This is a genomic window from Oscillochloris sp. ZM17-4 (assembly GCF_019599295.1).
In the GTDB taxonomy this organism is placed as follows: Bacteria; Chloroflexota; Chloroflexia; order Chloroflexales; family Chloroflexaceae; genus Oscillochloris.
The window spans coordinates 365,114-417,434 of sequence record NZ_JAIEWN010000001.1; the positions used below are offsets into that span (position 1 = coordinate 365,114).

General features: G+C 68.1%; 38 protein-coding genes and 2 pseudogenes. 28 read left to right on the top strand and 12 right to left on the bottom strand.

Going from position 1 to position 52,321, the window contains the following annotated elements:
* The 4 genes and pseudogenes from hutH to K2Z83_RS29700 all read right to left on the bottom strand — a co-directional run.
* Positions 1-1,475 (bottom strand): histidine ammonia-lyase (gene hutH, locus K2Z83_RS01440; RefSeq protein ID WP_220593399.1); only part of this gene is annotated, 1,475 nt, incomplete at its 3' end.
* Between the two features lie 133 nt (positions 1,476-1,608).
* On the bottom strand, positions 1,609-2,877 hold the full coding sequence (gene hutI / locus K2Z83_RS01445; RefSeq protein WP_220593400.1) for an imidazolonepropionase: 1,269 nt from the start codon (positions 2,875-2,877) through the stop codon (positions 1,609-1,611).
* A 78-nt stretch (positions 2,878-2,955) separates the two neighbouring features.
* A complete protein-coding gene (hutU, locus tag K2Z83_RS29695; RefSeq protein ID WP_370650015.1) occupies positions 2,956-4,620 on the bottom strand; it encodes a urocanate hydratase in 1,665 nt (554 codons plus the stop codon).
* Positions 4,621-4,701: 81 nt separating this feature from the next.
* Positions 4,702-6,342: pseudogene (locus K2Z83_RS29700) on the bottom strand (ATP-binding protein); the annotation flags it as partial.
* A 400-nt stretch (positions 6,343-6,742) separates the two neighbouring features.
* Between K2Z83_RS29700 and K2Z83_RS01455 the strand changes: the two are divergent.
* The 8 genes from K2Z83_RS01455 (at position 6,743) to K2Z83_RS01490 (ending at position 15,470) form a co-directional block, all read left to right on the top strand.
* A complete protein-coding gene (locus tag K2Z83_RS01455) occupies positions 6,743-7,147 on the top strand; it encodes a response regulator (RefSeq protein WP_220593402.1) in 405 nt (134 codons plus the stop codon).
* A gap of 136 nt (positions 7,148-7,283) precedes the next feature.
* Positions 7,284-8,654, top strand: a complete 1,371-nt coding sequence (locus tag K2Z83_RS01460; RefSeq protein WP_220593403.1) for a WD40 repeat domain-containing protein — start codon at positions 7,284-7,286, stop codon at positions 8,652-8,654.
* 189 nt (positions 8,655-8,843) lie between these two features.
* Positions 8,844-9,596 carry a (S)-ureidoglycine aminohydrolase gene (gene allE, locus K2Z83_RS01465; protein WP_220593404.1) on the top strand — a complete coding sequence of 251 codons (753 nt, stop codon included), beginning with the start codon at positions 8,844-8,846 and terminating at the stop codon, positions 9,594-9,596.
* Positions 9,574-11,088, top strand: a complete 1,515-nt coding sequence (locus K2Z83_RS01470) for a glycosyltransferase family 39 protein (protein ID WP_220593405.1) — start codon at positions 9,574-9,576, stop codon at positions 11,086-11,088. Before allE ends, K2Z83_RS01470 begins: the two co-directional genes overlap by 23 nt.
* A 60-nt stretch (positions 11,089-11,148) precedes the next feature.
* The gene (locus K2Z83_RS01475; RefSeq protein WP_220593406.1) at positions 11,149-12,390 is read left to right on the top strand and encodes a M20 family metallo-hydrolase; all 1,242 of its coding nucleotides are present in this window, start codon (positions 11,149-11,151) and stop codon (positions 12,388-12,390) included.
* Between the two features lie 20 nt (positions 12,391-12,410).
* Positions 12,411-13,973, top strand: a complete 1,563-nt coding sequence (locus K2Z83_RS01480) for an FAD binding domain-containing protein (protein WP_220593407.1) — start codon at positions 12,411-12,413, stop codon at positions 13,971-13,973.
* The gene (locus K2Z83_RS01485; protein ID WP_255603093.1) at positions 13,970-14,818 is read left to right on the top strand and encodes a cyclopropane-fatty-acyl-phospholipid synthase family protein; all 849 of its coding nucleotides are present in this window, start codon (positions 13,970-13,972) and stop codon (positions 14,816-14,818) included. The genes K2Z83_RS01480 and K2Z83_RS01485 overlap by 4 nt, the downstream gene beginning before the upstream one ends.
* Positions 14,819-15,104: 286 nt before the next feature.
* Positions 15,105-15,470, top strand: a complete 366-nt coding sequence (locus K2Z83_RS01490; protein WP_220593408.1) for a hypothetical protein — start codon at positions 15,105-15,107, stop codon at positions 15,468-15,470.
* On the opposite strand, the gene K2Z83_RS01495 is transcribed toward K2Z83_RS01490, so the two are convergent.
* Positions 15,437-16,510, bottom strand: a complete 1,074-nt coding sequence (locus K2Z83_RS01495; protein ID WP_220593409.1) for a hypothetical protein — start codon at positions 16,508-16,510, stop codon at positions 15,437-15,439. The two genes, K2Z83_RS01490 and K2Z83_RS01495, sit on opposite strands and share 34 nt — an antisense overlap.
* Positions 16,511-16,562: 52 nt before the next feature.
* Here K2Z83_RS01495 and K2Z83_RS01500 point away from each other — a divergent pair, with 52 nt between their 5' ends.
* From K2Z83_RS01500 to hemL, 11 genes are all read left to right on the top strand, one after another.
* A complete protein-coding gene (locus K2Z83_RS01500) occupies positions 16,563-16,976 on the top strand; it encodes a hypothetical protein (protein WP_370650011.1) in 414 nt (137 codons plus the stop codon).
* Positions 16,977-17,083: 107 nt separating this feature from the next.
* Positions 17,084-17,419 carry a hypothetical protein gene (locus K2Z83_RS01505; protein WP_220593410.1) on the top strand — a complete coding sequence of 112 codons (336 nt, stop codon included), beginning with the start codon at positions 17,084-17,086 and terminating at the stop codon, positions 17,417-17,419.
* Between the two features lie 75 nt (positions 17,420-17,494).
* A complete protein-coding gene (gene acsF / locus K2Z83_RS01510; RefSeq protein WP_220593411.1) occupies positions 17,495-18,601 on the top strand; it encodes a magnesium-protoporphyrin IX monomethyl ester (oxidative) cyclase in 1,107 nt (368 codons plus the stop codon).
* A gap of 73 nt (positions 18,602-18,674) precedes the next feature.
* Positions 18,675-22,484, top strand: a complete 3,810-nt coding sequence (locus K2Z83_RS01515) for a magnesium chelatase subunit H (protein WP_370650016.1) — start codon at positions 18,675-18,677, stop codon at positions 22,482-22,484.
* A 26-nt stretch (positions 22,485-22,510) separates the two neighbouring features.
* Positions 22,511-23,809 carry a BCD family MFS transporter gene (locus K2Z83_RS01520; protein ID WP_220593413.1) on the top strand — a complete coding sequence of 433 codons (1,299 nt, stop codon included), beginning with the start codon at positions 22,511-22,513 and terminating at the stop codon, positions 23,807-23,809.
* 94 nt (positions 23,810-23,903) lie between these two features.
* Positions 23,904-25,229 (top strand): glutamyl-tRNA reductase, encoded by a 1,326-nt coding sequence (hemA, locus tag K2Z83_RS01525; RefSeq protein WP_220593414.1) that lies wholly within the window; start codon positions 23,904-23,906, stop codon positions 25,227-25,229.
* A 56-nt stretch (positions 25,230-25,285) separates the two neighbouring features.
* On the top strand, positions 25,286-26,290 hold the full coding sequence (gene hemC, locus K2Z83_RS01530; RefSeq protein ID WP_220593415.1) for a hydroxymethylbilane synthase: 1,005 nt from the start codon (positions 25,286-25,288) through the stop codon (positions 26,288-26,290).
* Positions 26,291-26,370: 80 nt separating this feature from the next.
* Complete coding sequence (locus K2Z83_RS01535) at positions 26,371-27,183, top strand: uroporphyrinogen-III synthase (RefSeq protein WP_220593416.1); 813 nt, start codon at positions 26,371-26,373, stop codon at positions 27,181-27,183.
* A 17-nt stretch (positions 27,184-27,200) separates the two neighbouring features.
* Complete coding sequence (gene hemB, locus K2Z83_RS01540) at positions 27,201-28,217, top strand: porphobilinogen synthase (RefSeq protein ID WP_255603094.1); 1,017 nt, start codon at positions 27,201-27,203, stop codon at positions 28,215-28,217.
* A gap of 124 nt (positions 28,218-28,341) precedes the next feature.
* A complete protein-coding gene (hemE, locus tag K2Z83_RS01545; RefSeq protein ID WP_220593418.1) occupies positions 28,342-29,388 on the top strand; it encodes a uroporphyrinogen decarboxylase in 1,047 nt (348 codons plus the stop codon).
* A 61-nt stretch (positions 29,389-29,449) separates the two neighbouring features.
* Positions 29,450-30,778 (top strand): glutamate-1-semialdehyde 2,1-aminomutase, encoded by a 1,329-nt coding sequence (gene hemL, locus K2Z83_RS01550; protein WP_220593497.1) that lies wholly within the window; start codon positions 29,450-29,452, stop codon positions 30,776-30,778.
* Positions 30,779-30,868: 90 nt separating this feature from the next.
* On the opposite strand, the gene K2Z83_RS01555 is transcribed toward hemL, so the two are convergent.
* Complete coding sequence (locus tag K2Z83_RS01555) at positions 30,869-32,617, bottom strand: SulP family inorganic anion transporter (RefSeq protein ID WP_220593419.1); 1,749 nt, start codon at positions 32,615-32,617, stop codon at positions 30,869-30,871.
* Positions 32,618-32,803: 186 nt separating this feature from the next.
* On the opposite strand from K2Z83_RS01555, the gene hemF reads away from it, so the two are divergent.
* The 5 genes and pseudogenes from hemF to bchL all read left to right on the top strand — a co-directional run bounded on the left by hemF (position 32,804) and on the right by bchL (position 38,256).
* Positions 32,804-33,739, top strand: coding sequence for an oxygen-dependent coproporphyrinogen oxidase (gene hemF, locus K2Z83_RS01560; RefSeq protein ID WP_220593420.1), 936 nt, complete (start codon positions 32,804-32,806; stop codon positions 33,737-33,739).
* Positions 33,740-33,904: 165 nt separating this feature from the next.
* Positions 33,905-34,357, top strand: a pseudogene (locus K2Z83_RS01565) (nitrogenase component 1); the annotation flags it as partial.
* 59 nt (positions 34,358-34,416) lie between these two features.
* Complete coding sequence (locus tag K2Z83_RS01570) at positions 34,417-36,012, top strand: ferredoxin:protochlorophyllide reductase (ATP-dependent) subunit B (protein WP_220593421.1); 1,596 nt, start codon at positions 34,417-34,419, stop codon at positions 36,010-36,012.
* A 64-nt stretch (positions 36,013-36,076) separates the two neighbouring features.
* A complete protein-coding gene (locus K2Z83_RS01575) occupies positions 36,077-37,366 on the top strand; it encodes a Coenzyme F420 hydrogenase/dehydrogenase, beta subunit C-terminal domain (RefSeq protein ID WP_220593422.1) in 1,290 nt (429 codons plus the stop codon).
* A 68-nt stretch (positions 37,367-37,434) separates the two neighbouring features.
* The gene (gene bchL / locus K2Z83_RS01580; protein ID WP_220593423.1) at positions 37,435-38,256 is read left to right on the top strand and encodes a ferredoxin:protochlorophyllide reductase (ATP-dependent) iron-sulfur ATP-binding protein; all 822 of its coding nucleotides are present in this window, start codon (positions 37,435-37,437) and stop codon (positions 38,254-38,256) included.
* A gap of 237 nt (positions 38,257-38,493) precedes the next feature.
* On the opposite strand, the gene K2Z83_RS01585 is transcribed toward bchL, so the two are convergent.
* Both K2Z83_RS01585 and K2Z83_RS01590 read right to left on the bottom strand, forming a co-directional pair.
* The gene (locus tag K2Z83_RS01585; RefSeq protein ID WP_370650017.1) at positions 38,494-39,873 is read right to left on the bottom strand and encodes a radical SAM protein; all 1,380 of its coding nucleotides are present in this window, start codon (positions 39,871-39,873) and stop codon (positions 38,494-38,496) included.
* A gap of 21 nt (positions 39,874-39,894) precedes the next feature.
* Entirely contained in the window at positions 39,895-41,400 is a 1,506-nt protein-coding gene (locus K2Z83_RS01590; RefSeq protein ID WP_220593425.1) for a B12-binding domain-containing radical SAM protein, read from the bottom strand.
* Positions 41,401-42,015: 615 nt separating this feature from the next.
* Between K2Z83_RS01590 and K2Z83_RS01595 the strand changes: the two genes are divergently transcribed.
* Positions 42,016-42,726, top strand: a complete 711-nt coding sequence (locus K2Z83_RS01595) for a thioredoxin domain-containing protein (protein ID WP_220593426.1) — start codon at positions 42,016-42,018, stop codon at positions 42,724-42,726.
* Between the two features lie 280 nt (positions 42,727-43,006).
* Entirely contained in the window at positions 43,007-44,425 is a 1,419-nt protein-coding gene (gene secD / locus K2Z83_RS01600; RefSeq protein ID WP_220593427.1) for a protein translocase subunit SecD, read from the top strand.
* A gap of 124 nt (positions 44,426-44,549) precedes the next feature.
* On the opposite strand, the gene K2Z83_RS01605 is transcribed toward secD, so the two are convergent.
* Positions 44,550-45,338: an FHA domain-containing protein gene (locus K2Z83_RS01605; protein ID WP_220593428.1), complete on the bottom strand. Its 789-nt coding sequence runs from the start codon at positions 45,336-45,338 to the stop codon at positions 44,550-44,552.
* A 464-nt stretch (positions 45,339-45,802) separates the two neighbouring features.
* On the opposite strand from K2Z83_RS01605, the gene K2Z83_RS01610 reads away from it, so the two are divergent.
* Complete coding sequence (locus K2Z83_RS01610; protein WP_220593429.1) at positions 45,803-47,239, top strand: diguanylate cyclase; 1,437 nt, start codon at positions 45,803-45,805, stop codon at positions 47,237-47,239.
* A complete protein-coding gene (locus K2Z83_RS01615) occupies positions 47,240-48,370 on the top strand; it encodes an ArgE/DapE family deacylase (RefSeq protein ID WP_220593430.1) in 1,131 nt (376 codons plus the stop codon).
* Positions 48,371-48,406: 36 nt separating this feature from the next.
* Here the strand turns inward: K2Z83_RS01615 and K2Z83_RS01620 are convergent, their stop codons facing one another.
* The 3 genes from K2Z83_RS01620 to K2Z83_RS01630 are packed head-to-tail and all read right to left on the bottom strand — an operon-like array spanning position 48,407 to position 52,091.
* Positions 48,407-49,093 carry a ligase gene (locus tag K2Z83_RS01620; RefSeq protein ID WP_220593431.1) on the bottom strand — a complete coding sequence of 229 codons (687 nt, stop codon included), beginning with the start codon at positions 49,091-49,093 and terminating at the stop codon, positions 48,407-48,409.
* Between the two features lie 15 nt (positions 49,094-49,108).
* Positions 49,109-49,495, bottom strand: a complete 387-nt coding sequence (locus K2Z83_RS01625; protein WP_220593432.1) for an MGMT family protein — start codon at positions 49,493-49,495, stop codon at positions 49,109-49,111.
* A 16-nt stretch (positions 49,496-49,511) separates the two neighbouring features.
* Positions 49,512-52,091 carry a hypothetical protein gene (locus tag K2Z83_RS01630; RefSeq protein WP_220593433.1) on the bottom strand — a complete coding sequence of 860 codons (2,580 nt, stop codon included), beginning with the start codon at positions 52,089-52,091 and terminating at the stop codon, positions 49,512-49,514.
* Positions 52,092-52,321 lie beyond the last annotated feature (230 nt).

A 52,321-nucleotide genomic window follows, 5' to 3' on the forward strand; every position in this document is an offset into this window, starting at 1 on the left:
TCCTCGATAAAGGGGAGGTTCTGGCGCAGCAGCGCGTAGGCGGCGGCCGTGCCGCGGCCGTGGCGGGCCTCGGCGCCCAGCGCCTCGCGGCGGAAGTCCACGCCCTGGGCGGCCGCCATCAGCTCCACGGCCAGGATGTGGGCCACGTTGTCGATGATCTGGCGCGCCTTCAGCCCCGCCGTCACCCCCATGCTCACGTGGTCCTCCACGTTGGCCGAGGTCGGGATGGTGTCCACGCTGGCCGGGTGGGCCAGGATCTTGTTCTCGGTTGCCAGGGCCGCCGCCGTGTACTGCGTGATCATAAAGCCCGAGTTCAGGCCGCCCTGGCGGGTCAGGAAGGCCGGCAGCACCCCGCCGTTGCTGGTCGCGTCCACCAGGCGCATCACCCGGCGCTCGGCGATGTTGCCCAGCTCGGCGATCGCCAGGCCCAGGTAGTCCAGGGCGATCGCCAGCGGCTCGCCGTGGAAGTTGCCGCCCGAGATCACGTCGATCTGCTCGTCCGTATCGCCCACGAAGATCAGCGGGTTGTCGGTCACGGCGTTCAGCTCGATCGCGAAGGCCCAGCGGGCGTAGGCGATCGCGTCGCGCACCGCCCCATGGACCTGCGGGATGCAGCGCAGGGTGTAGGCATCCTGCACATTGGCCGGGTCGTGGTCGCGAGTGAAGGAGCTGCCCTCAAGCAGGCGGCGCAGGTAGGCGGCGCACTCCTGCTGGCGCGGGAAGGGCCGCAGGGCGTGGATGCGCGCGTCGAAGGCCATGGCAGTGCCGTGCAGCGCCTCCAGGCTCAGGCAGCCGGCGATGTCGGCGGAGTGCGAGAGCGTCTCGGCGCGGGCGGTGGCCAGCACGCCGAGCGCGCACATCACGGCGGTGCCGTTGGTCAGGGCCAGGCCCTCCTTGGCGGCCGGGCGGGTGGGCGTGAGCCCGGCGTACTCCAGGGCGGTCGCCCCAGGCAGGCGGGCGCCGGCGTACTCGGCCTCGCCCTCGCCGATCAGCGGCAGGGCCATGTGCGCCAGCGGGGCCAGGTCGCCCGAGGCCCCCAGCGAGCCCTTCTCGGGGATGAGCGGGTGGACCCCGGCGTTGAGCATGGCCAGCAGCAGCTCCAGCGTCTCCGGGCGGATGCCGGAGTGGCCGCGGGCCAGGGTGTTGGCCCGGATGAGCATGATCGCCCGGGTGTGCGGCGCGTCGTAGGGCTGCCCCGCGCCAACGGCGTGGCTGAGCAGGATGTTGCGCTGCAGCGGCTCGACCTGCTCGGGCGGGATGAGCTTGTCCTTGAAGGCCCCGAAGCCGGTGGTGATACCGTAGGCGACCTCGCCGCGCTCCAGCAGGCGGGCCACGGCGGCGGCGGCACGGGCCACGGCCGCGCGCGCGCCCTCGGCCAGGGCAACCCGCGGCCGCCCCGGCCGGCCGTAGGCCACGGCGATCACGTCCTCGAAGGTGAGGGACGAGCCATCAAGAATAATCGTATCGTTGTGCATATGCGTATGGGTATTCACGTATCCACGTATCCACGTATCCACGTATCCACGTATCCACGTATCCACGTATCCACGTAGGGCCGAAGCATTTTTGTGTCAGGCGCTGCGCGCCTGACACAAAAATGCTTCGGCCCTACAATATAACCCCCTGTTTAATCACCTGCGAGATGAGGTTGCCGCCAAACTCATAGGCCAGGTGGCGGTAGTCGGCGGCGTCGAGGATCAGGATGTCGGCGGCCTTGCCGAGCTCCAGCGAGCCGACGCGATTGCCCACGCCGATCGCGTGGGCCGCGTTGACGGTCGCGGCCAGCAGCGCCTCGGCGGGCAGCAGGCGCTGGTAGCGGCAGGCGATCGCCATCACCAGGGGCATGGAGGGGCAGGGCGCCGATCCCGGGTTGATGTCGGTGGTCAGCGCCACCGCCGCCCCGGCGTCGATCATGGCCCGCGCGTCGGCGTAGTGGCTGCCGCCCAGGTTAAAGGTGACGGCCGGGATCACCACGGCCACGGCGGTCGAATCGGCCAGCAGGGCGATCCCCGCCGGCCCGGTCACATCCAGGTGGTCCACCGAGACGGCGCCCAGCTCCAGGGCCAGCTCCAGGCCGCCCAGGGCGGTGAACTCGTCCACGTGAGCCTTCACGCCCATATCCAGCGCACGCCCGGCCTCCAGCACCCGCCGCGACTGGGCCACGTCGAAGGCGCCCCGCTCGCAGAAGACGTCGATGAACAGCGGCACCCCCGCGCCGTCGAAGGCCGAGGCGGCGTGCCAGCGCGCCGCCGCCGGCAGCATCTCCCGAATAACCAGGTCGATATACGCATCCGGCCGCCCGGCGTACTCGGGCGGCAGGGCGTGGGCGGGCAGGAAGGTGGGCACCAGACGGATCGGCTGGGCCGCGTCGAGGGCGGCGATCGCCTCCAGCTGGCGCAGCTCGGCGTCGAGGCTGAGGCCGTAGCCGGTCTTCACCTCGGCGGTGGTGGTGCCCAGGGCCAGCATCTGGCGCAGGCGCGGCAGGCTCTCGGCCACCAGCCGCTCGACGCCGGCGGCGCGGGTGGCGCGCATCGTCGCCACGATCCCGCCCCCGGCGGCCTGGATCTCCAGGTAGGAGGCCCCGGCGATCCGCCACTCGAACTCGCCCACCCGGTCCCCGGCGTAGACCAGGTGGGTGTGCGGGTCCACAAAGCCGGGGCAGACGGCCCGCCCGGCAGCATCGATCTCGCGATCGGCCGTGTACGCGGCGCGCAGCTCGTCGCTCGCGCCGACGGCGATGATCGTGCCCTGGTGGACGGCCACGGCCCCGCCGGGGATGGCCCCGACGTCGGCCATGGCCGGGCCGCGGCGCGGGCCGGGCGGGCCGGCGCAGGTCACAACCTGCGATGCGGAGTGGATCAACAGGTCGATATGCATGGGGATGTCCTGGTAGGGGCGCAGCAGCAGGATCGACGGGCGCAGCGAGCTGCGCCCGTCGATCCTGCTGCTGCGCCCTTACAAACGCGGCGGTAGCATCGGGATATCAATACCATTCGCCCGCGCGAAGTCGATCGCCTCGTCGTAGCCGGCGTCGGCGTGGCGCACCACGCCCATCCCCGGGTCCGAGGTGAGCACGCGCTCCAGGCGGCGGGCCGCCTCGGGCGTGCCGTCCGCCACGATCACCTGGCCGGCGTGGATGCTGTAGCCGATGCCCACCCCGCCGCCGTGATGGATGCTGACCCATGTGGCCCCGCCCACGGCGTTGATCATGGCGTTCAGCAGCGGCCAGTCGGCGATCGCGTCGGAGCCGTCCTTCATCGCCTCAGTCTCGCGGTTGGGGCTGGCCACCGATCCGCTGTCGAGGTGGTCGCGGCCGATCACGATCGGGGCCTTCAGCTCGCCGCTGGCCACCATCTCGTTGAAGCGCAGGCCGGCCTTGGCCCGCTCGCCGTAGCCCAGCCAGCAGATCCGCGCCGGCAGCCCCTGGAAGGCCACCTTCTCGCGGGCCATGGTCATCCAGCGCCGCAGGTGCTCGTCCTCGGGGAACAGCTCCAGCACGGCCCGGTCAGTCGCGTAGATATCCTCGGGGTCGCCGGAGAGCGCCACCCAGCGAAACGGCCCCTTGCCCTCGCAGAAGAGCGGGCGGATGTAGGCCGGCACAAAGCCGGGGTAGGCGTAGGCGTCGGCGACGCCGGCCTCCAGGGCGCGCTGGCGCAGGTTGTTGCCGTAGTCGAAGACGATCGCGCCGCGGCGCTGCCACTCCAGCATGGTCCGCACGTGCGTGGCCATCGACTCGGCGGCGCGGGCCTTGTAGGCGTCGGGGTCGGCCTCGCGCAGCGCCGTGGCCTCAGCGAGCGTCAGCCCGGCCGGGATATAGCCGTAGAGCAGGTCGTGGGCGCTGGTCTGGTCGGTGACGATATCGGGGACGACGCCGCGGCGCAGCAGCTCGGGCAGCAGCTCGGCGGCGTTGCCGATCAGGGCGATCGAGCGGGGCTGGCCGGCGGCGCGGGCCTCATCGGCCCAGGTCATCGCCTCCTCCAGATCGTCGCTGATTACGTCAACCTGCCCCAGGCCGAGGCGGCGCTCGGCCCGCCAGCGGTCCACCTCGACCAGGATGGCGACGCCCTCGTTGAGCGTGACGGCCAGCGGCTGGGCGCCGCCCATCTCGCCGAGGCCGGCGGTGACCACCAGCTTGCCCCGCAGGCTCGGCCAGCCCTGGGCGCGGGCCAGGGCGCCGAAGGTCTCGTAGGTGCCCTGGAGGATGCCCTGGGTGCCGATGTAGATCCAGCTGCCGGCCGTCATCTGGCCGTACATGATCAGCCCCTCGCGCTCCCAGCGGTCGAAGTTCTCCTGGGTGGCCCAGGCCGGCACGATGTTGGAGTTGGCGATCAGGACGCGCGGCGCGTCGAGGTGGCTGCGGAAGACGGCCACCGGCTTGCCCGACTGGACCAGCAGGGTCTCATCGGGCTCCAGGCGGCGCAGGGTGGCGAGGATGGACTCAAGCGCCTGATGGTTGCGGGCGGCCCGGCCGCGCCCGCCGTAGACGATCAGGTTGTCGGGGTCGAAGGCGACCTCGGGGTCGAGGTTGTTCTGGAGCATGCGGTAGGCGGCCTCGATCTGCCAGCTCTTGCAGGTCAGCTCGGTGCCGCGCGGCGCGCGGTAGCTGGGGGGCATGATCATCACCTCCGTGGTGCATCTGCTGGCCATCGTCGGCCCGCCGCCCGTATGATACCGCATGTTGGGGCGCAGCAGGGGCAGCCGCACGGTGAAGGTGCTGCCCTGGCCCTCGTCGCTCCGCACGCTCACCTCGCCGCCGTGGAGATCCACGATCTCCTTGACCACAAATAGGCCGATGCCCATCCCGTTGATCCCGTTGGACTCAGCGTTCTCGGCCCGGTAGAATCGGCTGAAGAGCTGACGCTGGGCCTCGGGCGCGATGCCGATCCCCTGGTCGGACACGGCGACGCTGGCGCCCTCCCCCTCGACGCTCACGGTGACCGACACCGGGGCACCGCCCGGGCTGTACTTGACGGCGTTGCCGATCAGGTTCTGGAGCATCTGCTCCAGGCGCAGCTCATCGCCATCGATCATGATCGGCGACTCACGCACCTGGAGCGTGATCGGGTGGTCCGCGATCATCAGCCGGCTCTCGTCGACCACCCGCCGCACCAGGGCGCTCAGGCTCATCGGCGCCGAGCTGATGCTGAATCGGCCAGTCTGGATACGTGAGACATCGAGCAGGGCGGAGATCATCTTGTTGAGGCGCTGGGCCTGGGCCACGACGATCTGGATGGTGCGCTGGCTGCGCTCATCGGCGTCGGCGCGCTGGGCGAGCCGGCGCTGGATCATCTGCGCCCGCCCGAGCAGGGTCGTCAGCGGGGTGCGCAGCTCGTGGGCGGCGATCGAGAAGAAGGCGTCGCGCACGCGCACCGCCTCCTCGGCCTCGGCGCGCGAGCGCTGGGCCGCCGCGTAGAGCCGCACATGCTCCAGCGCCAGCGCCGCCCGCCGGGCGACCTCCTCGGCCAGCGCCAGGTCGCCCCGGGTGTAGGCTGGGCGGACGGCGTCGCGGCCAAGCAGCATTGTCCCGATCAGCGCGCCGCCGCTCCTCAGAGGGGCGATGATGAGCGAGCCCGGCGTCAGCGCGCGCAGGAGCGACTGGCGGCCGCGATCAGCGTCCAGCGCGTCGAGGGTCTCCGGGATCACGCGGGAGACCAGCAGCGGATGCGCGGGGGGGGGTGGCGGTCCGCCTTGTGCGTCCTGCGGCCCATGCGCGCGCACGATCTCCTCGGCCAGCCGGGCCATCGCCGGCCTGGTGTGGGCCACCACCGAGATGCCCGCATCCTCGCCCTCGCCGCGCATGTCGATGAGGCACCAGTCGGCGATAGCGGGCACCATCAGCTGCGCCAGCCGCCGGATGGTGGTCACATCATCGAGGGACTGCGCCAGCTCGACGCTCAGATCAGACAGAAAGCTCTTCGCCACCTCATCGCGCCGCCGCTCGTCGTGGCCGGTGCAATCCTCGATCGACGAGATAGCGCCGATCACCCGCCCGTCGCTGCGCAGCGGGCTGATCTGCGCATCCTGCAGCATCTGGGGCAGATCCGAACGGCCCGAGGCCGACATGGGCAGCAGGTAGCCATAGATCGTGTGTGGAAGGTAGATCCGCTCTCCGGCGAGGGCGCGCTCGTAATACGGCAGCAGCCCTCGGTCGCCCAGGTCGGGGTAGAGCTCGATCAGCGTGCGCCCAACCGCCCCGGCGGCGGGGATGCCAGTGTTGTCGCACATCCAGTCGTTCCAGAAGCGGACTCGGAGGTCGCTGTCGGTGATCAGCACGCCGCGCAGAAAGGCGCTGTTGAGCCATTCAGGGACGATAGCCTGCCAGTCGACAGTCTGGGTCTGCATCACCGCTCCTCATCCAGTGCGCCTGGCCCCGCGCCAGCGCATGTTACGCCACAGCCTCACGGCCCCACGAGGGGTCATCTGCGGGATCAGGCTGTAGCAAGAGCTATACCAGAAGCGCAGTAGCGCAAACGTCACCCTGTCACGCTGCGCGTGCCCGGCCCGTACACGGGCGGGCTCTTGTCCAACGAAGGCCGCCTGCGCGGCATGCCTGAGGCCGCGCAGGCGGCCTTCGCAGACCGTCGCCCGGCGGCTGAAGCCGCCGGGCGACGCCGCACAGGGCGAGTCTTGCGGTATTGCCCAGAAGCGCGGCATCAGGCTCTGTGCCGCCACTGGGCGCCGGCACAGATCTTGCCTGTACGTCTGTGCATGATAACGCCATTCGCTGCCAGGATGGAAGCCTATGTACGCTCGCCAGATCGTATCAGCGCCGCTCCACAGGCGCGACGCTAGCAACCCCCGCCGAGATATTCTCGTGGTCGATGATCACGCCGAGATCACCGCCATGCTCTCAGAGATACTCACCGAGGAGGGCTACCACATCCGAGTCGCGCGCAACGGCGTCGAGGCCCTGCGCGAGGTGCAGATCCGTCGCCCCGATCTCATCCTGATGGATGTCGCCATGCCACATATGCGCGGCGACCAGGTGATCCTGCGCCTGCGCGACCAGGCGCATGGCGATATCCCGGTGATCCTGATGACGGCGGATCAGCAGCCTGAGCGATTCCGCGGCCTCGGTGCGCGCCAGGTGATCCGCAAGCCCTTCGATCTGAGCTACCTGCTCGATGCTGTGGCCCAGAACCTCTGAGCGCGCTATCCGGGCGCAAAGACGTTAAGATGATGAAACTGTTAAATACGATATAGGATAGTATATCCCATTTAGTTGCATGTCCGTAGTACCATAGATGTAACGACATAGCCAGACGTACTACGGAAGGTATACGATGGTCGCAACACCCACGACGCTGTTTTCGATCAACCAGAGAGATGGCTCCCCACTGCAGCCCGAGCACGACACGCTTCGCACCATGCTGCTAGAGGCCTACGGTGGCCAGTGTGCGATCAGTGGCTGCGCTATCGCCGAGGCGCTTGATATTGCGCTGATCGATCAGAACGGCCCCGCAGATAGCAGCAACGCCCTCCTGCTGCGCGCCGATCTCGCCCGGCTGCTCAGCGCCAGCATGATCTCCGTCGACGCGATGAGCCTGAAGGTCTTCGTGGCCGCCGAGGTCGCGGCCTCCGCCGACTACGCGCCCCTCACAGAGAGCCTCCTGCGCCAGCCGGCGCGGATCGCCATGCGCTGCAGCCGCCAGATCCTTGACGCGCACTACCGGCGATTCATGCTGCGCCAGCGCGCCGCCGCCGCGCGCCAGGCCACCGCCGCCGGCGTCGCGCCGCAGGTCAATTCGCCCCGGCCGGCCCTGCGCTGCACCCTGGCCGTCAAGAGCTGGGTCAACAGCGTGGCCTACAGCCGCGACAGCTCCCTGATCGCGACGGGCTCGTGGGATGGGGTGGCCCGCATCTGGCGGGCCGAGGACGGCTACCTCCTGCACAGCCTTCAGGCCGACCTCGGCGAGGTCAACGGCGTCAGCTTCAGCCCCGATGGGCGCGTGCTCGCCGCCGCCGGGCGCAACCAGATCGTCCAGATCTGGCGGGTGAGCGACGGCGCGCCTCTGTACACGCTCCAGGGTCCCGAGGGCCACAGCGGCGCGGTCTTCGGCGTCAGCTTCAGCCCCGATGGCTCGGCCCTCGCCAGCGGCAGCTGGGACCACAGCGTCTGTGTGTGGCGCATGAGCGATGGGCTGCCCGTCCGCCGGCTGGCCGGCCACCGGGGCGCCGTGAACAGCGTCAGCTTCAGCCCCAGCGGCAAGCTGATCGCCACCGGCAGCCACGACCGCCAGGTGCGGCTCTGGCGCGTGGCCGACGGCGCGCTGCTGAGCACGCTCCAGGGTCACACCGACGCGATCTTCAGCGTCGCCTTCAGCCCCGACGGGCGCGTGCTGGCCAGCGCGGGAACCGACGGCTCCATCCGCCTGTGGCGCGTGGCCGACGGCACCGCCCTCTACGCGCTCCAGGCCAACAGCGGGGCCGTCTTCAGCGTCGCCTTCAGCCCCGATGGCGAGAGCCTCGCCAGCGGCGACTACAGCCGGTCCGTGCGGATCTGGCGCGTGCGCGACGGCGCGCTGCTCCACACGATCCCCGCCCACGGCGAGGGCGTCACCTCGATCGCCTTCAGCCCCGACGCCGCATGCCTCGCCAGCGGCAGCTTCGACGCCTCGCTGAAGGTCTGGGATCTGGCCGGCGAGCCGGAGTAGGGCCGCCGCCCACAGGATGGTGTATGGTGTTTGGGCGGCTTCGCCGCCCAAACACCATACACCATCGGGTCTGGGGCGTTGCAGAAGCCCTGTGCGAACTGAGTGCCTTGTGATAAACGCTAGGAAAAAGTGTACTAGTATATGGTAAGATGTGGGCGCTTCCCTGCGAGACACGAAGGAGCGCCCGCGATGAGCGACCTGTACGGCCACACGCGCAGCGTTGTCGCCGCCCGCTATGCCCTGCTCACCCTCGAGGGGTTCGTCAGCGCGCCCCTGCCCGGCTGGCCCGGCGCGAGCTGCGTCGTCGTGATCAGCCCGGCCATGGGCGCCCGCTTCGCCCAGATCCTCGTCACCCTCGGCCCCGACGCATCGGGCGCGGGCCAGCGCCCCGATGAGGAGCTGCTGCTCTTTGTGCGCGAGGGCGCGGTGAGCCTGGAGGCCGGCGACCTGCACGCCCGCCTCGGCCCCGGCGGCTACGCCTACATCCCGCCCGCATGCCCCTACCGCGTCGCCCCGGACGCCCCCGGCGCCCAGCTGCTCGTCTTCCAGCGCCGCTACCTGCCCCTGCCCGGCGCCGCCACCCCCGGCCCGCTGGCCGGCCACGAGCAGGAGATCGCCGGCGCGCCCTTCATGGGCGACGAGGCCGCCATCCTCAAGAGCCTCCTGCCCGACGCGCCCGGCTTCGATATGGCCGTCAATATCTTCACCTTCCAGCCCGGCGCCACCCTGCCCATCGTCGAGACCCACATCATGGAGCATGGCATGATGATGATCCAGGGCCAGGGCATCTACCGACTCGCCGGCGACTACCACCCCGTCCAGTCGGGCGATGTGATCTGGATGGCACCCTTCTGCCCGCAGTGGTTCGTCGCCACCGGCAAGGTCCCGGCGCGCTACATCTACTACAAGGATGTCAACCGTGACCCGCTTGTCCTCGGCTAGCCCGGCCGCCGGGGTCATGACGTCGCGGCTGGCGCGCTGGTGGCCGGCGGCGGCGATCTTTGGCGTCGCCCTCGCGCTGCGACTCTACCGGCTGGGCTCAACCCCGCTCTGGCTCGATGAGATCTACACCATCCAGCTGGCCCGCATGGGGCCGTGGGCGATCTGGCGGAACCTCTCCTACGACCCGCACCCGGCACTATTCTACCTGTCAGAGTGGCTGATCTCTGGCTTCGGGGCGGCCCAGCCGGCGTGGGTGTGGCGCATGATCCCGATGCTGTGCGGCGTCCTGATCGCGCCGCTGGTCTACTGGGCCGCCCGGCCGCTGAGCGGGCCGGCCGGCGCCCTGGTCGGCGGGCTTGTCATGGCGCTCTCGCCGATCAGCATGTACTTTAGCCAGGAGGCCCGCTCGGCGACGCTCGCGCTGCTGCTGAGCGGACTGTGCCTGACCCTCGCCCTGGCCCTGATCCGCCGCCCTCGGGCCGACATCTGGGCGGCCTATGGCATCGTGTCATTCCTGGGGCTCGCCACTAGCTACCTCTTTGTGATCGTGCCGGGCGCGCAGCTGCTGATGCTGATCGCGCTGCGATCGACGCGCCGCGCCGCCCTCTGGTGCTCGGCCGCCCTCGCGATTGCCGGCATCCCGCTGCTGCTCATCGGGCGGGGGGTGCTCGCCGCCGTCGCCTCGGAGCACGCCGTCCAGAGCCCGCCGAGCATGCCGGACTTCCTCATGGCGCTGGTTGGCGGCGATAGCGTGCGCTACGGCCAGACCTGGGCGCACGGCGCGCTGCTGGGCGCGATCCTGCTCCTCGCCGCCGCCGGGGTCTGGGCCGGCCGATCCGGCCCGCGACAGGCGGCGATGCTGCTCTGCCTGGTGCAGTTCGCCCTGCCGCTGCTCGGCTTCTTTGGCGTGGGCGTGCCCCTCCTCGGCCTGCGGCTGCCCCTCAGCGAGTCGAAGACCTTCATGCCACTGCTGCCCGCGCTGCTCGTGCTTGTCGCCATGGGGGCCGCCTGGCTGCTCGGTGCGCGCCCCCTCGGCGCGGCGCTGCTCGTCGGGCTGGTGCTGCTGATCGTCGCCGGATCGGCCTATAACCTTGGGCGCTACTGGGAGACATCCAAGAGCCCCGAGTCCGATCTGGTGCTGGCGATGGCTCGCCAGTCTGAGCCGGGCGATGTCGTGATCAGCCTCTACCCCTCGCTCAACGGCGCGATGAGCATCTACGCCCCCGCGATGGACACCTACACGATGGTGACGGGCAGCAGCGATGCGCGCATGCTCTCCCGCAGCCTGCTGATCCTGCGCATCCCCGAGCTGGCCGCGCAGCCCGAGGCCTCGGTCGATGCGGCGATGTCGCCCGGCACGCGGATCTGGCTGCTCTATAATGCGCGATGGCCCCTGCCTCCGCCGCTCGATACGATCGCCGCCACCTGCACGCAGCGCACCGAGTTTATGCGCCCGCCATTTCATGCGATCCTGGTCACGGACTGCCCGTAGTGTGAATGCAACATGCAATCGCCCTGGCCCCCGGCCTGGCCTACCCGATCGTGAGGCTTTATGGACATCTCCATCGATACCGCCGCTGTGATGGCCGACCTCGACGCGATCGCCGCCTGCTCATCCTCGCCGCCGCCCGGGGTCACCCGCATCCTGTATAGCGCCGCCGACATGGGGGCGCGGGCCTACCTGCGCGCCCGCTGCGCCGAGGCTGGCCTGGACCTGCGCGAGGATGGCCTGGGCAACCTCTTCGCCCGCTGGCCCGGCAGCGCGCCCGACCTGCCCGCCGTCGCCAGCGGCTCGCACATCGACGCCATCCCCGACTCGGGGCGCTACGACGGCACGGTGGGCGTCGTCGGCGCCCTGGAGGCCATCCGCGCCCTCAAGCGGGCCGGGTTCGCGCCCCGGCGCAGCATCGAGCTGCTGCTCTTCACCGCCGAGGAGCCCACCCGCTTCGGCATCGGCTGCCTGGGCAGCCGGGCGCTCTGCGGCGCGCTCACGCCCGCCCGGCTGCGCGATCTGCGCGACGCCGCCGGGCGCAGCCTGGAGGAGCTGCGCGCCGAGGCCGGCTTTCACGCGCCCCTGGAGGATGTGCAGCTGCCCGCCGGCCTCTACCACGCCTTTGTCGAGCTGCATATCGAGCAGGGGCCGCTCCTTGAGACCGAGGGCCTGCCGATCGGGGTCGTCCGCGCCATTGCCGCCCCGGCCAGCCTGCGCGTCAGCCTGCGCGGGGTCGGCGGCCACGCCGGGGCCGTGCTCATGCCCGGCCGCCGCGACGCGCTGCTGGCCGCCGCCGAGATCGCCCTCGCCGTCGAGCGCGCCGCCCTCAGCACCGGCAGCCCCGACACCGTGGCCACCACCGGCGTCCTGCGCATCGAGCCCAGCGCCGTCAACTCCATCCCCAGCGCCGCCACCCTGGAGATCGACGTGCGCGATATCGCCGATGAGCCGCGCGACGCCGCCCTCCACGCCATCCGCGAGGCGGCCGTCGAGATCTGCGAGCGCCGGATCATCGCCTACACGCTCGATATGCTCAACGCCGACCCGCCCGCCACCTGCGCGCCCGCCGTCATCGAGGCGGCCGTCCGCGCCTGCGCCGAGCTGGGCCTGCACTACCAGATGATGGTCAGCCGGGCCTACCACGACAGCCTGTTCATGGCCCGCATCTGCCCCACGACGATGATCTTCATCCCATGCCGAGGCGGGGTCAGCCACCGCCCCGATGAGCTCTCCTCCCCCGAGCAGATCGCCGCCGGGGTCGCCGTCCTCGCCCGCAGCCTCGCTGCGCTGTCGCTTGCGTAATGTTGAATGTTGAATGTTGAATGCTGAATTCGGATCATTCAACATTCAACATTCAACATTCAACATTCAACATTACCCCTATGTGGAAACAGTACTACCAGCCTGAGACCCTCGTCGCCGCCATAGCCCTGCTCGCCGCCCACCCCGGGGCCCGCGTCGTCGCCGGCGGCAGCGATGTCATGGTGGAGCTCAGCCGCGGCATCCGCCCCGCCGAGACGCTGGTCGATATCTCGCGGGTGGCCGGGCTGCGCTACGCCGAGGCCTGCGGCGACAGCCTGCACATCGGCGCCCTGGCCACCCACAACATGGTCATCTCCTCGAAGGCCTGCGTGGCCGGCGCCCTGCCGCTCGCCCAGGCCTGCGCCGAGATCGGCGCGCCGCAGATCCGCGCCCGCGCCACCGTCGCCGGCAACCTGCTCACCGCCTCGCCCGCCAACGACACGATCACCCCGCTGGTCGCCCTCGGCGCCGAGCTGTCGCTGGTCGGCCCCGACGGCGAGCGCAGCCTGCCCCTGGGCACCTTCCACCTGGGCGTCCGCCGCACCGCCCTGCGCCCCGGCGAGCTGCTGCGCGAGATCCGGCTGCCCGCCCTCGCCGGCCGCCGCCGCGGGATCTTCCTCAAGCTCGGCCTGCGCCGCGCCCAGGCGATCTCGGTGATCAATGTCGCCGTCGTGATCGAGCAGGCCGGCGACGCCCCCGACTCCCCGGTGCTCGCGGCCCGCGTCGCCCTCGGCTGCGTCTCCCCCACGATCATCCAGGCCCCGGCCGCCGAGGCCTTCCTCGTCGGCCGGGGCCTCGACGCCGCCACATGCCTGGAGGCCGGCCGGCTCGCCTCCCACGCCGCCGCGCCGATCGACGACCTGCGCGGCACGGCGGCCTACCGCCGCCACGCCGTCGTCTCCATGGTCGCCGAGGCTCTGAAGCGCCTCGCAGCCGGCGAGGAGCGCCGGGGCTGGCCCGCCCGCCCCGTGCTGCTGGAGTCGCCTGATAGGGGACAGGGGACAGGGGATAGGGGACAGGGGGACGAACCAGATCAGCCATTGCGCAATGTGCTGGCCACGGTTAACGGCGCGCCCGTCGCCCTCTCGCCCCAGAAGACCCTGCTCGACGCGCTGCGCGAGGACGCCGGCCTCACCGGAACCAAGGAGGGCTGCGCCGAGGGCGAGTGCGGCGCATGCACGGTCTGGCTCGACGGCCAGGCGGTGATGGCCTGCCTCGTGCCGGCCGCCCAGGCCCACGGCGCCAGCGTCACCACCATCGAGGGTCTCGCCGCCGCCCACGCCCAAAGCTCCGCCCCCCCACCCCCCAACCCCCACCCCCCAACCCCCACCCCCCAACCCCCTGGCAACCTGCACCCGCTCCAGGCCGCCTTCATCGCCAGCGGGGCCGTCCAGTGCGGCTACTGCATCCCCGGCATGCTCATGGCCGGGGCCAAGCTGCTCGACGAGCAGGGCAGCCCCGACGTCCCCGCCATCCAGTCCGCCCTGAGCGGCAACATCTGCCGCTGCACCGGCTACCGCAAGATCATCGCGGCGGTGCGCGCGGTCGCCGGGCAGCCTCAGGGAGAGGAGCCTCTCCCTTGAGCGCCCTCCCCCGGCGCGTCGTCGCCTTCTACCGCGAGACCGACTGGATGTTCCGCACGATCGAGCTCTGGCGGCGCTCGCCGGCCATGCACGCCGGGCTGTGGCCCCCCGGCACCCGCAGCCACCGCAGCGCCCTGGACACGATCAACCGCGAGCTGGCCGGGCGCGCGGGCGTGCTGCCGGGGGAGACGGTGCTCGACGCAGGGTGCGGCGCGGGCAGCAGCGTGCTCTGGCTCAGCGCCAGGATGGCCGTCACCGCGATCGGCATGACCATCGTGCCCGATCAGGCCCGCCGCGGCGCGGCGCTCGCCCGGCGCGGGGCCGCCCCCGGCCGGGCCGCCTTCCTCTGCGGCGACTACGCCCGCTCGCCGGTCGCCGACTCCTCCGTCGATGTCGTCTGGGCGCTGGAGAGCGTCTGCCACGCCCCCGATAAGCCGGCCATGCTCGCCGAGGCCCGCCGCGCCCTGCGCCCCGGCGGCCGCCTGGTCATCGCCGACCGCATGCGCCGCCGCCGCAATGAGACGCCGCCCGGCAACGCGCTGCTGCGCCGGTGGCTCGACGGCTGGGCGATGCCCGACCTCGCCACCCCCGAGGAGCTGGCCGCCGCCGCCGGGGCCGCCGGCTTCGCCGATGTGCATGTCGAGGATGTGACCGCGCTGGCCTGGCCGTCGCTGCGCTTCCTCGGGCTCTTCGCCGGGGCAAGCCTGCCCGCCGCGATCATCCTGCGCGCCCTCGGCATGCAGAGCGATGTGCAGCTCGCCGGGATCCGCGGCTGCGTCGACCAGTACCGCAGCCTGCGCCGCGGCCTCTGGGGCTACCACATCCTCACCGCGCGGGTGGGGTAGGGGCGCATGGGCGCGTCGCCCCCCGGCCCCCCCGAATCTGAGGCGGCGGCGTGCGGACAGCTCGTTATGTGGGCCGCGTGCGGCGCGGGTGGAGCTGTACGCTAGCTATAGCGGCGGGCCGAACAGCTGAGCATTAATACGCCCAATCGTGTTCTGCGCTCTGCGCTCTGCGTCGGAGGGGTTGCGCAATGATAAGGTGTTGCGCTATTGTTGTTGCCACCTCACGTATCTGGATTGCTTCTGGCCATGCCGATTACAGGTGGCTGGGTTGATGTGGGAGCTATCGATGACTCTAAGCACGGATCTCGTGGCCGTCACGCGCGCGGCGCTGGCCGCCGTCCCCGGTGTTCGCGAGCAGCGGGTGGCGGAGGAGTGGGCCGAGCGGCACGGCCAGGTCGGCGATGACCCGGCCGCCATTCGGAGCTGGGCCTGGACGACCCCGGAGCTCGCATGGCTGCGCCTGGTGCTGATCGATGGCGGCAGACGCACGCAGGTCGTCTCTATCCTGGGGGTCCCGCGCGCCGCGTTCGATCTGCCCTTGTTTGGCGCGGAATCGGATCGGTCGCAGGTCGGGCTGACTGGGTGCGCGCGCAGCGGCGCTGATCTGGCCCTGCGGCCTCACCCCGGCAGCCAGAGCAGGGGCGAGGCGTAGTCCACATCCTCGATCAGCCGCTCCTGGGGCGTGCCGTCTGCGGCCCATGCCCAGACCTCGCCGGCACCCTCGGCCTGGTAGCGCAGATCCTGCTGCGGGTCGTCGCGGCTCCAGCCGGCGGGCAGGGCCAGGGCCAGCTGCGCGCCGTCGGGCGACCAGGCCGCCGCCGTGACGCGCGGCGCCTGCCAGGCCAGCTGGCCCGCCGTCGGCACCTCGCCGCTGGGTAGGAACATGCTGCCCGCTACGCCGAGGCGCACGACGGTGATCCGCCAGACCTCGTAGCCGCTGCCGCCGCGGGCGTCGCTGAAGTTATGCTCCAGGGTGGACGCCATCTGGCCGCCGGGGCCGAACTGCGGCGGGAGCATCCAGCCGGCCCCGCTGGTCATGGCCTGCCCATCGCCCCTGAACGCCGCGCCGATCTCGGTGATGTTGATATCGACCAGCGACTGGTAGCCGAGGAAGCGCTGGTAGGCGACCTGCGCGCCGTCGGGCGACCATGCCGGCGCGTAGACGAGGTGGCCCTGGCCAGAGCCCTGGCCATCCGCCGTGGCGAAGTCCCAGCCATTCTGGCCCTGGCGGTTGATCAGGCGCACGGCGTTCCCCTCACCGAGGAAGCCCAGCCCCGGGGGCTGGCGGAGCGGGGGCGAGGCAAAGGCGATCCGCTTGCTGTCGGGGCCGAAGGACGGGTCGCAGCCGGGGGCCAGGGCGCGCTCCTCTAGATCGTCCAGCGCGATAGCGCGCACCTCGGATGCGGCGCACCAGCGGCTCCAGCCGGCCCAGTCGAGCGTGGGCGGGTCATCGGTCGCCGCCGAGCTGTAGGCCAGGGCCGAGCCGTCAGCGGCCCAGCTCAGGCCCTCCTCGGCGCGATCATTGCTGGTGATCTGTCGGAGCTCCGCGCCGTCGCGCTGGACGAGCCAGATCTCGCCGGAGCGCCCGGCGCCGCGCAGCATCGCCAGAAGCCGCCCGTCAGGGGTGGCGGCGAAGGCGCGCACGCCCTGGGAGACCACGCGCTCGGCGCGGCTGCGCACGCCATAGGCCATCAGGTCGCCCCGGCGCAGGAACAGGATCTCCTGCTCGCCGGCGGGCGCCGTGGTGGATGTCGGCGCTGCGGTGGATGTTAACGCCGAGGCGGCGGGCCTCGCGGCGAAGGTGTCATGTCGCGCCGCCGACCTTGAGGAGATTACGGGCAGCTACGACCTCGTGAGCTGCTTCGATGTCCTCATCCACTACCCCGCCGACCTGTTCCCTGGGATGCTCGCTCATCTTGCCAGCCTCTGTCGGGGGACGCTGCTGTTCACCTATGCCCCCTACAGCCCGCTCCTCGCGGCCATGCACCGCGTCGGCGGCTACTTCCCCCACAGCCAGCGCCGCACCGATATCCAGATGATCCGCGATACGGTTGTGCGCCAGGCTCTCGCCGACTCTGGCATGCGCCTGCGGCGCTCCGCGCGCGTTGGCAAGGGCTTCTACCACGTGATGCTGGTGGAGGCGAGTCGGCACGAATGAATGCAGGATTCTTCATGCTGAATAGCCGATGTGCGAGGCAATTCGACATTTAGCTTTATCTCGGTAGTTCATACTCAGTACTACGGTTCACGAGGAATGGAGGCGGTATGAAGAAGTTGTCTGCCCTGGCGCTCACGGCAGCGACTGGGGTTGCGCTCTGGCAGTGGTTTGAGCGCGAGACACTCCGTGAGGGTGAGGCGACGGTGTACCTGCAAAGTGAGCACGAGCACTTTCACCTGCACGTCGATCTGCCGCCGGGGATGGAGATCCAGCCCGGCGATACGCTGGAGATCGTCGATATGCCTAAGGTGCCGAGCGGGCAGACCCAGGGCGAGATGAGCTACCGCAGCCCAGTGAAGCTGTTTAAGGCGAGCTGGCTGCGCCGCACCCTGATCAAGCGCAGCAGCCTGGTGGAAGTGAACGAGCTGGTGGAACACCCGTAAATAATGTTGAATGTTGAATGTTGAATGTCTGGCATTCAACATTCAACATTCGACATTACCTCTGAAGGAGGCTCTATGGAAGCGATGCCCGATCTGAGTGTGACGACCCGCCACGCCCTCCAGGAGGCGGTGCTGACCCCGCGCTTCTACACGACGGACTTTAAGGCGATCGACGCGCTCGATATCGACAAGAATGGCCTGCGCGATGAGTTCGAGTGGATCAAGGACGAGTTTGCCCACGACTATAACAAGGGCCACTTTAAGCGGAATGAGGAGTTTCTCGCCGGCTTCGACGATATGCCGGTGCGACAGCTGTTCATCGAGTTCCTTGAGCGCTCGTGTACGGCCGAGTTTAGCGGCTGCGTCCTCTATGCCGAGATGGTCAAGCACCTCAAAGATCCGACCATGCGGCAGATCTTCCAGCTGATGAGCCGCGATGAGGGCCGCCACGCCGGCTTCATCAACCGCACGATGGCCGACCTGAATGTGGCCCTCGACCTGAGCGTGCTCCAGAAGCGCAAGAAGTACACCTTCTTCCAGCCGAAATTTATCTTCTACACCGTCTACCTCTCTGAGAAAATCGGCTACTCGCGCTATATCAATATCTACCGCCACCTGGAGAAGAGCCCGGATCATATCATTCACCCGATCTTCAAGTGGTTCGAGGAGTGGTGCAACGACGAGTACCGCCACGGCGAGTTCTTCTCGATGCTGATGCGCTCGCAGCCCGATCTGCTGAATAAGCCCAGCAACCGGCGCTGGATCCGCTTCTTCCTCCTGGCTGTCTATGTGACGATGTATATCAACGACGCCCGCCGTGAGAGCTTCTACAAGGCCCTCGGCCTTGACTGGCGCGCCTACGACCAGGATGTCATCCGGCTCTGCAACCAGATCTCCACCCAGGTCTACCCGGTGACGCTGCCCGTGGAGGACCCGCGCTTCTTCCAGCATATGGACGCGATCATCGCCTACGACCGCCAGGCGGAGGCGCTCGCCACCCGCAACGACCCGGTGGCTCAGGCCCAGAAGGCCCGCCTGCGCGCCGCGATCGGCATGCGCATGTTCACGCTCTTCCGGATGGAGCCCCAGATCACCACTTCGCAGAATAAGTGGAAGGGTCTCCAGGGCTTCCCGAACTACCCCGGCCCGGATCGCCCGCTCCGCGTCGCCGCCGCCGATTGATGAGGTTGTAAGGCCGGAGCGTTCGCCACAGAACTGCGAACACTTCGGTCTTACATACTTCAACCATTTACATATCATGCGCTTTGTTTTCCTTACCATAGACGGGAATCACGCCGCCGCCCTCCGGCTGGCCGCCGACCGGGTGCGCCGCGAGCACGGGCTGGCACTCACGGTAGCGTTTCACGATGCGTCCTCGTTGCGCGATGCGGCGGGCTGGCGTCGCCTTGAGAGCGACCTGTCCGGGGCCGCGTTTGTGTTCGGCGCCCGTCTCTTCGGTGAGGAGTATGTGCGCCCCCTAGAGAAGCTGCTGCATGACGCGCCCTGCCCGGTGCTGGTGATCACCTCGAACCCGGCCCTGATCCGCTGCACGCGGATCGGCAAGTTCGATATGCGCACCCGCGATGAGGACGAGAAGCCGGGGATCATCCAGCAGTGGATCAAGAAGCTGCGCCCCCAGGGCGGCGCCGGCGAGGCCCGCCGCCAGCTCGCGGTGCTGCGCAACCTCAGCAAGGTGCTCAAGCTCATCCCCGGCAAGGCCCGCGATATCTACGCCTTCGCCGCCGCCCACCAGTACTGGCTCAACCCCTCCCCCGAGAACCTCTACCGCATGCTCTGTATGCTGGCCGACTCCTATGTGCCCGGCGTCCACGGCAAGCTGCCCCAGGCCGACCCGCTGAGCTACCCCGAGACAGCGATCTTCCACCCCGACGCGCCCGCGCCCTTCGAGCGCCTGGCTGACTATGAGAAGTGGCTGCGGGGGCGGAAGCAGGGCGGTAAGAACGGAACCGTCGGCGTGCTGGCCCTGCGCGGGGTGGTGCTGAGCGGGAACACGGCCCACCTGAAGGCGCTGACCTCGGCCCTGGAGTCCCGTGGCCTGACGGTGCGCATGGCCTACGCATCGGGCCTCGACCAGCGCCCGGCGGTGGAGCAGTTCTTTGTCGGCGATAAGAAGACCGCCCCGGTCGACCTGCTGCTCAACGCCTCGGGCTTCGCCCTGGTGGGCGGGCCGGCCGAGAGCCGCCCGGTCGAGGCGCGGGCGACTCTTCAGTCGCTCGATGTGGGCTACTTCGGCCTGGTGCCGCTGGCCTTCCAGCGCATTGAGGACTGGCGCGCCGACTCGACCGGCCTGGCCCCGGTGCAGGCAGCGCTGAGCGTGGCCGTGCCTGAGCTTGAGGGCGCCGCCGAGCCCCTGGTCTTCTGCGGGCCGAGCGCGGCCGGCGACGGCATGGCCCCCCTCGCCGCCGAGATCGCCCAGGTCGCCGACCGGGCCGCCCGCCGGGTGGCCCTGCGCCACCGGCCCAACGCCGAGAAGAAGCTGGCCCTGGTGATCTTCAACTACCCGCCGAACCTGGGGAATGTGGGCACCGCCGCCTACCTGGATGTCTTCCAGAGCCTCTACGGGCTGCTGGGCGCCCTGCGCGACGATGGCTACACGGTTGATATGCCGGCCAGCGCCGATGACCTGCGGCGGATGGTGGTCGAGGGCAACGCCCTGGCTAATGGCACCGACGCCAGCGTGGCCGCCCGCCTGCCGGTGGCCGACTATCGCCGGCTCTTCCCGGCCCAGGCTGAGATCGAGCCCTTCTGGGGCCGCGCCCCCGGTGAGCTGCTCAACGACGGCAAGAACTTCCTGATCATGGGCGTGCAGCTGGGCAACGTGCTCGTCGGCGTGCAGCCCTCCTTCGGCTATGAGCGCGACCCGATGCGCCTGCTGATGGCCAAGGACGCCGCGCCGAACCACGCCTTCGCCGCCTTCTACACCTGGCTGCGCTATGTGTACAAGGCCGACGCGGTGGTCCACTTCGGCACCCACGGCGCGCTGGAGTTTATGCCCGGCAAGCAGGCCGGTATGAGCGCGGACTGCTGGCCCGCCCGCCTGATCGGCGAGCTGCCGAACTTCTACTACTATAGCGTCAACAACCCCAGCGAGGCGGCCATCGCCAAGCGCCGCGGCATGGCCACCCTGGTGAGCTACCTGGTGCCGCCGCTCCAGCAGGCCGGCCTCTACAAGGGCCTGCGCGCGCTCAAGGACACCCTCGACCGCTACCGCGCCGCGCCGAACGTCGAGCTGCTTGAGGATGTCCGGACGCAGGCTGAGAAGCTGGGCATTGTGCCTGAGGTGCAGGTCGATACCTCTGAGGCCTATGTGGGCGCGGTCGGCCACGAGCTGCTCAAGATTGAGGAGCGCATGATCCCGGCCGGCCTGCACGTGCTGGGCAAGTCGCCCGCGCCCGTCGAGCTGGTGGATTTCCTGGCCCTGACGGCGAGCTTCCGGCCCGCGGGCAAGCGCAGCCCCGCCCCCTTCCCGGCGATCATCGCCGCCAGCCTGGGCTACGACTATGTGTCCCTGCGCGAGCGGCTCTCCAGCGACACCACGGCCCAGGAGCAGTGGCGTCAGGTTGAGGCGATCGGCAAGGAGGCGATTCGCAGGTTTGTGGCCGGGTCGCCTGTGGGGGCGCAGCGCGCTGCCTCACCACGGACGCAGCACGCTGCGTCCCAACAGGCCGACGCCTATCTGCACGAGTCAGCCCACATCCGCCCCGGCTCGCTCGATGAGATGTGGGCCTTCCTGGGCGACCTGCTGGCGAAGCTGCAGTCCCCCCAGGAGGTGCAGGGCCTGCTCCACGGCCTGCGCGGCGGCTTCATCGCGCCCTCGCCGAGCAATGATGTGGTGCGCGACCCGGCCGTCCTGCCCACCGGCCGCAATGTCTATAGCCTTGACCCCTACCGGGTGCCCTCGTCGGCGGCGATGGAGCGCGGCGGGCGCCTGGTGAACGAGCTGCTGGCCCGCCTGGAGGCCGAGCAGGGCGCGCTGCCGCAGACGGTGGCGGTGGTGCTCTGGGGCAGCGATAACCTGAAGTCGGAGTGTGAGGGCGTCGCCCAGGTGCTCGCCATGCTCGGCGCGCGGCCGCTGGTCGATGAGCTGGGCAGCGTGAGCGATGTGGAGCTCATCCCGCTGGAGGAGCTCGGCCGCCCGCGCGTCGATGCGGTGGTGACGGTGAGCGGGATCTTCCGCGACCTGCTCGGCAACCAGATGCAGCTGATCGACCGGGCCGCCCGCCTGGCCGCCGCCGCCGATGAGCCCGCCGAGCTCAACTTCGTGCGCGCCCACGCCGTCTCCCAGGCCGCCGAGCTGGGCATCCCCCTGGAAGAGGCCGCCGCCCGCGTCTTCTCGAACGCCCCCGGCAGCTACGGCGCCAATGTGAACAACCTGGTGGATAGCGGCACCTGGGACGATGAGGGCCAGCTCGGCGACGCCTTCCTCAGCCGCAAGGGCTTCAGCCTTGGCCCGAACGGCGAGTGGCGCGAGTCGCGCGCGGTGCTGGAGAAGGCGCTGGGCACGGTGGACGCCAGCTTCCAGAACATCGATAGCTTCGAGGTCGGCCTCTCCGATATCGACAACTACTACGACAACCTGGGCGGGATCACCAAGAGCGTCGAGCTGCTGCGCGGCACCCGCCCGAAGACCCTGGTGGCCGACGCGCTCGGCAGCGGCAACCGGGTCAGCTCGCTCGATCAGGCGGTGCGCCTGGAGACGCGGGCCAAGCTGCTGAACCCCAAGTGGTACGAGGCGATGCTCAGCCACGGCTACGAGGGCGCCCGCGAGATCGAGGCCCGGGTCAACAACACCTACGGCTGGAGCGCCACCGCCGGCGCGGTGGACGGCTGGGTCTACCAGAGCGTCGCCGAGACCTTCGTGCTCGATGAGGCGATGCGTGATCGGCTGGCCGCCCTTAACCCGACGGCCGCCGTTGGCGTGGTGCGGCGCCTGCTTGAGTCGAGCGGGCGCGGCTTCTGGGACGCCGACCCGGAGACGCTGGAGCGGCTGCGCGAGATCTACGCGGATCTTGAGGATCGCCTTGAGGGTATTACCGTCGGCTGATGCCCGAAGAGCGGCGCGGAGGAGCTATGACGATCTTCAAGAATATCCGGCTGGGCCTGCTGCACGTCGCGGTGGCGGTGAGCCTGGTGCCGATCACCGGCGTGCTGAACCGGATCATGATCCACGAGCTGGGCATCTTGGCGAGCCTGGTGGCCGCCCTGATCGTGCTCCCCTACCTGCTCTCTCCCGCCCAGGTCTGGATCGGGCAGTACTCGGACAACCACCCGCTGTGGGGCTACCGGCGCACGCCCTACATCGCCGCCGGGATCATCCTCTGCGCAGGCGGGGCCACGCTGACGCCCTGGGCCGCCCTGATGATGGCTGAGAGCTTCTGGCTCGGCCTGCTTGTCGCGGTGCTGGTCTTCCTTACCTGGGGCGTCGGCTTCAACCTCGCTGTGGTCTCCTACCTCTCGCTGGCCAGCGACCTCTCGGAGGAGCATCAGCGCTCGCGGACGATCGCGGTGATGTGGTTCATGATGATCACCTCGGTGATCATCACGGCGATCGTCACAGGGAACGCCCTGGAGAGCTATAGCCCCGCGCGGCTGATGCAGGTCTTCTTGGCATGCGGCGGGGTGTCGCTGGCCCTCGGTGCGGCGGGCCTGATCGGCCTGGAGCAGCGGAACACCTGGGTGCCCCGTGAGGAGCGTCACAGCTCGGGCGATGCGGTGCGTGCCGTGATGGCGAACCCGCATGCGCGCCGCTTCTTCGTGTACCTGATGCTCCTGCTGGCCGCCATCCTCGGCCAGGATGTGCTGCTGGAGCCCTTCGGCGCCCAGGCCTTCGGCATGAGCGTGCGCGAGACGACACAGCTCACCGCCACCTGGGGCGGGGCGACTCTGGTGGCCCTGCTGCTCCAGGGCCTCGTGCTCAGCCGGTTTATGAGCAAGAAGGCCGGTGCCACCCTCGGCGGCGCGCTGGCCGCCCTCGGACTCTTCCTGATTGCCCTGAGCGGGGCAATCTCTAGTCAGACTCTCTTCGTCCCGGCGATCGCCCTGCTTGGCTTTGGGACCGGCATCGCCACAACGACGAACCTGGCGCTCATGCTCGATATGACCACCCCCGAGCAGGTGGGCCTCTTCATCGGCGCATGGGGGGTGGCCGATTCGATGGCCCGCGGGCTGGGCAACCTGCTGGCTGGCGGCGTGCGCGATATCGCTGGATTTGCCATCCAGAGCCCTGCCGGCGGCTACGTGACGGTCTTCCTGCTGGAGGGCCTGATGCTCTGTGTGGCGATGGCTATGCTGCGCCGGATCGATGTCTCGGCCTTCCGCAGCGAACAGCCCTCGCTGACGCAGCTGATCGCTGTGGTTGGGGACGCCTGAACCTGACGGCCCCCGAACTGCGGCGATACCATCCATTGCTGCTTCGTTTTGTGCAGATTTAGGAAGAATTGCAGATACCTCAAAGGGTCGCGCGATGAACCTCCTGCTTGCTGGCCTCGATCACACAACCGCGCCGGTTGAGATCCGCGAACGTCTGGCCTTTAACGCCACCGACATTCCCGCTGCGCTCCTGCAGCTCACAATGCCGCGAGGGCATCGCCCCCCGCTCTTTAGCGAGGCCGTGATTCTCTCGACGTGTAACCGGGTCGAACTCTATGGTGTCTCGTCAGAGACGAGCACCGCCCAGAGTCTCGCGAGCTTCCTGGCGGAGTTCCACGGGCTCGATGAGAAGCACTTTGTCCACACGCTCTTCTTCGTCAACGGCGAGTCGGTGGCCCACCACCTGTGCGCTACCTCGTCGGGGCTGCGCTCGCTGGTGCTGGGCGAGGCCCAGATCCAGGGCCAGGTGCGCACCGCCTTTGAGATCGCCCAGCAGGCCGGCACCGTCGGGCCGGTGCTGCACCGGCTCTTCCAGCACGCCCTGACCGCGGGCAAGCGCGTGCGCCACGAGACGGAGCTGGGCCAGGGTGCGGCCAGCGTCTCGCAGGCCGGTGTGATGCTGGCCCGCCAGCGCCTCGGCCAGCTCCAGGGCCGCTCGGTGCTTCTGGTGGGCAGCGGCGAGGTGAGCGAGCTGGCCGCCCAGAACCTGCTGGCCAACGGCGCCGACCGGCTCATGATCGTCAACCGCACGCTCGCCCACGGGCGCGAGCTGGCAAATCGCTATGGTGCCGAGGCGCTCACCTTCGATGAGCTGCCCAGCGCCTTGGTCCGCGCCGACATCGTGATCAGCTCCACCTCGGCCCCGGTGCCGATCATCTACCATCAGCACGTGGCTGACGCCATGCATGCGAAGGCCGAGACCCGCCATCACGAGGGCGCGCCGCCCTCGATGCTGCTGATCGACCTGGCCGTGCCCCGCGATATTGCCACCGACGTCGCCCAGCTCCCCGGCGTCCACGTCTGCACCGTGGACGATCTGCACGAGGTGGTGCGCCACACCCTCGATCACCGGGCTGAGGTGTCTGAGCTGGCCGAGTCGATCTCTAACGCAGAGGTGGAGGCCTTTCTGGGCTGGATGCGGACTCAGGATGCTGTGCCGACGCTGACCAGCCTGCGCGACTATGCCGAGAGCCTGCGCTCAAGCGAGCTTGATCGGGCGCTGCGCCGCCTGAGCTCGCTCTCGCCCGAGCAGCGCGTCGTGGTCGAGGCGCTCAGCCGCAGCATTGTCAACAAGCTGCTCCACTCGCCAACCCGTCGCCTCCGCGACGCCGCAGCCCAGGGCGATGGGCAGCGCTACGCCGCGATGCTGAGCGATCTGTTTAATCTGGAGCACGCAAACGCTGTGGGCGAGCGCGGGTAAGGGCTATCGTATAGACGCAGCGTGCTGCGTCCCTGCACCGGATAGGGAAGATCACGATGGGACAGAAAACACTCATTCTCGGCACACGTGGCTCGAAGCTGGCCCTGACTCAGTCCGAGATGATGGCCGCCGCCCTGCGCGCCGCGAACCCTGGCCTCGCCGTCGAGCTGAAGATCATCAGCACCAAGGGCGACCGCATCCTGGATGTGGCCCTCTCGGCGGTGGGCGATAAGGGGCTCTTCGTCAAGGAGTTGGAGCAGGCGCTCCTCGATCATGAGGTTGACCTGTGCGTTCACAGCTGTAAGGATCTGCCTTCGGTGGTGCCCGATGGCCTGACCCTGGCCGCCTTCCCAGAGCGGGCCGACCCGCGCGATGCGCTCGTCATCAATGCGGCGTCGCCCGAGGGCGATCGGGCGTCGGCCTCGATCCTTACCTTGCCGACCGGCACCGTCGTCGGCACGAGCTCGCTCCGCCGGGCCAGCCAGATCCGCGCCGTCCGTCCGGACCTGCAGCTGCGCGATGTGCGCGGCAATGTGGACACCCGCCTGCGCAAGCTGGCCGAGGGCCAGTACGAGGCGCTGGTGCTGGCCTCGGCCGGCCTGGATCGCCTGGGCTTCACTGATTCCACGGTGGACGGGCCGCGCCCCTTTACGGCGGTGGACGCCAGCTTCGTCTCGCTGCCCATCTCCGCCGAGCAGATGCTCCCCGCTGTGGCCCAGGGCATCCTGGCCATCGAGTGCCGCGCCGACGATGCGCTGACCATCGGCGCGCTCGCCGCCCTCGACCACGCGCCCTCGCGGGCCGCGGCCCTGGCCGAGCGGGCCTTCCTCGGACGACTTGAGGGCGGCTGCCAGGTGCCGATCGCCGCTCACGCCACACTGGCGGGCGATAGCCTGAGCCTGCGCGGCATGGTGGGCTCCCTCGATGGGCTGAATGTGATCTCCGCCGAGCGGACGGGCGACCTGTCCGACCCCGCCGCCATCGGCGTGGCCCTGGCCGAGGATCTGCTGGCCCGCGGCGCCGCCGAGATCCTGGCCGAGCTCGCGACGGCGAAGCAGTGAGGTGATCGATGGGTGGACTGATCGTAAGGGCGCAGCAGGAGCAAAGCTCCTGCTGCGCCCCAACAAAACCGCTCTCTGGCATGCGTGTCGTGATCACCCGCTCGGCGGACAAGGCCGACGGCATGGCCGCGCGGCTGCGCGAGCTTGGCGCTGAGCCAGTGATCTTCCCAACAATTGCGTATGCCCCCCCCGAGGACACCGCCGCCCTTGATGCTGCCCTGGCTCGCCTCGTAGATGGGCAGTACGACTGGCTGGTGATGACGAGTGGCCAGGTGGTGAAGGCCATCGCTGATCGCCAGGCATTCAGCATTCCACATTCAGCATTCCACATTGCGGCGGTCGGCCCGGCCACCGCCGCCGCCTGCGCGGATCTGCTCGGCGTGCAGCCCGCCACCGTGCCCGAGCAGTTCATCGCCGAGGGGCTGGCCGCCGCCCTCGGCGATCTGACCGGCAAGCGGGTGCTGCTGCCGAAAGCCGACATCGGTCGCCCAACCCTGGAGAAGCTCCTGCGCGCGGCCGGCGCTCAGGTGGATCGGGTGGTGGCCTACCGCAATATCCCCGCCCCCGATAACGGCGTGGATATGGCCGGGATGCTGGCCGCCGGGCAGATTGACGCGGTCACCTTCACGAGTGGCTCGACGGCCCGCGCCTTTGTGCAGAAGGTCGGCCCGCAGTCCCTGGATCTCTTGGGGCAAACCGTGATCGCATGCATCGGCCCGGCCGCCGCCGCTGTCTGCCGGGAGATCGGCATGGAGCCACAGGTGGTGGCCGAAGTGTTTACTGAGGAGGGGCTGCTGGAGTCCCTGATTAGCTATTTGGAGCGTATGGCCCTCGCCCCCCAGACCCCTCTCCCGCAGGCGGGAGAGGGGGCACCGCACGTGCGGCAGGGGTGAGCGTAATGGAGGAATCTATGGCATACCCCGCCAGCCGCCCGCGCCGCCTGCGCCTGAATGAGAATATGCGCCGCATGGTGCGCGAGACCTCGCTCAGCGCCGATAGCCTGATCGCCCCGCTCTTTGTGCGCCACGGCAAGGGCGTGAATAAGCCGATTGTCTCGATGCCCGGCCACAGCCAGCTCTCGGTGGATACCGCCGTGCGCGAGGCCGAGACTCTGGCCGAGCTGGGCATCCCCGCCGTGCTGCTGTTCGGCATCCCCGACCACAAGGATGCTGTGGGCAGCGAGAACTTCGACCCCGAGGGGATCGTGCCCCAGGCCGCCTACGCTATCAAGAAGGCCGTACCTGAGCTGCTGGTGATCTCGGACATGTGCTGCTGTGAGTACACCGACCACGGCCACTGCGGGGTGCTGAACGCCGCCGGGGCTGAGGGCTATAACGAGCGGCTCCCCGAGGGCTACCTGCTGAACGACCCGACCCTGAGCATCCTTGGGAAGGCCTCGGTAATCCACGCCCAGGCCGGCGCAGATATCATCGCCCCCTCGGGCATGATCGACGGTATGATCGGGGTCATCCGCGCCGCCCTCGATGGCGCCGGGCTTGAGCACACCTCGGTTATGAGCTACGCCGCCAAGTACGCCTCGGGCTTCTACGGGCCGTTCCGCGACGCCGCCGAGAGCCCGCCTAGCTTCGGCGACCGCAGCAGCTATCAGATGGACCCCGCCAACAGCCGCGAGGCCCTGCGCGAAGTCGATCTGGATGTGGCCGAGGGCGCCGATATGCTGATGGTGAAGCCTGCCCTCGCCTACCTCGACATCATCCGCCAGGTGAAGGATCGCCACAACCTGCCCCTGGCCGCCTACCAGGTCAGCGGCGAGTACAGCATGGTCAAGGCGGCCGCCGAGAAGGGCTGGATCGATGAGCGCCGGGTGGCCCTGGAGACGCTGATGAGCATCCGCCGGGCTGGGGCCGATATGATTATCACCTACTGGGCGAAGGACGCCGTGCGCTGGCTGCGCGGCGGGGTGTGATCGCGCCTCTGCGCGCCGTAGATGAAGTGCCTCCAATAGTGTGGACGTTGCCTTTCGTTCTTTTGCGATGCGCGTCAAGGGCGCGCAATCGCAAAAGAAAATATATTTTTTGATGGGGATTTCTATGAATGATCTCGTCCTCCGCGCCGCCCGCCGCCAGCCGGTGGAGCGCACCCCGATCTGGCTGATGCGCCAGGCTGGCCGCTACATGTCGGTGTACCGCTCGGTGCGCGAGCGCTACGGCTTCCTCCAGATGGTCAAGATTCCTGAGGTGGCCGCCGAGGTCACGCTCCAGCCGGCCGAGGCCTTCGATATTGATGCGGCGATCATCTTCGCCGATATCCTGCCGCCCCTGGAGGGTCTGGGCTTGCAGCTCACCTTCGAGAAGGGTGAGGGCCCTGTCATCCATAACCCGATCCGCAGCGCGGCCGATATCGCCGCCCTGAAGGCCTGCGACCCCCGCGAGACGACGGCGTACACGCTGGACGCCATCCGGATTGTGCAGAAGTCCCTGGCTGGACGAATCCCGCTCTTCGGCTTCAGCGGCGCGCCCTTCACCCTGGCCAGCTACGCCATCGAGGGCGGCGGCAGCCGCGAGTACCGCCGCACCAAGCAGTTGATGTACCGCGACCCGCAGAGCTGGCACGCCCTGATGGGGAAGCTCAGCGTCCTGGTGGGCGACTACCTGATCGCCCAGGTTGAGGCCGGCACCGACATCGTGCAGATCTTCGACTCCTGGGCCGGCGCCCTCTCGCCGAACGACTACGCCGAGTATGTGCTGCCCCACGTCCAGTCGGCCGTGGCTGCGGTGCGCGCCGCCACCGACGTGCCGATCATCTACTTCGGGACGGATATGCACGGCATGGCCACGCAGCTGCGCCAGGTTGGCGCTGATGTGATCGGTCTGGACTGGCGGGTGCAGCTGGACGAGGGCTGGGCCGCCCTCGGCCACGACGTGGCCGTCCAGGGCAACCTCGACCCGATGGCGCTGCACGGCCCCTGGCCCGAGATCGAGCGCCGCGCCGCCGATGTCCTGCGCCGCGCCGGCGGCCGGCCCGGCCATATCTTCAATGTCGGCCACGGCATCCTCACCGAGACGCCCGAGGAGAATGTGGCCCGCCTGGTGGATTTTGTGCATTCGTATGCGGTTGAACCGGCATACGCCGAATAAACCCGCGTAGGGACGCAGCGCGCTGCGTCCCTACAAGTCATTGGGGAATTGCATCATGACAATGACGGTTACGGATCGGTACGCCCGCTCGAAAGCGCTCTTTGCCGCCGCCCAATCCGTGATCCCTGGCGGGGTTAATTCGCCGGTGCGCGCCTTCCGCGGCGTCGGCGGCACGCCGATCTTCTTCTCCCGCGGCTCCGGCTCCCACGTCGAGGACGTGGACGGCAATAGCTATATCGACTATGTGCTCTCGTGGGGGCCGCTGCTGCTCGGCCACGCCCACCCCGCCGTCCTCCAGGCGATCGCGGAGCAGGCCGCCCGGGGCACGAGCTTCGGCGCGCCCACAGAGCTGGAGACCGAGCTGGCCGAGCTGGTGATCGCGCTCATGCCAGGTGTCGAGCAGGTGCGCTTTGTGAACAGCGGCACCGAGGCCACCATGAGCGCCCTGCGCCTCGCCCGCGCCTACACTGGCCGCGAGAAGATCGTCAAGTTCAGCGGCTGCTACCACGGGCACGCTGACATGCTCCTGGTCCAGGCCGGCAGCGGCGTGGCGACCCTCGGCCTGCCCGATAGCCCCGGCGTCCCCGCATCTACCGCCGCCAGCACGCTCACCGTCGAGTATAACGACCTTGACGCCGCCGCTGAGCTGTTTCGCCAGCACGGCGACACGATCGCCGCCGTGATCGTCGAGCCGATCGCCGCCAACATGGGTTTTGTCCTGCCTGAGCCTGGCTACCTCCAGGGCCTGCGCGAGCTCACCCGCAGCCACGGCACCCTGCTGATCATGGACGAGGTGATGACCGGCTTCCGCACCTCCCCTGGCGGCTGCCAGGGCCTCTGGGGGATCGACCCGGATATCACTTGCCTCGGCAAGGTGATTGGCGGCGGGCTGCCTGTGGGCGCCTACGCCGGCAAGCGGGCGATCATGCAGACGGTGGCCCCCGCCGGGCCGATGTACCAGGCTGGCACGCTCTCGGGCAACCCGCTGGCGATGGCCGCCGGCCTCGCCACCCTCCGCACGGCCTTCGATGCGCCCGAGGGGGAGACGAGCCTCTTCCAGCGCGCCGCCGGGCGCGCCCAGACCCTCGCCGACGGCATCCGCTCGCTCAGCGAGCAGACCGGCGTGCCCCTCCAGGTTGGCAACGTCGGCACCATGTTTGGCTTCTACTTCCTCAAGGAGGCGGGGGTGAAGGTGCGGAACTACGCCGAGGCGAAGCAGTGGGTGGACGCCGCCCGCTACGCGAAGTTCTTCTGGGCCATGTGTGAGCGCGGGGTCTACCTTGCACCCTCACAGTTCGAGGCGGGCTTCGTGAGCGCCGCCCACGATACGGTCGATATCGCCGTCACCCTCACCGCCATCCGTGAGGCTCTGCTCGCGGCGCGGGGCTGATCCGTCAAATCGGTAGGGCCGAAGCATTCGCCCCGGATGCACCCGGGTCGCCGGATGGATCAGAGGCGAATGCTTCGGCCCTACCGTGCATCACGCTGGGGGCGGGTTGATCTCGCGACGGGCGATCGCCGCCCGCAGGACTGTGCAGCTATCGCCCTGGGCATCGCAGTGGGGACACCCTTGGATCTCGCGCCGCTCGTGCAGCTGAATGATCGCCTCGATCGCACTCCAGTATATCTGCTCCTCGCCGATCAGGTCGGTCAGCCCGGTGCGCGCGAACATCTCGCGCACCGTCGGCTGCAGCCCGGTGAAGGCCACCACCCCGCCGCGCGTGTGGTGCTCCTCGATCAGCTCGTGCAGGGCCTTCGCGCCCATGGCGTCGATCAGCGGCACGCCGCGCATGCTGATCAGCAGCGTGTGGTACTGCCTGGCGCTCGCAAAGGACTCCAGCACGGTGTGGACGCTGCCAAAGAACAGTGGCCCGGTCAGATAGTAGACGTGTACCGACGGGCAGGACTCCTCGATGTTGTAGCCCTGGGCGCGCAGCTTGGCCGCGTCCACCGGCTCGCTCGCCACCGCCGTGCTCTGCGCCGACTGGCGAATGTAGATGATCGCCGAGATGGTCAGGCCGATCAGGATGGCCTGGGTCAGGTCGAGGGCCGCAGTGGCGACCATCGTCACCAGGATGCCGGCCAGGGCGTGCTTGATCTTGGTGTGCCAGTAGAAGTGGATGGTCTCCCACTCATTCATGCGCCAGGCTGTCACCATCAGCACGCCGCCGAGGGCGGCCAGGGGCACCTGGCCGATCAGCGGGGCCAGCAGCAGGGCGCTCAGCAGCAGGGCGAAGGCGTGGACGATGCTGGTGATGCGGGTCGCGCCGTTGCTCTTGATCGCCACGCTGGTGCGGGCGATCGCCGCCGTGGCCGGCACGCCGCCGAAGAAGGGGATGATCATATTGCCGATGCCCTGGGCGATCAGCTCGGTGTTGCTGTCGAAGGGCTTGCCGGTCATCGTCGCGCCCACCGAGCCGCAGAGCAGGCTCTCGATCGCCCCCAGGGCGGCGATCGAGATCGCCGGGCTCAGCAGGTCGCCGATGCTGCCCCAGGGGACGCTTGCCAGGGTCAGCCGATTGTCCAGGATGATCGTCTGCGGGATGCTGCCGATCGTCGCCACCTGCCAGCCCAGCCCCGTCGCGAGCAGGCTGGCCAGGATCAGCCCGACCAGCGAGGCCGGGATGGTCTTGGTGATGCGCGGCAGGAGCAGCATGGTCGCCATGACGATGCCCGCCACCGCCAGGCTCTGCCAGTTCGGCGTGGGCGGGTGGATGATGTAGCCCCACAGTTTAGCCACGGTGTTCTCGGCGGCCTCGGTCTTCACGCCCAGCACGTTGTCGATCTGGCCCACGGCGATGATCAGGGCGATGCCGCTGGTGAATCCGGTGATCACCGGCGAGGGGATGAAGGCGATGTAGCGCCCCAGGCGCAGCAGCCCCAGCACCAGCATCAGCGCGCCGGCCATCACGCAGGCTACCCACACGCCGCTCAGCCCGTAGCCCTGGGCGATCACGATCAGGATCGCCGACATGGCCCCGGTCGGCCCCGAGATCTGGAAGGAGCCGCCGCCCAGGCTGCCGATGATCAGCCCGGCCAGGATAGCGGTCACCAGACCGGCCGCCGCGTCGGCCCCCGATGCGACGCCGAAGGCGAGCGCCAGCGGCAGCGCCACCGCGCCCACCGTCAGCCCGGCCAGCAGATCGCGCTGGAGCAGCGCTCGATTGTACCCGGCGAACTCGCGCCGCAGCATCCCCGGCAGGCCAAGTCGCCCCAGTATCGCACCCATAGGACTCCCTTGCTTACGCGACAAACGACCAGCGACGATCGACCAACCGCCGGCCCGTATGGGCGTCTCGGCAGGAGTGGTTCGTCGTTGGTCGTTGGTCATTCGTCGACAGACTAGTGATAATACCTCATCGTATCGCCGGCCGCAGGGCCTGTCAATGCCCCGGTGCTGAGAAGGAGTAAAGACATGACAACAGTTTCCTCATCTCGCGAGCAGGTTGTGGCGCTCATGCGCGCTGGGCAGAGCGTGCTGATCAACGGCTTTGCGGAGGTTGAGGCCGAGGGTGCCGCCCTCGCGGGCCTGCCCGCCGCCTCGTTTGCCACATCGACCTGGGAGCGCCCCGGCGGCGGCGGCGGCACCGCCCGCGTGCTCACCGAGGGCGTCGTCTTCGAGCGGGCCGGCGTGAATGTCTCCGCCGTCTATGGCGACGCGGTGCCGCCGAGCCTCTACCACGACCGGCCGCACCTCAAGGGCGCGCCCTACTTCGCCACGGGCGTGAGCATGGTGCTCCACCCGCGCAACCCCTACGTGCCGGCATTTCACGCGAACTATCGCTACTTCGAGGCTGGCAACGACTGCTGGTTCGGCGGCGGCATGGATATGACCCCGGCCTACGGCTTCGATGAGGACGCGGTTCACTTCCACTCGGCGATCAAGACCTATGTTGATCGCCACGATGTGGCTGACTACCAGACACTGAAGGAGACCTGCGATCGCTACTTCTTCATCAAGCACCGCAACGAGATGCGCGGCATCGGCGGGATCTTCTTCGATATGCTTGATCCCCAGGGTGACGACGGGTTCGACCGCGGGCTTGCCTTCGCCCAGGATGGCATCGAGACGATCCTGGCCGCCTATCTGCCGGTCGTCCGCCGGCGCATGGCCTCGCCCTACGGCGAGCGCGAGCGCGAGTGGCAGCTCTATCGCCGAGGCCGCTATGTTGAGTTTAATCTGGTGTACGATAAGGGCACGGTCTTTGGCCTCCAGACCAACGGGAATATCGAGGCTATCCTCATGTCGATGCCGCCGCTGGCCCGCTGGGAGTTCCAGGTTACGCCGGAGCCCGGCAGCCCCGAGGCCGATGTCGCCCGCTTTCTCCAGCCCCATGCGTGGGCGGTGTAGCGGGGTTGCACCAAGGCCTTGCACACCTTTTGCATATATCTCACATTCTTGCATTAGATGTTATAATACTGTCGAAATTCCACGACGCCCCAACGCTTCCTTTTGTTGCTGCTGGCGCCCCCTGCGCGAAGAAGCAACAAAACATATCCCAACCGGGAGGTTCGTATGCCACCGAAGGTTCAGTTTGTCCGTGAAGATGGCCTCTACCACTCATTTTGCGGGCTGGTCAGCGTGGGCTGGCTCTACCAGAAGATCAAGGACAGCTTCTTCCTGATCCTGGGCACGCACACCTGCGCCCATCTGCTCCAGAACACCCTCGGGGTTATGATCTTCGCCCGCCCACGCTTCGCCGTCTCGCTGCTTGAGGAGGGCGACCTGTCATCCTCACAGCCGAATATCGCCGACCAGATCGCCGAGATCAAGCGCGAGCATAACCCCTCGGTGATCTTCCTGCTCTCCTCCTGCACCCCCGAGGTGATGAAGGTTGAGTTCGAGGGTCTAGCCGCCTCGGTGAGCACGCCCGACCTGCCGGTGCTGTTTGTGCCGGCCTCTGGGCTTGACTACACCTTCGCCCAGAGCGAGGACTCGGTGCTCCAGGCACTGGTGCCGTTCTGTCCGGTTTTTGACACATACGCCGAAACCTTAACTTGTGACCAATGATATAACAGGATAATGATATGCGCCTCGCCTACTGGATGTATGAGGGTACCGCCCATCACGGCGTCGGCCGGGTGATGAACAGCATGCGCAATGTCCACGCGGTCTTCCACGCCCCCCAGGGCGACGACTACGTGAACACGATCTTTACCATGCTGGAGCGCACGCCCTCCTTCCCCGCGATGACGACCTCGGTCGTGAGCGGCACCGACCTGGCCCGCGGCACCATCCGCCTCCCCGAGACCCTGCGCCAGCTCGAGGAGAAGCTGCACCCCGAGCTGATCGTCGTGGTCGCTTCGTGCAGCACGATCTTGCTCCAGGAGAACCTGGAGGTCGCCGCAGCCTCGGCCCACCTCGACGCCGATGTGCTGGTGTATGATGCGAACCCCTACCGCATGCAGGAGAACTCGGCCGCCGAGGGCCTGTTCAGCGAGCTGGTGCGGCGCTACGCCGCGCCCCAGCCGCTCACCGATTACCCCAGCGTCAATATTCTCGGCCCGGCCTCGCTGGGCTTTCACGTGCGACACGACCTGACGAGCATGCGCCGGATGCTCGGCACCCTCGGCGTGCGGGTGAATGTGGTGGCCCCCTGGGGCGCTACTGTGGACGACCTGCGCCGCCTGCCGGCGGCATGGCTGAACATCGCTCCCTACCGCGAGCTTGGCGCCAACGCCGCCGACTACCTAGAGGGCCAGTTCGGCACTCCGGCGCTGCGCGAGGCGCCGATCGGCGTCCAGCCCACCCTTCGCTGGGTGAACCAGATCGTCGAGAGCCTGAATGAGATCGGCGCCCGCCGCAATGGCCCGGTCATCCGCATGCCACACCTGACCGCCTTCTCGCTTGACGGCATGTCGGCTCCCTCGGCGGTGCCCTGGTTCACCCGCACCGCCGATATGGAGAGCTACGCCGGCAAGAGCGCCTTTATCTTCGGCGACGCCACCCACACGGTGGGCATGACCAAGTTCCTCCACGATGAGCTGGGCATGCCGATCGTCGGCGCGGGCACCTACCTGCTGAAGGAGGCGAGCTGGGTGCGCGAGCAGCTCCAGGGCTACGTCAGCGACGAGCAGTTCCTGGCCACTGACGAGTTCCAGGTCACGGCAGCCCGCATCGCCGAGCTGCGCCCCGAGCTGATCTGTGGCACCCAGATGGAGCGCCACACGGCCCGCAAGTACGACCTGAACTGCATGGTGATCGCGCCGCCCACCCACATCGAGAACCACCTGCTGGCCTACCGGCCCTTCTTCGGCTTCGATGGTGCCGATACGATCGCCGATGAGGTCTACACCACCTGCACCCTGGGCATGGAGAAGCATCTGATCGACCTGTTCGGGGACGCGGGCCTGGATGAGGCAGAGGCGGTGGAGGCAGTAGCGGCGGTGGAGGCAGTGGCGGCAGTGGAGACGGTGGCGGTAACTGAGGGGGCTGTCCAACCCCCAACCCCCAACTCCCAGCCCCTGCAGTGGTCCAGCGACGCTGAGAACATGCTCAAAAAGGTGCCCTTCTTCGTGCGCGGCAAGGCGCGCAGCAACATTGAGAAGTACGCCCGCGAGCACGGCCACGAGCTGATCACCGCCGATGTGCTGCTCACGGCTAAAGAGAATATCGGCGCGTAGGAGTGCTGAGTGCCTGAGTGAGCGCTGTGTATCTCAGCACTCTTGGGGATTTCAAGGTATGGGCATGATCGATAACGCAACACGCAACACGCAAAACACAAAACTCGCCGCTCCGCGGGAGCGCAGCCTGTCTGAGATCACGCTGATGAGCGCTGCCGAGCGCCTGAAGGGCCGGCCTAAGCTCTGTAGCGACTGCGGGGTCTGCTCCAGCAGCTACCGCCCGATGCTGCCGCAGGTCTGCGTCTTTGTGGACAACAAGAGCGAGGAGATCGAGCGGAAGCTCCACGGGCGCAACCGTGAGGATGGCGACGAGCTGCTCTTTGGAATCTACCGGTCGATCCATGTCATCCGCATGGCGCGCCCGAACCCCGATGCCCAGTGGAGCGGGATCGTCACCGGCCTGGGGGCGCTGCTCCTGGAGCGCGGCATCGTCGATGGGGTGATCACCACGATGGCGGTGCCGGGGACGCACCACGCCCCGCTGCCCGTCCTGGCCCGCACGCCCGAGGAGGTGCGCGCCAGCGCCCGCAACAAGCCCTGCCTCTCGCCTAACCTGGATGTGCTCGACCAGGTGCGTGAGAGCGGCGTGACGCGCCTGGCCTTCATCGGCACCGGCTGCCAGGTTCACGCCCTGCGCGCGATGCAGGATGAGCTCGGCCTCGAGAAGCTCTATATCATCGGCATCCCCTGCACCGACAATGTGGCCTACCCCGACATGATGCGCTTCCTGAATGTCGCATCGGCGTCTCCTGAGACGGTCGTCCACCACGAGTTTATGCAGGACTTCCGGGTGTGGCTGCGCCACGAGGACGGCCACGTCGAGAAGGTGAACTATGTCGATCTGGATGTCTCGGCGCTTGGCGGGGAGCGCGGGATCTTCCCGGCGGCCTGCCTCTCCTGCTTCGACTACCAGAATACCCTGTCGGACCTGACGATCGGCTACCTGGCCGCGCCGCTGCCGCCCACAGAGCGTTGGCAGTGGACGATGGTGCGCACCGAGGCTGGCGAGGAGCTCTTCAATCTGATCCGGCCCTTCCTGGAGCTCGGCGCCTTCACCCAGCGCGGCAACCGCCTGCTCGGTGTGAGCGAGTATGTGCGGATGCTGAAAAAGCCGCGTGGGCGGCCGCCCTTCCCCATCCGCAAGCTGATCGCCTGGATGCAGCGCAACCGTGGCCCGCGCGGCATGGAGTTCGCCCGCTCCGTGATCGAGATGAAGCTGCTGCGCAACCTGCAGTACGTCCGCGACGCTCATAGCCGCTTGGAGCGCCGCGTTGTCCCCGGCCACGTCTACCGCGCGCTCGCCCAGTACGCCCAGGTGTATGAGGAAGAGTTTGATCGGCCGCTTGCGCCGTGACCGAATGGAGGGTGGGTTCAGGGAGGGCCGGCCCTCACACCCCCCCAAACGCATGTAGGAGAAACCCCATGTCCCTTATTATCGCAGTGTATGGCAAGGGCGGCATCGGTAAGTCCACCACGTCGGCGAACCTCTCGGCGGCCATGGCTCTCAGGGGCGCCAAGGTGCTCCAGATCGGCTGTGACCCCAAGCACGACAGCACCTTCCCGCTCACCGGCATGCTCCAGCCGACGGTGATCGACGTGCTTGACGAGGTTGACTTTCATATTGAGGATATCTCCCGTGAGGATGTAATCGTCACCGGCTTTGCCGGCGTCGATGCCCTGGAGTCGGGCGGCCCGCCTGCGGGCAGCGGCTGCGGCGGCTATGTGGTGGGCGAGACGGTCAAGCTGCTCAAGGAGTTCGGTCTCTACCACAAGTACGACGTGATCGTCTTCGATGTGCTGGGCGATGTGGTCTGCGGCGGCTTCTCGGCGCCGCTGAACTACGCCGACTATGGCGTCATCGTGGCCTGCAACGACTTCGACAGCATCTTTGCAGCCAACCGGCTCTGCCTGGCGATCGCCCAGAAGAGCCAGCGTCACAAGGTGAGGATGGCGGGCGTGATCGCCAACCGGGTGGACTACGACATCGGCGGCGGCACCAACCTGCTCGATCAGTTTGCTGAGACGGTGGGCAGCCGGATCATTGGCAAGGTGCCCTACCACGATCTAATCCGCCGCTCGCGCCTGGCCGGGAAGACCCTGTTCGAGATGGAAGGGCCAGACAAGGATATCTGCGTCCAGCCCTTCTTCGACATGGCCGACCAGCTCCTGGGCACGCCGGAGTCGAGCGTGCCGGCCCCGCTGAACGACCGCGACATCTTCGATGTGATCGGCGGCTGGAAGTAAAATCACTGAGGCACTGAGGGTGTGAGGCACTGAGGCACTGAACGGGGGGCGGCGGGCTTTGCCCGCCGCCCCTTCTTTGTGTTGTGATTGGTGGCTGGAGGGTAGCATCACTGAGGGTGTGAGCCGCTGAGGCACTGAACGGGCCGCCGCCCTGTCTTTGTGGCAGACACACAGGGGAGACGAGCGAAGCTCGTCTCCCCTGTGTGTCAGTGCCTCACACCCTCAGTGCCTCAGTGATTACATCAGCATCTCGGGCGTGAGGCGCTGCGTGAAGTAGTGCATCGCGATGTTGACCAGCCAGACCCAGTCCATCTTCCGGCCAGCCATCCGCTTATAGATCCCCGGCCAGGAGTAGACCGCGCGCTGCACCTTGATAAAGTTCTTGAGGAACTGCTCGCGCTGGATCTTGGCCGGCTCATACATATAGTGGAAGGTGTCGTACTTGTCCCAGTCGAAGTGGACGATCCGCGGCTTCATCTCCTCGAACCAGGGTGTGCCGGGGAACGGCGTGGCGATCGTGAAGACCGGGAACTCGATCCGGTTCTTCATGATAAAGTCGAAGGTGTCCTGGAAGCTTTTGTTTGTGTCGGTGTCGAAGCCAAAGATAAAGTAGCCCTGGATGGCGATGCCCTGCTTATGGACATTCGCGACCACGTCCTCGTAGTGCGCCACCCGGTTAGAGCCCTTGTGGACATACTTGATCGTCTCCGGCGAGACCGACTCGAAGCCGACGTTAAACATCTCGCAGCCGGCGGTGGCGGCCAGCTCGACAAACTCGCGTTTCTCCAGGAAGTTCATCGAGATATTCGCATTCCACTTCGTGCCCATGCCCACCATCGCATTGAAGAGCTCATTGGCGTAGGCCGGCTTGAAGCAGATGTTGTCGTCCATGAACGAGAAGCGGACGTTTGCCTTGCCCGCGTAGTCCTGGTGCGCCTTGATCTCCGTGATCATGTGGTCCGAGTCACGGGTGCGGAAGCTCTTGCCGTAGATGCGCGGGGTGCAGCAGAAGTTGCAGCCGACCGGGCAGCCCTTCGTGGCGAGCAGGGGCAGCCGCTCCGAATAGTTCTTCGCGTGCTTAGAGATCCGGCTGTAGCGGAAGTCGGTGCGCGGCATCTCGGTGAGCGACTTCCAGCCCATCTCCGGCCCAGGCTTATAGAGCGGCTTGAGCGTGTCCTCGTAGATATCCTGGGTGAGCTGGTCGTAGATCGACTCGATCTCGCCAAAGACCACGCTGGTCGCGTGCTGGAGCGCCTCATCGGGCAGCATCGTGGGGTGGACGCCGCCGAGGACGACCTTCTTGCCCTGGGCGATTGCCCGGTCGCCGATTCCATAGACCCGCTTCGCGTTGAGCGTGCGCGAGGTCATGGCGATCACATCATACTCTGAGAAATCCTGGGGGATCTCATCGCCGATGCGCTCATCGAGGAAGTCGATATCGAAGTGGGTGTTCGCCATGGTGGCGACCATCATCAGGTTGAGCGGCATACTCACCTTGCCGGAGTCGACCATCAGGGGAGTATTGCTCTTCGGCTGAATGACGAGCCACTTTTTGCGCTTCGTAGGAGCGACGAAGGGCTTACGCGTCAGCTCGATCGTATCTGGCGCAATGACCATGCTCATGCAGAACCTCTTCCATCAATGGGCTTCTACGGCCGTTTCGATTGACTCGCTCGACAGTGCCACCGCAGGCGGGGGCAGGTTGTCCTGGGCAATTGGGCGGCGCGAGCCGTGCTTGCAGTTTTCGAGCTGATCCTTCAGGTTGCGTCGGAAGAGGATGCTCGTCACCGTTGTGATCAGCTTATTGTTATTCATGAGTACGCGGCGGACGTTGGCCCGCCAGGTAAACATGCCCAGAAAGTGCTCGATGTACTTGATCTGATACTCGTAGGGGTCGTAGCGGTCGCAGCGCACCACCAGGTTATGGGCCGTGTACTTGTCCCAGTCCTCATCGACGACCAGCCCCTTGGCCTTATACTCCTTGTAGAGCTCCGTGCCGGGGTAGGGGGTGAGGATCGAGTAGATCGGCATCACCAGGGCATTCTCGACCACGAAATCCATCGTGGCGTCCATATCCTCGTAGGTGTCGATCTCCGGGTTGACCAGGAAGTTGCCCTGGATGGGCAGCCCGGCCTTGCGGCAGTCGGAGATAATCCGCGAGTAGTCGGCGGCGGTGTTGATCCGGCCCTTGTTATAGGTCTTGAGCGTCTCCTGGTTGATCGACTCAAAGCCGACCAGCGCCATCGCGCAGCCCGCCTTCACCAGCAGCTCGACCGTCTTCGCGTCATCGAGGAACTTCAGGCTAATAAAGCTGCTGAAGCGGATGTTACACTCGGACAGGATCTCCATGATCTCCCACATGCGCTGCTTGTTCACGCCCAGGTTCTCGTCGGTGAACATGAACCAGGGCTTATCGCCATAGCGCGTCTCGCGGAACCAGACCCGCTTTGCGGTGGCGATCTGCTCGCGGATGGAGTCGGGGGACTGGATGCGGTAGAGCCGGCCGGTGAAGTTCGGGGTGACGCAGAACGAGCATGTGAAGGGGCAGCCGCGGGTCATATAGATCGGGATGGACTTACGCGAGTCGACCTTGCCGCGCTTGCTGCAGAGGAAGATACGCTCATAGTCGATCACCGGCACCTCATTGACGGCTGCGAAGTGGACGGCCTCGTAGCGGCGCTGGAGCTTGCCGTCGGCCACATCCTGGAGTACGTTTGCCCAGAGATTCTCGGCCTCGCCGCTGACCACACAGTCGGCGTGGGCGAGCGCCTCGTCGTAGTTGAACGAGACGTGTACGCCGCCCAGCACGACGGGGATGCCGCGGGCGCGGAATCTGTCGGCGATCTCGTAGGCCCTAGTCGCGTTCAGCGTGCGGGTGGTGATGCCGACCATGTCGTAGCCGCCATCGTAGTTGACCACATCGCCGAACAGTTCATCGACCAGCTCGATCTCGTGCTGTGGCGGGGTGATGCTCACGAGCACGCCCACGGCCATCGAGAAGAGCGCCTTCTGGCTAGTGTCCTCCTCTTTCTTACCCTTCGGGGTGATCAGGAGGATCTTGAGCGGCCGGATCGAATCGACGGGGCGGAGCGGCGCATACATCGAGGTCGGAGTTAGCTCGATCAGCGAGCCATTAGCAGACATACTATCAGTCTGCTTCCCTCCGACGGCTGGGGTTGTACCGGAACTGGTCATTGTGACCTCCCTTGGCATCCTGGCGAGTGGTGCGGCTCGTCCACCTGTCTTTAGTTTGTCTGCGCAGCTTTCCTAGGGGGAAAACGTGCATGTTTCCACACGCAACCCACAACGACGCTGCGCTATCTAGAGCGTAGACACGCCACCATACTATGAGAGACGATGTACAATGGTTTGATAATTATACAACAGAGTGCTTTATATGTCCAGGGGTTTATTAGTAAAACAGCTTCTTTATTTGCGAAAGTTGGGGGGTGTCGAGCGCCTTGCTGCGCTTCTCGGCGTGCGGAGTATGCACCCTTCAGATCCCATTGTGAGGCCAGCGCATCATGGGGGGCGATGAGCTACGAGCTTTCTGATATGCGACGATGATCATCTCGTCTGATTATCACGCCAGTGTCATAAAATCACAAACTGTGCATGCATGGGACAAAAGCGTGATGCTCTCAGGTTTACCGGCCAAATTATGGTTTGACCCCTGCCTCCCACCCCGCTATAATGCCCCTACTATCTTCTATTGAGACTGATCAGCTATAGATCACCTCGGAGCTACAGGAGCTACTCATGAGTGTACAGGGCCAGCGCGGCCGGAAGGTTACGCGCAAGAGCCGTAATTCGCTGACCACCTTCTATATGCTGGTTGGCGGCGTGCTCGTTCTCGTCCTTGGCTTTGTCGGGGTCTTCGCGCTGCGCGGGGGCTTCTCCAGCACCGTGACCCCGGTCACCGCAGCGGTAGGCACCACTGCCGATGGCTACTACTATAAGGGCAACCCCGATGCCCCGGTGAAGGTGATCGAGTACGGCGACTACCAGTGCCCCTCGTGCGCGTTCTACGACAAGAGCCTCGCGCCGATCATTGATCGCGACTATGTGAACACCGGCAAGGTGCAGTTCATCTACCACGAGCTGCCGCTCACATCTATCCACCCGAATGCGCAGGTCTCGGCGGAGGCCGCCCGCTGCGCCGGCGACCAGGATGTGGCGAAGTACTGGCAGATGCATGACATGCTCTTCCTGAACCAGGATCAGTGGGCCGGCCTGAGCTCGCCGCAGAACACCTTCAGCAGCTATGCCGGGCAGCTGGGCCTGGATCGGGGTGCCTTCGATAGCTGTCTGAGCAGCGGCGCGAACACCGCCGTGATCCAGGCCGCCGAGCAGGCCGGGATCGCGGCTGGCATCCAGGCCACGCCAACCTTCGATGTGAATGGTACCCAGGTCAGCGCCAATGAGGTCGCCGCCACGATCGACGCGGCCCTGCGGGCACTGGGCCAGTAGCTCACGGGTGGAGGCGGCCCTGCCGCCCCCCCATGCGCATCAACGTTAGGGCTGCCGCCCTAAAACCGGTGTTGTTTTGGCCAACATGGCCAGCGAAGCTGGCCATGTTGGCCAAAACAACAAGAAATTCTGGGGGTCCCGGGGCTTACGTTGATGTGTATAGGGGGCGGCCCTGCCGCCCCCATACCTTCTTTAGCCAATCCGTGATTGACACTCGTGGGTGCCGCGACTATAATTACGCGGTTTGCAATCAAATCACAACGAAATCGGGTGGTTCATCGTGCGAAGTCGAGATCTCTACTCCCTGCTGCTGATCGTGATTGTGGCTGGGGTGGCGCTGTTTATTAACCTCGCCCCCAGCCAGAACTTCCTCGGGCGCGACGTGCGCTTTCGTCTGGGCCTCGATCTCCAGGGCGGCATCCAGGTGCTGCTGCGGACGACGAGCGCCGCCGCCACCGCAGATGAGGTGAAGACGGCGGCCGGCGTGATCGAGCGCCGGGTCAACGGCCTCGGCGTCGGCGAGACGGTGGTGCAGGTTGCGGGCAGCGACCGCATTATCGTGGAACTGCCGGGTGTTGATAACCCTGAGCAGGCGGTCGAGACGCTGCGCGGCACGGGCCGCCTGGAGTTTATCGACTCCCAGGGCCAGTACATCCCTGATGGCACGGTGGTCCGCACGACGGGCGACCCGAACCCGGCGAAGCTGGCAAACACGAACCCGATCACTGGCACCGACACGGTGACGAATACCGCCGCCGCCGGTCCGATCTACCCGAGCATCACCGATGGCAAAGATCTTGACACCAGCGCGGTGCAGCCGGCCTTCTCGCAGGGCGGCACGCTCGGCAGCCGCCCGGCGGTCTCCTTCTCGTTTAAGGGGAACTCAGCCACGAGCCTGGCGCAGTTCACCGCGACGAATGTCGGCAAGCCCATGTGTATCGTCCTCGATAGCGAGGTGGTCAGCTGCCCGGTGATCAACGCCGCGCTGACCGATGGCTCTGGCGTGATCGAGACGAACAGCACCGCCGACCGCGACCGCATCCTCAACCAGCTGAAGTATGGCGCCCTGCCGATCCCGCTGGAGGTTGAGACGAGCCGCACGGTCTCGGCGACCCTCGGCCAGGACTCGGTGCGGACAAGCATCGCGGCGGGTATCGCCGGCCTGGTGGTGGTAGCCCTGTTTATGGTGCTGTTCTACCGGCTCCCCGGCTTCCTGGCGGCCCTCGCCCTGATCGTCTACACCGCGATCAGCTTCGCGATCTACCGGCTCATCCCGATCACGCTGACACTGCCGGGCATCGCCGGGTTTATCCTCTCGATCGGCCTCGCTGTGGACGCCAATGTGCTGATCTTCGCCCGTCTGCGCGAGGAGTATCGCCGTGGCCGCGATATCCGCACGTCGCTGGAGCTTGGCTTCCAGGAGTCCTGGCCGGCCATCCGCGACTCGAGCGCCTCGACCCTGATCACGAGCGTGGTGCTGTTCCTGTTTGGGAATAGCTTCGGCGTGAGCATCATCAAGGGCTTCGCGATCACGCTGGGCCTGGGCATCGTGATCAGCCTGTTCACCGCTATCGTCGTCACCCGCACCTTCCTGCGCCTGGCCGCGCCGGTGTTCAGCGAGCGGAACGCCTGGCTCTTCGGGATCGACCGGCGCAACACGCCGTCGGCCGACCCTGCCGCTCCTGCTGAGGCGATGTAGCTTACCGAAGACTGGATACAGGACACAGCTATGGAAAATCTCGTCCGCCATCGCTACTGGTGGTTTACCATATCGCTCATTATTATTCTGCCGGGGCTCTACTTCCTGCTGCTGAACCCGGTGATCACGACGGGCAGCTTTGGGGTCGGCCTGCGCCCGAATGTCCACGCAGCTGTCGGAGCGGCTCATCGCCGGCGCGCAGGCTCTGCGGCTGGCGCGGCGCGACGCGGGCGGCGTTGAGGAAGGTGCCGTTGGTGCTGTCGAGGTCCTCGACGAGCACCTGTCCGCCCTGGAGGAAGATGCGGGCGTGACGCCGGCCGACCCCGCGCTCCAGGGCGCCGTGGTCGGTCAGGTCGATGTCGGGGAAGACGTTGCTCACCGGGTCGGCCCGGCCGATCACGGCCTGCCCCGCGGCGGGCAGGGGGAGGTTTGCGCCGGCGGGCTGGATGGCCAGGCGGACCCCGGCCAGGCTGGGGCGGCCCTGGGCCGGCGGGGTGACGGCCGGCGGGGTGACGATCGGCGGCGGGGCCACCGGCTGCGGCGGGGTGACGACCGGCGGGGTGACGATCGGCGGCGGGGCCACCGGCTGCGGCGGGGGGTAGCTCGGCTGGGGCGGCACACCGGCGTATGGCAGGCTGGGGGCCGCCGCCGCCGGGGCCGGCGGCCCGCTCAGCAGCGACGCGCCGCAGGTGTCGCAGAAGGCCTCGCCCGGGATCACCGCCGTGCCGCACTGCGGGCACACGCTCGGCCCGGCGGCGATCGTCGCCCCGGTGGCCGCCGGGGCGGGCGGCGGCGCCATGGCCGGGGTTGGGGCTGGCGGGGCCGCCGGGACGGCGATCAGCTGGGCGCCGCACTGGTCGCAGAAGCTGGCCGCCGCCGGGTTATCGACTCCACACTGGGGGCAAAACGGCATGGGTAGGCAGACCTTTCGTTCAGAGGTTTGGCACCAGGGTGTTGGCTGAATTATACGTCAGAACGAAAGCCTTCGCCCTTCGCCGCCGGAGCGCTTGTCGAAGGTCATCAGCAGCTGTGGCGAGCTGCGCCTGCGTATCTCTCCGCAGACGGCGGCGGTGTGATGTGTTGAAAGGCAATACCGCAGAAGTAGCGCTGTGACCCGACCGTGCCCGGCCCGTAAACGGGCGGGCTCCTATGGACGAAGGCCGCCTGCGCGGCCTCGGCCAGCCCGCGCAGGCGGCCTTCGCAGACCGTAGCCGGGGGCTGGGCGATGCGCCACAGCGTGACTTATGCGGTATTGTGTTAAAAGTTAAGAGATCTTCACCTAGAGAGATTTGCGCGCATAATGATGTATACTGGCCTCCAAGCATCAACAGGCTAGTTGCATAAAATGTGCAAAGCATGTGCATGAGAGAAGCACCCATGCCCACCTCCGACCTCCCCTCCCACAGCCAGCCCGAACGACTCACGGCGCATCGCCATGCGATCATCGATAAGGCCTCCAGCGGTGCCGCGCGGCTGTGGGCAGGGGATGAGCCGCGCCTCTATCGCGAGATCGTCCGCCACATGGCTGGGGGGATTGCACTCACGCAGATCAACAGCGGGACGGTGCTCTATGTGAACCCGAAACTCGCGCAGATGCTTGGCTATACGCCCGAGGATCTGCTCGGCCTAAGCATTGATGTCGTCCGACCGCCGAACGGGCGCGACAGCGCCGCCCTCGTCGCCGAGATCGCCGCAGAGCTCAACGTGAGCGGGACGTGGTCGGGCGACACCCAGCTCCAGCGCAAGGACGGGAGCACGTTCTGGTGCCGCAACACGATCTCGCGCTTCGATCACCACGAGTACGGCCAGCTCTGGCTCTCGATCCACGACGATGTCACCGAGCGCAAATCCGTAGAGCACGCCCTGCGGGAGAGCGAGTCGCGATTCCGGGCGATCTTCCACGAGGACTGCTCGGTGAAGCTGCTGATCGACCCGGAGAGCGGTCGGATCACCGACGCAAACCAGGCGGCGATCGCGTTCTACGGCTACACCTACGCGCAGCTGACGGGCATGTGTATCCATTCGATCAACCAGATGCCGCCCGATCAGGTGCAGCGCGAGATGGAGAACGCCCACACGCGCCGCCGCAACTATTTTACCTTTCGGCACCGCCTGGCCTCCGGCGACATCCGTGACGTGGAGGTCTACTCGACCAGCCTGAAGATCCAGGGCCAGCCACACCTCTTCTCGATCATCCACGACGTCACCGAGCGCATGCGTGCCGAGGAGGATCTGCACGCGGCCAATACACAGCTCCAGGCGCAGATGGAGGAGCTGCGCGAGCTGCACGCACAGATGCGCGACCTGGCCATGCGCGACCCGCTCACGCAGCTCTATAACCGGCGCTACCTGCACGAGACGATGCCGCGCGAGATCGCCCGCGCCCTGCGCGAGGGCTACGAGCTATCGATCATCATGATCGATATCGATTACTTCAAGCTGGTTAATGATCGCTACGGGCACCTGGCCGGCGACGAGGCGCTCCAGGAAGTGTCGGCGCTGATCCTATCGAGCCTGCGGGCCAGCGACATCGCCTGCCGCTACGGCGGCGAGGAGATCCTCTGCCTGCTGACCGATACGCCGCTGCCGACCGCAGCCCGGCGCGCTGAGGAGCTGCGTGGCGCGATATCCGCGCACCCAATTATTGCGGCTTGCCCCGAGGCCCGCGTCACCGTCTCGATCGGCGTGGCCGCCTACCACTACAGCACCGGCAGCATGACCGACGTGATCCGCGCGGCGGATCAGGCGCTCTATCGCGCCAAGGCCGACGGGCGCAACTGCGTGCGCATCCATTCGCTCGGGGAGGAGATCTAGATGGATACGCTCACACGCCTGCTGTCCGACCTGGTCGCCATCGACTCGGTGAACCCGGACCTGGTGCCGGGCGGCGCCGGCGAGGGCCAGATCGCCCGCTTCATCGCCTCGTGGCTCGCCGACGCCGGCCTCGACGTGCATCTGGACGAGGTCTCGCCGGGCCGGCCGAACGTGATCGGCGTGGCCAGGGGCACGGGCGGCGGCAAGGCGCTGCTGCTCAACGGCCACACAGACACGGTGGGCGTGGCCGGCATGGCCGCCCCGCACCGGCCCAGGGTGGAAGGCGGCCGGATGTACGGCCGCGGGGCCTACGACATGAAGGGCGGCCTGGCGGCCTGCATGGTGGCCGCCGCCGAGGCGCGGCGGCGCGGCCTGCGCGGCGATCTGATCATCACGGCGGTGGTGGACGAGGAGTACGCCGGCATGGGCACCCTCGACGTGGCCGCCCGCTACCGGGCCGACGCCGCGATCGTGGCCGAGCCCACCGAGCTGCGCCTGATGACGGCCCACAAGGGCTTCGTCTGGCTGGACGTGGAGATCGCCGGGGCGGCGGCCCACGGCTCGATCCCCGGCGCGGTGGACGCGATCGCGCGCATGGGCGGGGTGCTGCTGGGCATCGACCAGCTCAACCGGCAGCTGATGGCCCGCCCGAGCCACCCGCTGCTCGGCAGCGGCACCATCCACGCATCGATGATCAGCGGCGGCCAGGAGCAGTCCTCCTACGCCGAGCGCTGCGCCCTGGCCGTCGAGCGGCGCACGGTGCCCGGAGAGACGCCGGCCCAGGCCGAGTCTGAGCTGCGGGCGATCCTCGACCGGCTGGCCGCCGACACGCCCGACCTGCGGGCCACCCTGCGCCCCGGCGTCCACCGCGCGCCGATGGAGACCCCCGCCGACGCCGCGCTGCCCGCGCTCATCCGCCGCCACGCCGCCGCCGTGGCCGGCCGCGAGACCCCGATCATCGGCGGGGCCTACTGGACCGACGCGGCCTCGCTGGCCGAGGCGGGCATCCCGGCGGTGCTCTTCGGCCCCGGCGGCGCCGGCGCCCACGCCGCCGAGGAGTGGGTCGACCTGGAGAGCGTCGCCCAGTGCGCCGCGATCTACGGGCGGGTGATCGATGAGTTTTGCGGGTGATCGCGTAGGGCCGAAGCAATCGCCGCCATGACTGCGTCAGCTGACGCAGTCATGGCGGCGATTGCTTCGGCCCTGCTTCGGCGCCATGGCGGCCAGGCCCTCGGCCAGCGGCGCGGCCTCGCCGGCCGCCAGGCGCAGCAGGCCGGCCAGCGCGGCCCCCGGCCAGTGCGCGTAGAGCCCGACCTGGAGCAGCGTGCCGTGGCGGCGGCGCACCTGCGAGAAGCCGACCAGCTTGCGCCCGCCGGCCAGGATCTCGTAGGGCGAGCGCCCGGCGAAGCAGGCCCGGCGAAGCAGCGGCCCCAGGGCGCGAGTGTCCTCGCGGGCCTCGGCCACGCTGATCGGCGCGGCCGGCGCCCCCAGCCGCCCGAGGGCGTCGGCCCAGGCCTCGCCCAGCCAGCGGTAGGACTCGCTCACGTCAGAGAGGGCCAGGGCGTGGCCGGGCGGCAGCACAATGTCCTGCATCAGCAGGCCGGGCACAAACAGCACCGCGGTGCCGCCGCTGGCCCGCCGGTGCAGGCTGGCCCCGGCCGCCGCGCAGGCAGCGAGGTCAACCTCGGCGATCTTCTGGCCCGAGCCGATCACCAGGGCCGGGCCGGGCGACTCGTACCAGCGCATAGCCGACGTCGGCACCGCCAGCAGCCCGGCCAGCAGCGCCTCAGCGGAGGCCAGCTCGCGCTGGGCGTCGCCCGCGCTGTGGGGGAGCAGGCGCCATGTGTTGCTCATATCGTCAGTCGCATGCTAAAACAGCTCCAGCTGCTCGGGCGCGTCGTCGTGGGGCGGCGGCGGGCCGAAGCGGTGCGCGGCGGCGAAGGCCATGTCGGGGCCGGCCCAGCGGTGGTGGACCATCAGCGCGCGGCCGCGGCGGTCGAAGGCCACGCCCTCGGCCTCCAGCAGCCGGCGCTGCTCCAGCCCCCGCGTGCTGATCGCGCCGTCCTGGCTGACAATGCGCTGCCAGGGCACGTCGGGCGCGTGCTCGCCCATCGCCCGCAGCGCCTCGCCCACCGTGCGGGCGTCGCAGCCGCCGCCGACCATGGCCGCCACATCGCCGTAGCTCGTCACCTGGCCCGGCGGGATCTGCCGGCACAACAGGTAGATCCGGGCGTAGAGCGGGGGTGCTGTGGTCATAGGGGAATCCTCCTGATCACGGCCAGAGCTGCGCCGCCAGCCGGGCCGCCGCCTCGCCCCGGCCGAACGCGACGATGATCGGGTCGCTGGTGCCGGGGTAGTCCGGCACATGCTCCAGCGGGGCCGCGCCAGAGCCGAGGGCGGCCAGGGCCGCGGCCCTGGCGGCGGGCGAGGCGCTGGCCGGCAGCAGCAGCAGGGCCGGGCCGTCGGCGGGCAGCGGATCGCCGGTGTAGCCGTTTGTCGGCAGGCCGTAGGCCAGGAAGCGCACCGTGTCCTCGGCGCGCAGCTTGTCGGGCATGTAGACCTGCACCGCCCGCAGCTCCGGATCGGCGCTGAGGAAGGGCGCCTGGGCCGCCCGGCCGAGCGCCGTCTCCAGCAGGTCGAACTCGCCGTAGACCCGCGGCTCGACGCGCATCACCCCGAAGTAGAGCCAGGTGTTGAAGCCCAGGCTGAAGATCAGCAGGCCGGCGGCGACGATCTGGCGCGGCCGCCCGCCGGGGCGCAGCAGCAGCACCTCGATGGCCAGGGCGGCCAGCATGCAGGCCGGAGCGAGCATGCCCAGGGCGCGCATGGCGTGGGGCGCATCGCTGCTGAAGATCGCCGGGATCAGGTAGACCAGCGGGATGGCCAGGACCGCCATGCGGCCGGGGCTGCGCGGAGCGCGCAGGGCCAGGGCCAGGCCGAGCAGCAGCAGTAGCCCAGAGGCCGGGTCGAGCATCGGCACATCGGGCATGTGGTGGCGACCGTTGGGCTCACCTTGCACGTGCCACATCAGCAGGTAGCGCTCGCCGTTGGCCAGCAGCAGCCCTAGCGGCGTGTGGGTGTCCAGGTAGTTTGAGCTGAGCACCGAGACCTGGCTGACCCGCCGGTTGTAGTCGCCGTAGTCCTGGGCGATGTAGCTCAGCAGCGGGGCCATCGTCAGCAGGCCGACGGCGGCGGCCACGGCCAGGCCGGGCAGGGCGCGACGCCAGGCGGCGGGCGAGCGCCGCAGGCGCACCATCACCAGCATGGCCAGGGCGATCGGCGCGACCCGCCCGGTGTGGTAGGCGTAGGTGGCCAGGCCGGCGCAGAGGCCAGCCAAACCCAATTGCAGATTGCAGATTGCAGATTGCAGCCGGCCAATCTGCAATCTGCAATCTGCAATCTGCAATCCTCTCCAGGCCAGCCCCACGGCGGTGAGCGTGAGCAGGTGGTCGAGGGTGGCCGGGAAGGCCCAGCGGCTCATGCTCAGGCCCCAGGAGGCCCAGGCCAGCAGGGCGGCCGCGATCAGGGCCGGGCGCCGGCCGAGCAGCGGGGCGGCCGCCCAGAAGAGGGCCAGCGGGGTCAGCCCGCCGATAACTGCTGAGACCAGCCGGTCGCTCCAGACGTGTGGGCCGAGCAGGCCGACCACCGGCGCCATCAGGTAGAACAGCAGGGCCGGCAGGTCGGCGCCCTCGGCCACGTAGATCGGGCGGTAGCTCGGGTCGTTCCAGATCATCAGGGCCTGTAGGCCGTGGCGCGACTCATCGCGCCAGAGGCCGGCGGGCTCGCCGCCAAGGTTGTAGAGCCGCAGGAGGAGGGCCAGGCCGACGATAGCCAGGAGCAGAAGCAGATCACCCCCCCGCTCGGCCCTCACCACCCTCCCCTCTCCCGCTGCGGCGGGAGAGGGGATGCGATCTTCGGACAGGCTCAGGCTGGCCCAGGCGCCCACGAGCAGCCCGGCCAGGCCGAGGGGAGCCGGCAGGCCGGCGCGGATGGCGAGCAGGCTCACAAAGGCCAGGGCCAGCCCAGCCCAGCCCAGGGCGGGTCGCGCGCCCGCCCAGGCCCAAGCCCGGCCCAGCCCCGCGCTGAGCTGCGGGGCGAAGGTCAGGGCGGCCAGGGGCAGCGCCGGCCACCAGGGCCAGCCCAGGGTGGGCAGCAGGAAGCCCGCGTCGGTCGGCCGCGCGGCGGCCCAGCCCATCGCCAGGGCCACGGCAAGCCCCGCGCCCATGGCCGGCGCCGGGGCCGCGCCCACGCGCAGCAGGAGCAGCCAGGCGATCAGCGGCAGGGCCAGCAGGTAGAGGCTGCGCACCGGCGGCGGCAGGAGCGGCCGCCCGGCCGGCGCCGCCGCCGCGACATCCGTCAGGGCCACCCCCAGCTCGCGCGGGTCGCCCTCAGGCACGTAGGCCTCGGCCTGGAAGGACAGGGCCGTCTCTCCGGCGGCGGCGGTGGGGGCGAGGATGTGGTAGCGGCGGAAGCCTGGCCCGACCGCGATCTGGCCGAGGGAGACCCCCGCCGAGGCGAGGGTAAAGACCGGCGCGGCCACGCCCGCGGGGCGCGGCGCGGCCGCGCGCAGGGAGACGATCGCCGGGCGGCCCTCGAAGCCGTAGAGGTAGACCCCAAACAGCGGCTGCGACCAGCGGTAGGTGTCGGTGCCGTTCTGCTCAAGGCTGTAGAATCGCACGAGGTAGCGCCGGTCGCCCGTGTCGCCGGCGCGCAGGGCGTAGCCGGGATTGGCCCACACCGATCCGAGCAGCATCGCCGCGAGGGTGGTCAGCAGGAGCAGGGCGGGAGCGTAGTGTTGAATGTTGAATGCTGAATGTTGAATGCTGAATGTCGAGTGCTGAGTATCTGTCATGCGCCCTAAGTCTTCGTTCTTCAAAAGCACCCGAACACAGCCCGCAAAGGCGAGCGTTATGAGAATGATTCGGCTGACGACGCATTATACCCGAGCTCCGCAGCGCGTCGCTGGGCACGCAGACCAGGGCATGGGCAACGTCCTGCGCGCCCCCCTGGCTGGCCACTGACATCGCGCCGGCAGGGCGCGCTGCGCCGGGCGTCGGCCTGCGCCGACGCCGCACCCGCCCA

Coding starts and splice junctions, on each gene's coding strand:
- hutI (WP_220593400.1), bottom strand. CDS start 2,877: ATGCATATCGACCTGTTGATCCACTCCGCATCGCAGGTTGTGACCTGC.
- hutU (WP_370650015.1), bottom strand. CDS start 4,620: ATGATCATGCCCCCCAGCTACCGCGCGCCGCGCGGCACCGAGCTGACC.
- K2Z83_RS01455 (WP_220593402.1), top strand. CDS start 6,743: ATGTACGCTCGCCAGATCGTATCAGCGCCGCTCCACAGGCGCGACGCT.
- K2Z83_RS01460 (WP_220593403.1), top strand. CDS start 7,284: ATGGTCGCAACACCCACGACGCTGTTTTCGATCAACCAGAGAGATGGC.
- allE (WP_220593404.1), top strand. CDS start 8,844: ATGAGCGACCTGTACGGCCACACGCGCAGCGTTGTCGCCGCCCGCTAT.
- K2Z83_RS01475 (WP_220593406.1), top strand. CDS start 11,149: ATGGACATCTCCATCGATACCGCCGCTGTGATGGCCGACCTCGACGCG.
- K2Z83_RS01480 (WP_220593407.1), top strand. CDS start 12,411: ATGCTGAATTCGGATCATTCAACATTCAACATTCAACATTCAACATTC.
- K2Z83_RS01490 (WP_220593408.1), top strand. CDS start 15,105: ATGACTCTAAGCACGGATCTCGTGGCCGTCACGCGCGCGGCGCTGGCC.
- K2Z83_RS01495 (WP_220593409.1), bottom strand. CDS start 16,510: ATGGCCTATGGCGTGCGCAGCCGCGCCGAGCGCGTGGTCTCCCAGGGC.
- K2Z83_RS01505 (WP_220593410.1), top strand. CDS start 17,084: ATGAAGAAGTTGTCTGCCCTGGCGCTCACGGCAGCGACTGGGGTTGCG.
- acsF (WP_220593411.1), top strand. CDS start 17,495: ATGGAAGCGATGCCCGATCTGAGTGTGACGACCCGCCACGCCCTCCAG.
- K2Z83_RS01520 (WP_220593413.1), top strand. CDS start 22,511: ATGACGATCTTCAAGAATATCCGGCTGGGCCTGCTGCACGTCGCGGTG.
- hemA (WP_220593414.1), top strand. CDS start 23,904: ATGAACCTCCTGCTTGCTGGCCTCGATCACACAACCGCGCCGGTTGAG.
- hemC (WP_220593415.1), top strand. CDS start 25,286: ATGGGACAGAAAACACTCATTCTCGGCACACGTGGCTCGAAGCTGGCC.
- K2Z83_RS01535 (WP_220593416.1), top strand. CDS start 26,371: ATGCGTGTCGTGATCACCCGCTCGGCGGACAAGGCCGACGGCATGGCC.
- hemB (WP_255603094.1), top strand. CDS start 27,201: ATGGCATACCCCGCCAGCCGCCCGCGCCGCCTGCGCCTGAATGAGAAT.
- hemE (WP_220593418.1), top strand. CDS start 28,342: ATGAATGATCTCGTCCTCCGCGCCGCCCGCCGCCAGCCGGTGGAGCGC.
- hemL (WP_220593497.1), top strand. CDS start 29,450: ATGACGGTTACGGATCGGTACGCCCGCTCGAAAGCGCTCTTTGCCGCC.
- K2Z83_RS01555 (WP_220593419.1), bottom strand. CDS start 32,617: ATGGGTGCGATACTGGGGCGACTTGGCCTGCCGGGGATGCTGCGGCGC.
- hemF (WP_220593420.1), top strand. CDS start 32,804: ATGACAACAGTTTCCTCATCTCGCGAGCAGGTTGTGGCGCTCATGCGC.
- K2Z83_RS01570 (WP_220593421.1), top strand. CDS start 34,417: ATGCGCCTCGCCTACTGGATGTATGAGGGTACCGCCCATCACGGCGTC.
- K2Z83_RS01575 (WP_220593422.1), top strand. CDS start 36,077: ATGATCGATAACGCAACACGCAACACGCAAAACACAAAACTCGCCGCT.
- bchL (WP_220593423.1), top strand. CDS start 37,435: ATGTCCCTTATTATCGCAGTGTATGGCAAGGGCGGCATCGGTAAGTCC.
- K2Z83_RS01585 (WP_370650017.1), bottom strand. CDS start 39,873: ATGGTCATTGCGCCAGATACGATCGAGCTGACGCGTAAGCCCTTCGTC.
- K2Z83_RS01590 (WP_220593425.1), bottom strand. CDS start 41,400: ATGTCTGCTAATGGCTCGCTGATCGAGCTAACTCCGACCTCGATGTAT.
- K2Z83_RS01595 (WP_220593426.1), top strand. CDS start 42,016: ATGAGTGTACAGGGCCAGCGCGGCCGGAAGGTTACGCGCAAGAGCCGT.
- K2Z83_RS01605 (WP_220593428.1), bottom strand. CDS start 45,338: ATGCCGTTTTGCCCCCAGTGTGGAGTCGATAACCCGGCGGCGGCCAGC.
- K2Z83_RS01610 (WP_220593429.1), top strand. CDS start 45,803: ATGCCCACCTCCGACCTCCCCTCCCACAGCCAGCCCGAACGACTCACG.
- K2Z83_RS01615 (WP_220593430.1), top strand. CDS start 47,240: ATGGATACGCTCACACGCCTGCTGTCCGACCTGGTCGCCATCGACTCG.
- K2Z83_RS01620 (WP_220593431.1), bottom strand. CDS start 49,093: ATGAGCAACACATGGCGCCTGCTCCCCCACAGCGCGGGCGACGCCCAG.
- K2Z83_RS01625 (WP_220593432.1), bottom strand. CDS start 49,495: ATGACCACAGCACCCCCGCTCTACGCCCGGATCTACCTGTTGTGCCGG.
- K2Z83_RS01630 (WP_220593433.1), bottom strand. CDS start 52,091: ATGACAGATACTCAGCACTCGACATTCAGCATTCAACATTCAGCATTC.